Source organism: Dolichospermum sp. FACHB-1250, from assembly GCF_014696335.1.
GTDB classification, from domain to species: Bacteria; Cyanobacteriota; Cyanobacteriia; order Cyanobacteriales; family Nostocaceae; genus Dolichospermum; species Dolichospermum planctonicum.
The window spans coordinates 1-57,671 of record NZ_JACJPZ010000023.1 but is presented as its reverse complement, the minus strand read 5'-3'; the positions used below and the strand labels follow the sequence as shown (position 1 = coordinate 57,671).

The 57,671-nt window shown below is 37.4% G+C and carries 59 protein-coding genes, 1 pseudogene and 1 riboswitch (1 of these 61 running past the window's edge); of the genes and pseudogenes, 21 read left to right on the top strand and 39 right to left on the bottom strand.

Going from position 1 to position 57,671, the window contains the following annotated elements:
- From H6F39_RS10380 to H6F39_RS10370, 3 genes are all read right to left on the bottom strand, one after another.
- On the bottom strand, nt 1–371 hold the 5' portion of the coding sequence (locus tag H6F39_RS10380; RefSeq protein WP_137906897.1) for a ferrochelatase. 751 nt of this gene lie to the left of the window's left edge; 371 of the gene's 1,122 nt are visible here — the first part of the coding sequence; its start codon is at nt 369–371; the stop codon falls past the left edge of the window.
- Between the two features lie 257 nt (nt 372–628).
- Entirely contained in the window at nt 629–1,183 is a 555-nt protein-coding gene (locus tag H6F39_RS10375; RefSeq protein WP_137906896.1) for a DUF1634 domain-containing protein, read from the bottom strand.
- Nucleotides 1,184–1,185: 2 nt separating this feature from the next.
- Entirely contained in the window at nt 1,186–2,022 is an 837-nt protein-coding gene (locus tag H6F39_RS10370) for a sulfite exporter TauE/SafE family protein (protein WP_137906895.1), read from the bottom strand.
- Nucleotides 2,023–2,408: 386 nt separating this feature from the next.
- Between H6F39_RS10370 and H6F39_RS10365 the strand changes: the two genes are divergently transcribed.
- Nucleotides 2,409–3,206: a sulfite exporter TauE/SafE family protein gene (locus tag H6F39_RS10365; RefSeq protein WP_028091304.1), complete on the top strand. Its 798-nt coding sequence runs from the start codon at nt 2,409–2,411 to the stop codon at nt 3,204–3,206.
- Between the two features lie 424 nt (nt 3,207–3,630).
- On the opposite strand, the gene H6F39_RS10360 is transcribed toward H6F39_RS10365, so the two are convergent.
- The 4 genes from H6F39_RS10360 to H6F39_RS10345 form a co-directional block, all read right to left on the bottom strand.
- Nucleotides 3,631–4,125: an Rrf2 family transcriptional regulator gene (locus H6F39_RS10360; RefSeq protein ID WP_137906893.1), complete on the bottom strand. Its 495-nt coding sequence runs from the start codon at nt 4,123–4,125 to the stop codon at nt 3,631–3,633.
- 246 nt (nt 4,126–4,371) lie between these two features.
- The gene (locus tag H6F39_RS10355; protein WP_190396658.1) at nt 4,372–4,899 is read right to left on the bottom strand and encodes a hypothetical protein; all 528 of its coding nucleotides are present in this window, start codon (nt 4,897–4,899) and stop codon (nt 4,372–4,374) included.
- 217 nt (nt 4,900–5,116) lie between these two features.
- Nucleotides 5,117–7,888 (bottom strand): bifunctional acetate--CoA ligase family protein/GNAT family N-acetyltransferase, encoded by a 2,772-nt coding sequence (locus H6F39_RS10350; RefSeq protein WP_190396657.1) that lies wholly within the window; start codon nt 7,886–7,888, stop codon nt 5,117–5,119.
- Between the two features lie 149 nt (nt 7,889–8,037).
- A complete protein-coding gene (locus tag H6F39_RS10345; RefSeq protein ID WP_190396656.1) occupies nt 8,038–8,481 on the bottom strand; it encodes a hydrogenase maturation protease in 444 nt (147 codons plus the stop codon).
- Nucleotides 8,482–8,606: 125 nt separating this feature from the next.
- On the opposite strand from H6F39_RS10345, the gene H6F39_RS10340 reads away from it, so the two are divergent.
- Complete coding sequence (locus H6F39_RS10340; protein ID WP_137906889.1) at nt 8,607–9,005, top strand: pentapeptide repeat-containing protein; 399 nt, start codon at nt 8,607–8,609, stop codon at nt 9,003–9,005.
- Between the two features lie 144 nt (nt 9,006–9,149).
- Here H6F39_RS10340 and H6F39_RS10335 read toward each other — a convergent pair whose 3' ends face one another.
- From H6F39_RS10335 to H6F39_RS10285, 11 genes are all read right to left on the bottom strand, one after another.
- Nucleotides 9,150–9,728 (bottom strand): Uma2 family endonuclease, encoded by a 579-nt coding sequence (locus H6F39_RS10335; RefSeq protein WP_190396655.1) that lies wholly within the window; start codon nt 9,726–9,728, stop codon nt 9,150–9,152.
- 81 nt (nt 9,729–9,809) lie between these two features.
- On the bottom strand, nt 9,810–11,258 hold the full coding sequence (locus H6F39_RS10330) for a Ni/Fe hydrogenase subunit alpha (protein ID WP_190372133.1): 1,449 nt from the start codon (nt 11,256–11,258) through the stop codon (nt 9,810–9,812).
- Nucleotides 11,259–11,344: 86 nt separating this feature from the next.
- Nucleotides 11,345–11,950, bottom strand: coding sequence for a CBS domain-containing protein (locus tag H6F39_RS10325; RefSeq protein ID WP_137906886.1), 606 nt, complete (start codon nt 11,948–11,950; stop codon nt 11,345–11,347).
- A gap of 64 nt (nt 11,951–12,014) precedes the next feature.
- On the bottom strand, nt 12,015–12,560 hold the full coding sequence (locus H6F39_RS10320; protein ID WP_137906885.1) for an oxidoreductase: 546 nt from the start codon (nt 12,558–12,560) through the stop codon (nt 12,015–12,017).
- Between the two features lie 12 nt (nt 12,561–12,572).
- On the bottom strand, nt 12,573–13,109 hold the full coding sequence (locus H6F39_RS10315) for a DUF3122 domain-containing protein (protein ID WP_137906884.1): 537 nt from the start codon (nt 13,107–13,109) through the stop codon (nt 12,573–12,575).
- 40 nt (nt 13,110–13,149) lie between these two features.
- Nucleotides 13,150–13,866, bottom strand: a complete 717-nt coding sequence (gene hoxU, locus H6F39_RS10310) for a bidirectional hydrogenase complex protein HoxU (RefSeq protein WP_137906883.1) — start codon at nt 13,864–13,866, stop codon at nt 13,150–13,152.
- A 48-nt stretch (nt 13,867–13,914) separates the two neighbouring features.
- Nucleotides 13,915–15,522, bottom strand: a complete 1,608-nt coding sequence (locus H6F39_RS10305) for a NuoF family protein (protein WP_190396654.1) — start codon at nt 15,520–15,522, stop codon at nt 13,915–13,917.
- Nucleotides 15,509–16,009, bottom strand: a complete 501-nt coding sequence (gene hoxE, locus H6F39_RS10300) for a bidirectional hydrogenase complex protein HoxE (protein WP_190396653.1) — start codon at nt 16,007–16,009, stop codon at nt 15,509–15,511. The genes H6F39_RS10305 and hoxE overlap by 14 nt, the downstream gene beginning before the upstream one ends.
- A gap of 56 nt (nt 16,010–16,065) precedes the next feature.
- Nucleotides 16,066–17,076, bottom strand: coding sequence for an NAD(P)-dependent alcohol dehydrogenase (locus tag H6F39_RS10295; RefSeq protein WP_137906914.1), 1,011 nt, complete (start codon nt 17,074–17,076; stop codon nt 16,066–16,068).
- Between the two features lie 34 nt (nt 17,077–17,110).
- Entirely contained in the window at nt 17,111–17,632 is a 522-nt protein-coding gene (locus tag H6F39_RS10290) for a universal stress protein (protein WP_137906880.1), read from the bottom strand.
- Between the two features lie 332 nt (nt 17,633–17,964).
- On the bottom strand, nt 17,965–19,086 hold the full coding sequence (locus H6F39_RS10285) for a sensor protein KdpD (RefSeq protein WP_190396652.1): 1,122 nt from the start codon (nt 19,084–19,086) through the stop codon (nt 17,965–17,967).
- Between the two features lie 272 nt (nt 19,087–19,358).
- On the opposite strand from H6F39_RS10285, the gene H6F39_RS10280 reads away from it, so the two are divergent.
- The 5 genes from H6F39_RS10280 to H6F39_RS10260 all read left to right on the top strand — a co-directional run bounded on the left by H6F39_RS10280 (nt 19,359) and on the right by H6F39_RS10260 (nt 23,913).
- Entirely contained in the window at nt 19,359–19,568 is a 210-nt protein-coding gene (locus H6F39_RS10280; protein ID WP_190396651.1) for a DUF2997 domain-containing protein, read from the top strand.
- Nucleotides 19,569–19,607: 39 nt separating this feature from the next.
- Nucleotides 19,608–19,994, top strand: a complete 387-nt coding sequence (locus H6F39_RS10275; RefSeq protein WP_137906878.1) for a DUF1257 domain-containing protein — start codon at nt 19,608–19,610, stop codon at nt 19,992–19,994.
- Nucleotides 19,994–20,449, top strand: a complete 456-nt coding sequence (locus tag H6F39_RS10270; protein ID WP_137906877.1) for a ferredoxin — start codon at nt 19,994–19,996, stop codon at nt 20,447–20,449. Before H6F39_RS10275 ends, H6F39_RS10270 begins: the two co-directional genes overlap by 1 nt.
- An 898-nt stretch (nt 20,450–21,347) precedes the next feature.
- Nucleotides 21,348–23,141, top strand: a complete 1,794-nt coding sequence (locus H6F39_RS10265) for a WD40 repeat domain-containing protein (protein ID WP_190372142.1) — start codon at nt 21,348–21,350, stop codon at nt 23,139–23,141.
- A 208-nt stretch (nt 23,142–23,349) separates the two neighbouring features.
- The gene (locus H6F39_RS10260) at nt 23,350–23,913 is read left to right on the top strand and encodes a Uma2 family endonuclease (protein ID WP_137906876.1); all 564 of its coding nucleotides are present in this window, start codon (nt 23,350–23,352) and stop codon (nt 23,911–23,913) included.
- A gap of 31 nt (nt 23,914–23,944) precedes the next feature.
- Here H6F39_RS10260 and pheS read toward each other — a convergent pair whose 3' ends face one another.
- Nucleotides 23,945–24,937, bottom strand: coding sequence for a phenylalanine--tRNA ligase subunit alpha (gene pheS / locus H6F39_RS10255; RefSeq protein ID WP_137906875.1), 993 nt, complete (start codon nt 24,935–24,937; stop codon nt 23,945–23,947).
- Between the two features lie 216 nt (nt 24,938–25,153).
- On the opposite strand from pheS, the gene surE reads away from it, so the two are divergent.
- On the top strand, nt 25,154–25,948 hold the full coding sequence (surE, locus tag H6F39_RS10250) for a 5'/3'-nucleotidase SurE (RefSeq protein ID WP_137906874.1): 795 nt from the start codon (nt 25,154–25,156) through the stop codon (nt 25,946–25,948).
- 168 nt (nt 25,949–26,116) lie between these two features.
- Here the strand turns inward: surE and H6F39_RS10245 are convergent, their stop codons facing one another.
- On the bottom strand, nt 26,117–26,692 hold the full coding sequence (locus tag H6F39_RS10245; RefSeq protein WP_190396650.1) for a Uma2 family endonuclease: 576 nt from the start codon (nt 26,690–26,692) through the stop codon (nt 26,117–26,119).
- A gap of 100 nt (nt 26,693–26,792) precedes the next feature.
- A complete protein-coding gene (locus H6F39_RS10240; protein WP_190396649.1) occupies nt 26,793–28,214 on the bottom strand; it encodes an NADP-dependent isocitrate dehydrogenase in 1,422 nt (473 codons plus the stop codon).
- A gap of 277 nt (nt 28,215–28,491) precedes the next feature.
- Here H6F39_RS10240 and H6F39_RS10235 point away from each other — a divergent pair, with 277 nt between their 5' ends.
- Complete coding sequence (locus tag H6F39_RS10235) at nt 28,492–29,208, top strand: GUN4 domain-containing protein (protein ID WP_137906871.1); 717 nt, start codon at nt 28,492–28,494, stop codon at nt 29,206–29,208.
- Between the two features lie 352 nt (nt 29,209–29,560).
- Here the strand turns inward: H6F39_RS10235 and H6F39_RS10230 are convergent, their stop codons facing one another.
- On the bottom strand, nt 29,561–30,163 hold the full coding sequence (locus tag H6F39_RS10230) for a PIN domain-containing protein (RefSeq protein WP_190372130.1): 603 nt from the start codon (nt 30,161–30,163) through the stop codon (nt 29,561–29,563).
- Nucleotides 30,160–30,603, bottom strand: a complete 444-nt coding sequence (locus tag H6F39_RS10225) for a hypothetical protein (RefSeq protein ID WP_137906869.1) — start codon at nt 30,601–30,603, stop codon at nt 30,160–30,162. The genes H6F39_RS10230 and H6F39_RS10225 overlap by 4 nt, the downstream gene beginning before the upstream one ends.
- 492 nt (nt 30,604–31,095) lie before the next feature.
- Nucleotides 31,096–31,292: riboswitch (cyclic di-AMP (ydaO/yuaA leader) on the top strand.
- A gap of 117 nt (nt 31,293–31,409) precedes the next feature.
- On the opposite strand from H6F39_RS10225, the gene ntrB reads away from it, so the two are divergent.
- The 3 genes from ntrB to H6F39_RS10210 all read left to right on the top strand — a co-directional run bounded on the left by ntrB (nt 31,410) and on the right by H6F39_RS10210 (nt 34,631).
- Nucleotides 31,410–32,255, top strand: coding sequence for a nitrate ABC transporter permease (ntrB, locus tag H6F39_RS10220; RefSeq protein WP_137906868.1), 846 nt, complete (start codon nt 31,410–31,412; stop codon nt 32,253–32,255).
- Between the two features lie 68 nt (nt 32,256–32,323).
- Nucleotides 32,324–33,766, top strand: coding sequence for an ABC transporter substrate-binding protein (locus tag H6F39_RS10215; RefSeq protein ID WP_190396648.1), 1,443 nt, complete (start codon nt 32,324–32,326; stop codon nt 33,764–33,766).
- A 31-nt stretch (nt 33,767–33,797) separates the two neighbouring features.
- On the top strand, nt 33,798–34,631 hold the full coding sequence (locus tag H6F39_RS10210) for an ABC transporter ATP-binding protein (protein ID WP_137906866.1): 834 nt from the start codon (nt 33,798–33,800) through the stop codon (nt 34,629–34,631).
- Nucleotides 34,632–34,746: 115 nt separating this feature from the next.
- Here the strand turns inward: H6F39_RS10210 and H6F39_RS10205 are convergent, their stop codons facing one another.
- Entirely contained in the window at nt 34,747–35,580 is an 834-nt protein-coding gene (locus tag H6F39_RS10205; protein ID WP_137906865.1) for a hypothetical protein, read from the bottom strand.
- 163 nt (nt 35,581–35,743) lie between these two features.
- On the opposite strand from H6F39_RS10205, the gene H6F39_RS10200 reads away from it, so the two are divergent.
- The 3 genes from H6F39_RS10200 to H6F39_RS10190 all read left to right on the top strand — a co-directional run bounded on the left by H6F39_RS10200 (nt 35,744) and on the right by H6F39_RS10190 (nt 38,047).
- Nucleotides 35,744–36,391, top strand: a complete 648-nt coding sequence (locus tag H6F39_RS10200; RefSeq protein WP_137906864.1) for a class I SAM-dependent methyltransferase — start codon at nt 35,744–35,746, stop codon at nt 36,389–36,391.
- A 120-nt stretch (nt 36,392–36,511) separates the two neighbouring features.
- On the top strand, nt 36,512–37,021 hold the full coding sequence (locus tag H6F39_RS10195) for a hypothetical protein (protein WP_137906863.1): 510 nt from the start codon (nt 36,512–36,514) through the stop codon (nt 37,019–37,021).
- A gap of 138 nt (nt 37,022–37,159) precedes the next feature.
- The gene (locus H6F39_RS10190) at nt 37,160–38,047 is read left to right on the top strand and encodes a hypothetical protein (protein ID WP_137906862.1); all 888 of its coding nucleotides are present in this window, start codon (nt 37,160–37,162) and stop codon (nt 38,045–38,047) included.
- 85 nt (nt 38,048–38,132) lie between these two features.
- Here H6F39_RS10190 and rpsU read toward each other — a convergent pair whose 3' ends face one another.
- From rpsU to H6F39_RS10170, 4 genes are all read right to left on the bottom strand, one after another.
- Nucleotides 38,133–38,330 carry a 30S ribosomal protein S21 gene (gene rpsU / locus H6F39_RS10185; protein WP_015078697.1) on the bottom strand — a complete coding sequence of 66 codons (198 nt, stop codon included), beginning with the start codon at nt 38,328–38,330 and terminating at the stop codon, nt 38,133–38,135.
- Nucleotides 38,331–38,601: 271 nt separating this feature from the next.
- Nucleotides 38,602–38,943, bottom strand: a complete 342-nt coding sequence (locus H6F39_RS10180) for an RNA-binding protein (protein WP_137906861.1) — start codon at nt 38,941–38,943, stop codon at nt 38,602–38,604.
- 175 nt (nt 38,944–39,118) lie between these two features.
- Nucleotides 39,119–39,988, bottom strand: coding sequence for a 3'(2'),5'-bisphosphate nucleotidase CysQ (locus tag H6F39_RS10175; protein WP_137906860.1), 870 nt, complete (start codon nt 39,986–39,988; stop codon nt 39,119–39,121).
- A gap of 71 nt (nt 39,989–40,059) precedes the next feature.
- Nucleotides 40,060–40,932: a sugar kinase gene (locus H6F39_RS10170; protein WP_137906859.1), complete on the bottom strand. Its 873-nt coding sequence runs from the start codon at nt 40,930–40,932 to the stop codon at nt 40,060–40,062.
- Nucleotides 40,933–40,985: 53 nt separating this feature from the next.
- On the opposite strand from H6F39_RS10170, the gene H6F39_RS10165 reads away from it, so the two are divergent.
- Nucleotides 40,986–41,429, top strand: a complete 444-nt coding sequence (locus tag H6F39_RS10165; protein WP_137906858.1) for a DUF29 domain-containing protein — start codon at nt 40,986–40,988, stop codon at nt 41,427–41,429.
- Nucleotides 41,430–41,606: 177 nt separating this feature from the next.
- Nucleotides 41,607–42,461: a 16S rRNA (cytidine(1402)-2'-O)-methyltransferase gene (rsmI, locus tag H6F39_RS10160; RefSeq protein WP_137906857.1), complete on the top strand. Its 855-nt coding sequence runs from the start codon at nt 41,607–41,609 to the stop codon at nt 42,459–42,461.
- Nucleotides 42,462–42,529: 68 nt separating this feature from the next.
- On the opposite strand, the gene H6F39_RS10155 is transcribed toward rsmI, so the two are convergent.
- Nucleotides 42,530–43,135 carry a TIGR02466 family protein gene (locus tag H6F39_RS10155; RefSeq protein ID WP_137906856.1) on the bottom strand — a complete coding sequence of 202 codons (606 nt, stop codon included), beginning with the start codon at nt 43,133–43,135 and terminating at the stop codon, nt 42,530–42,532.
- 123 nt (nt 43,136–43,258) lie between these two features.
- Nucleotides 43,259–45,286, bottom strand: a complete 2,028-nt coding sequence (locus H6F39_RS10150; protein ID WP_137906855.1) for an NAD(P)/FAD-dependent oxidoreductase — start codon at nt 45,284–45,286, stop codon at nt 43,259–43,261.
- 161 nt (nt 45,287–45,447) lie between these two features.
- Between H6F39_RS10150 and H6F39_RS10145 the strand changes: the two genes are divergently transcribed.
- Nucleotides 45,448–45,681: a hypothetical protein gene (locus tag H6F39_RS10145; protein ID WP_137906854.1), complete on the top strand. Its 234-nt coding sequence runs from the start codon at nt 45,448–45,450 to the stop codon at nt 45,679–45,681.
- A gap of 87 nt (nt 45,682–45,768) precedes the next feature.
- Here the strand turns inward: H6F39_RS10145 and H6F39_RS10140 are convergent, their stop codons facing one another.
- The 8 genes from H6F39_RS10140 to H6F39_RS10105 all read right to left on the bottom strand — a co-directional run bounded on the left by H6F39_RS10140 (nt 45,769) and on the right by H6F39_RS10105 (nt 54,794).
- Nucleotides 45,769–47,118, bottom strand: a complete 1,350-nt coding sequence (locus H6F39_RS10140; RefSeq protein WP_190396647.1) for a TldD/PmbA family protein — start codon at nt 47,116–47,118, stop codon at nt 45,769–45,771.
- Between the two features lie 3 nt (nt 47,119–47,121).
- Nucleotides 47,122–47,865 (bottom strand): Uma2 family endonuclease, encoded by a 744-nt coding sequence (locus H6F39_RS10135; RefSeq protein WP_190396646.1) that lies wholly within the window; start codon nt 47,863–47,865, stop codon nt 47,122–47,124.
- Nucleotides 47,866–48,057: 192 nt separating this feature from the next.
- Nucleotides 48,058–49,494 (bottom strand): TldD/PmbA family protein, encoded by a 1,437-nt coding sequence (locus H6F39_RS10130; protein ID WP_137906851.1) that lies wholly within the window; start codon nt 49,492–49,494, stop codon nt 48,058–48,060.
- A 492-nt stretch (nt 49,495–49,986) separates the two neighbouring features.
- Nucleotides 49,987–50,253 (bottom strand): hypothetical protein, encoded by a 267-nt coding sequence (locus tag H6F39_RS10125; RefSeq protein WP_162501169.1) that lies wholly within the window; start codon nt 50,251–50,253, stop codon nt 49,987–49,989.
- A gap of 172 nt (nt 50,254–50,425) precedes the next feature.
- Nucleotides 50,426–51,706 carry a VWA domain-containing protein gene (locus tag H6F39_RS10120; protein ID WP_190372126.1) on the bottom strand — a complete coding sequence of 427 codons (1,281 nt, stop codon included), beginning with the start codon at nt 51,704–51,706 and terminating at the stop codon, nt 50,426–50,428.
- Entirely contained in the window at nt 51,703–52,962 is a 1,260-nt protein-coding gene (locus H6F39_RS10115) for a VWA domain-containing protein (RefSeq protein ID WP_137906848.1), read from the bottom strand. Before H6F39_RS10115 ends, H6F39_RS10120 begins: the two co-directional genes overlap by 4 nt.
- A 305-nt stretch (nt 52,963–53,267) precedes the next feature.
- Complete coding sequence (locus H6F39_RS10110) at nt 53,268–54,248, bottom strand: CHAD domain-containing protein (RefSeq protein ID WP_190372125.1); 981 nt, start codon at nt 54,246–54,248, stop codon at nt 53,268–53,270.
- 141 nt (nt 54,249–54,389) lie between these two features.
- Nucleotides 54,390–54,794, bottom strand: a complete 405-nt coding sequence (locus H6F39_RS10105; protein ID WP_137906846.1) for an NIL domain-containing protein — start codon at nt 54,792–54,794, stop codon at nt 54,390–54,392.
- Between the two features lie 60 nt (nt 54,795–54,854).
- Here H6F39_RS10105 and H6F39_RS10100 point away from each other — a divergent pair, with 60 nt between their 5' ends.
- The 3 genes from H6F39_RS10100 to lepB all read left to right on the top strand — a co-directional run bounded on the left by H6F39_RS10100 (nt 54,855) and on the right by lepB (nt 57,005).
- Complete coding sequence (locus H6F39_RS10100; RefSeq protein ID WP_137906845.1) at nt 54,855–55,421, top strand: thioredoxin family protein; 567 nt, start codon at nt 54,855–54,857, stop codon at nt 55,419–55,421.
- Nucleotides 55,422–55,859: 438 nt separating this feature from the next.
- Nucleotides 55,860–56,369 (top strand): nucleotide exchange factor GrpE, encoded by a 510-nt coding sequence (locus tag H6F39_RS10090; RefSeq protein WP_137906843.1) that lies wholly within the window; start codon nt 55,860–55,862, stop codon nt 56,367–56,369.
- A 63-nt stretch (nt 56,370–56,432) separates the two neighbouring features.
- The gene (gene lepB, locus H6F39_RS10085) at nt 56,433–57,005 is read left to right on the top strand and encodes a signal peptidase I (protein ID WP_137906842.1); all 573 of its coding nucleotides are present in this window, start codon (nt 56,433–56,435) and stop codon (nt 57,003–57,005) included.
- A 169-nt stretch (nt 57,006–57,174) separates the two neighbouring features.
- Here the strand turns inward: lepB and H6F39_RS10080 are convergent.
- Nucleotides 57,175–57,671 (bottom strand): annotated as a pseudogene (locus tag H6F39_RS10080) (hypothetical protein); the annotation flags it as partial.

Sequence of the window (57,671 nt, the reverse complement as noted above, 5' to 3'; positions counted from 1 at the left end):
AAAAAAGGAGCGCAAAAGTTAAAGGCTTTGAAAACTTGAACACCATTACCCCATTTATGTTGTAATTCGTGTTCAATACCTGCTCTTTGTCTTTCAAAGATGGCATTGTGTGGCGAGATAAAATCGTGGTGTGTGTGTCCCCATTCATGACGATCAAATAATGCCAAAAGCTTGGCTAAAGGGGGATAAATCCAAGTAGGAACAGGAGCGAATTTAGCAGTCAGTAAATTTAAAGCTTGTTCGTTATAATTAGCAAAATCTTCGTAGCTCTCAACTTCGCCATAGCCCATGAGTAACACGGCTACACGGTCTTTAGTGGGTAGATGCTCGTGGCTATGGGTAGCGTGCAGTTTTTCCGGGGTTGCAACCACAATGAGTTCCTCAAGATAACCAAAACAAGGAGAGAACCCTAGAAAGTCCCTAGATTATTTCTCTCACTTCGTAGCATGATATCCTATCCAGGGGGATAGGATAAATATCAACACAAAAATACACATCTGAACAATCAAACTGCTGATTTTGGTACAAACCAAGGCTAGATTTGTCCTCAATTCATATTCTACACCCTGGTACTTCAAACTCCTAAAATTAGTTGTATGATATTTTGATGTGTTCAAGGCCAGTTATATTAGTAATACGCCCCGACTATGCTGTAAGTTAGACTAGCAAGCACTAATGAGGTAATAATTACATAAATAAATTCTCCCTCTAACAGAAACGTTAATAAAGAGATAATTACACGCAAGATAGGGACAGCAATTAGTATTAACAGTCCTAGTTGAATGATTCCCTGAGAACTACCCGTAAAAGCGGCATTGACTACACCTGTTGGTGAGTGAAATTGAGATTCTGTACCTATAAATACTTGATATTCAGCAATATCCGAGCCATGATTAATTAAGTATAAAATACCCCCAGATAATACTACATAACTAGCAATTAAAACTCCGTACATGAGTAATTTGCTGAGTAAGTATTCTAACTTTTGTTCAGTTGTTGATTTTGTCAGTTTTTGATTGCTAACAATTTGATCATGATAATTTTGTACTGTGTGAGTGAGGTATTGTTCTTTTAAATGTTGAAGATCAGAATCTTCTTCCTCCGGTTTAAAAGCGAGGTTTCCAAATTCTGTTTCCATTTGTGCTGAGGAAGTCCACCGAAAACCAGAATTTAATTTATACATAATCACACACTCCCTATGAGACTGTTGTAGACCATTTTTAATGCCATTAATACCAACACAAAGCTGAAAATAATTCTCAAAATCTGGGTTTTAGCACCCATTAAGATTCTCGCACCCAAAAAAGCACCTGGTAATACTCCTAACATGACTGGCATGGATAAACCCGGATCTATATATCCATGGGTTAAATAAACACCAGAAGAAGCTGCAGCTGTGACACCAATCATAAAATTGCTTGTGGTGGTGGAAACTTTAAAAGGTAGACCCATGGCTTGGTCCATAGCCAATACTTTGAATGCTCCCGAACCAATTCCCAATAAACCGGAAAGCATTCCTGCTACTAACATAATACTGAACCCAGCAGGTAAAGCATAGACCTGATAGGGTATTACACGGTCATGACTGGGGTAAGTACCATTAAGTTGCAGATATTCTGCTAAAGGATCTGGTGCAATAATTTCTGTTTGTTCTGGTCTGGGTCGTTGAGACAGATATGCTGAATAAATTAGCACAATTGCTAAAATTAAGCATAGTATTTTTACTGGTACGTGGACTGTCAGTAAAGCACCAATAAGTGCGCCAATAGTGGTGGCTACTTCCAGGAACATTCCTAAGCGTAAATTGGCGTAGCCTTTTTTAATGTATGTAGAAGCTGAACCTAAGGATGTGGCAATTACTGACACTAATGATGCACCAACCGCATAGCGAATATCAACACCAAAGACGGAAGTTAATAATGGAACTATGACAACTCCACCACCTAAACCCGTTAATGCACCTACTAGGCCGGCGCTAAATGAACCCAGCCAAACTAGTAAAGAAAATGCTAGTATGCTCAATTTTAGGCCCTCTTTTTTCAATCTATTTTCTCAAGACTGGTATACCCATAAGACAGCTATAAATTTCGTCTTTTTATTAGGCTACAAAATTGAGAATATCATATTTTTTCAATTGACTATTTATTTAGTTTTATGAAGAATACAATCCCACATAACTGTAGTTTCTATGATCATCTCTACTATGCAATATCATCATAAAAATATGGATTAATTTATAGAGACTGACACTAGACTTTTGATAAGTTTAATGTTAAACTACGGTAAATCAATCTGGTTTTAGTATTTTATGCAAATTTGAAAAATCACACCATGGATGTTCACCAAATAGAAAAAGTGATCCTTGAATATTTTCACGTCACAACTAAAACACACTATTAAATAGGAATATGGACTACTTATTATTACCCATTTTTAGCTTTTTTATTGGCATGATTGTTGGTATAACAGGAATAGGTGGAGCGTCTTTGATCACTCCTATGTTGATTTTTTTCTTTCACGTACCGCCTTCTATTGCTATCAGTTCTGATGTTGTAGCTGCTACATTAATGAAAGTAGTAGGGAGTTGGAAACACTGGCAACAAAAAACCATTGATGTAGATTTAGTTAAATGGCTGGCAATGGGTAGCGTTTCTGGTTCATTGCTGGGTGTAGCAGTTTTATACCAACTGAGAAAGACTGGAGAACATCACATAGATAGCCTGTTGCTACGGTTATTAGGAGTAATGATTGTTATAGTCACATTGACAGCATTAATACAAATGTTTTTAGTGACTTTTTTTCCCAAAATCAATTTACCCGAACTGCCACAATTAAATGTAAACACCAATAAAGGACGTTTGATTACCGTAATTATTGGTGGAATTTTAGGTTTCTGTGTGGGTATGACCAGCGTTTCATCAGGTTCTATTTTTGCGCTGGTTTTGATGACATTTTTCCGGTTAGAAGCCCGTAAATTAGTGGGTACAGATATTACTCAAGCAGCAATTTTATTAATATTTACATCTTTGGGACATCTGACATTGGGAACTGTTGATTTAAATTTAGTAATCCCAATTTGGATAGGTTCTGTTCCCGGAGTGATTATCGGTGCGAAACTTTGTGAGATTATCCCTCTGAGTCCACTAAGATTTACTATTTATGGAATTTTAATGATGGTAAGTTGGAAATTAGTTGCACAAACATAATTACTCCTCGTCTCTCTACATTTTAATTTGTCTTTAAAGTACAAGTTGTAGGGTGCTTTGCTACTGCATAAATCCTGCAAATAAACAGATTCTTGATATCTGACGCACCTTACCAATGATAAAACTCTTGTGGTGCGGGCATCTTGCCCGCATAAAGTATACCTCACTCAATCTGAACTTGCTGTAACAGTAAGTTGGCATGAAAAAACCAACCTCTGTAAACAGATGTAAAATCGCTGAAAACCTCTTTACTCAAGCAACCGTGCTATAAAGACAATTTTTCACGCCAACTCACTTATTTGTTTGTTAGCTTTGCTAAAAAAATGATGGCAATCAAAATGCAGAAGATGACGGAGTAATTGTTAATATTAGTAATGATGAAAGTTTCAAAATTTAGTTAACCATTGATTTTTATCACCTCTTGCTAAATGTAATACATGGGACTATTTTGGCTGCGAGTCTCTGTTTCCTGGTACAAATCCTGGAGTGTATAGCCACGTAAAACCTCTATTGAGGCAGTATTAGCTTTTGCCCAGATTTCTAAAATCAAAGCTTTCTCTAGGGTGTATCTCTCAGTGCTTTCTTTTTCCTTTCGTTCCCCCTCCACCAAAGTGACAATTTCCAGTACAGTAATTTGCCACGGGTCATTCATTAACACAAAACCCCCTTTAGAGCCGCGTTGACTCTGTACGATACCCGCACGTCGCAATTGAGCGAGAATTTGTTCCAGATAGCGTTCTGGTATGGGTTGTTTGGCTGCTATCTCGTTTATGGTCAGAGGAACTTTTTTATCATGATGCTTGGCTAGTTCTAACAGTGCTAGGAGTGCGTATTCTACTTTTGCAGAAAGCTCCAGAAGAGCATAGTTTTGGCTATTCCAATCTGTATTCAGATGACTACTCAGATTACTACTGTACATTGATAGATTTATAGGGGTTTAACCGCAATTCATTGTTATTTAAGTGTCAGATGTGATGGTATCACACCTATAATAAGTAAAATATCACAACTCTATCGGAATTATGGTGATTATGGACAAAATTCTGAAAATTGGTTACAGCTATTCGATATTGCGGTTATTAACCAGTTAAATTCCTGATTTCTACACTCTGTAGGCGAATTACAGCCTCTAAATACCACTCTGAGTCGGAAACTGGGGACAAGATTAAGGTACTGAAAATAACCCTAATGAACAAATAATCCGCGCTTCCTGCTGTACATCTTCAGGATGAATAATACACAAAGAATTATTATCACGTAAAGAGACAATCATTGTCGCTAATTGTTCATCTGTAATTCCACTTTTCAACTGACGATTAATTTTAATCACTGTGGTTTCTTTTAAAGGATAAAGATAGATTTCCTCAACAGCTTTTTTCAAATTTTGCCAATCTTCTCCTGATGGAAATAACGGTGTTTCCGTTCTTTTAATATAAGCATCTAATTTATAATAGGTGCGATATCTTGCACTTTTAGGACTTCCCAATTGTCCTCCCGTTGAGTTTTGCTGTTCTAAGATTAAATCAGCCCCTTGAGAGACAATTTCATGGTTTTGGGGATGTCTTTTTAAGGGGGGTGTATCCCGGTTACATCTAGCAACTCTTAATATTCTCATTTGCGATTGAGTAACGCTTTTACCTTCCTTATTTATGCACGCTAAAGCATCTGTACCTTCAGCAGTTCGCAAATACATTAATACCCCAGGAAATAACAACCCACTTTCGCTATGAAATTTCGCTATGAAATAGGGAATTTATTCCCTGGTTTAATTCTTAGTCTTATTTTTTACAGTAGTTCCCGATATTCTGAAGTACAGTCATAAACATATTAAAATCTTGTGGTGCGGGCATCTTGCCCGCATAAATTGTACCTCACTCCAGTTAAATGTACTGTACCTTGTATCTGAGATTTTATGTGAGTTTAATTTCTGATTTCAAAACAGTTTGATCATCAGTATGTGAAATCTGAAAACTGAGTTTTTTACATACTTGCTGCATCACTGAATTATCAGCTAAGATGTCAGCATAGATACAGCAGATTTTCTCATTTTTACCAACTTCTAGTAATTTCCTGAGTAATTCCGTACCCAAACCTTGATATTGAAACTTATCACTCACCAGTATAGCAAATTCCGCGCTTTTATTTTCATGTGATTTACTTAATCTTCCTACTGCTAATATTTCCCTGTTTTTTGTTTCAGGATTTTGGTATTCTGCAACTAAGGCCATTTCTCGATCATAGTCAATAAAACACATCCTGGTTAGTCTTTCATGGGTAATGCGTTGACTCAATTTAATTAAGTGGAAATAGCGGAAATAGACACTTTCTGCTGATAGAGTTTTGTGAAATTCTACCATTAACGGTTCGTCTTCAGGACGAATAGGACGAATAATAACTGGTATACCATTTTTCAATTGCCAATTACTAATATATTGACTAGGATAGGGACGAATTGCTAATTTTGGTAATTGATTTTCTGTCAGATCAGGAGAATGTAAAACTATTCTCGCATCTAATGCAATTAATCCTCTAGGATTTTCTGGAGTTGGAGGAAAAGCTAATAATGGATTAATATCAATTTCTTTAATATCAGGTTGTTCTATAACTAATTGACTAAATTCTACCATTAATTGTTCAAGGGCAGAAATATTAATACTTTTGCGTCCTCTGACTCCTGACAATGCTTGATAAATTTTTGTTTGTTCCATCATCCGTCGTGCTAGGGTGGTATTAAGAGGAGGAAGTGCCAGGGAACTGTCCTGAAATATTTCTACTAATTGTCCTCCAGTACCAAATAATAATACTGGTCCAAATTGGGGATCTAAACTACTACCAATAATCAATTCATAACCGTCGGTTTTTACCATTGGTTGTACAGTAACACCAAGAAAATCTTCTGCTTTTCCTTTCTCTTTTACTGATGTTTCAATATGCTCATAAGCAAGTTTTACAGCTTCCCCATTTTGTAAATTTAACTGCACACCTCCCACATCAGTTTTATGGGTAATTGTTTGAGAATATAGCTTTAAAACCACCGGATAACCAATATTTTCTGCACATTTGATGGCTTGGTCTGCACTTTTAGCAATGCAACCAACAACTACAGGAATACCATAAGCGGCTAAAATTTCTTTAGATTCAAATTCCGTGAGAATTGTTCTTTTTGCTGTTCTTGCAGCTTGCATAATATTTGTAATATTAGCACAATTGCGAGTATTAACATCACAAATTAATGTTGGTAAAACCGGAGTTTCATAAATACCGCGCAGGTTATAACTCGACTTCCACATATAACTAAATACCCGCGCGGCTGCGTCAGGGTAAGCATAAGTGGGAATACCTTGACTATTCAGAATTTGTTCTCCCGCAGCCACATCATTACCACCCATCCAACTAGCTAAAATCGGCTTATTAGACAGTTGCGCGTAGGCTTTTAATTGTACTGCAATTTGGGTAGGATCTGTCATAGATTGGGGTGTTAAAATTACTAATAAACCGTCACTATTGGGATCTTTAGTGACAATTTCTAAAGCTTTTTGATAACGTTGAGGGTCTGCATCTCCTAAAATATCAATAGGATTATTATGACTCCATTGTGGTGGTAAAATTTCATTTAAAGAGGTCATTGTTTCGGGGGAAATAGTTGCTAATTCTCCACCGTTTTCGATTAAAGTATCTGTTGCTAATACTCCTGGACCACCAGCATTAGTTAAAATCGTCAACCGTGAACCCTGGGGACGGGGTTGTTTTGCTAATACTTCCGACATATCAAATAAATCGGAAATACTATTGACTCGTAATACCCCACAACGACGAAAAGCTGCATCTAAAACAGCATCACTTCCTGTTAATGCACCCGTGTGAGAAGCTGCGGCTTTAGCTGCGGCTGCGGTACGACCGGCTTTAATCACAATTATCGGTTTTGTTAAAGCCACTTCTCGCGCTGCTGACAGAAAAGAACGCGCATTTCCAATAGATTCCATATAAATTACAATACTTTTTGTCTGAGGATCATCACCCAGATAATAAATTAAATCACCCCAACCAATATCTAACATTGAACCGATAGAAATAAAGGCACTAAAACCCACATTTTCTTTTAAACTCCAGTCCAGAATTGATGTACATAAAGCCCCGCTTTGGCTAATGAAACCGACATTTCCCGGACGCGCCATTTTACTGGCAAAAGTAGCATTTAAGCCAGTGTTCGGATTCATTACTCCTAAACAATTAGGACCAATAATTCTAATTTTTCCCCCTTGTGCTTGTTGCAGTATTTCCTGTTCTAAGACTAGACCTTTTTCTCCTGATTCCTTAAAGCCAGCAGAAATAATAATTGCACCTTTAATTCCCGCGTCAACACAATCAGATATAATTTTGGGTACGGTTGGTGCGGGGGTAACAATAATAGCTAAATCAATTTTTTCAGGAACATCAAATATAGTAGCATAGGACTTAATTCCTAATACACTATGACGGTAAAGATTAATAGGGAAAACAGTCCCTCCAAAGGGATTAGTAATTAAGTTCCAAAGTAAGGTTCTTCCCACACTTCCAGGTTTTTCGGTAGCACCAATTACGGCTACAGTTTGCGGTTGGAATATAGCATCTAAGGGGTTAATTCTGCTCACTTGCAAGATATCATGAGCTTTATCGCTAGTTTTTTTAGTAAATGTTTCCATTCATAACTCCGAGTGATTTGTAGTTAATTTTGTAGTTAATTTTGTAGTTAATTTTGTAGTTAATTTTGTAGTTAATTTTGTAGTTAATTTTGTAGTTAATTTTGTAGTTAATTTTCATATTATATCGTTTCCCAGTCTCAAGTAAGATTTTATCCTCTACCGATAATATTAATTATTTTATTTAAAGCTATATTAATTCCTATTTCTGCTATGGAGGAAAGACAATCTCCTAATTCAAAATTAACCCCTGGTACTGTGACTAACCAAGCAGTTGGACAATAACCATAGAGGTATTTAGTCAAAGATAAAAGCGATCGCGGATCACCAATATGTCCTAACATCATATTAGATTCAGTGGGCAATATAGACTCCACTTCCACATTTTCCGATTCTGAACTCATCATAGCATCTACAAAAATTGCTAAATTGACATTTGCTAAATTTGCTGCTAATTCTGGGGTAAGTTGGTGAACTGCAAGAGATTCAACATCAGATAAATGCCAAGAATTGATAATATTGGCGACTTTTTGACCAATGGCATCATCACTGCGTAATTCATTGCCATAACCAATTATAATTGTAGTTACGCTCATTTCTCTTATTTCTTTTATAAATTTATGTAAATAGGGTATTTATTTTTCAGCTCATCAGTTATATAATACCCTCAGGTATGGTTATAAAACCTGTAAAAATTTTAAATAAATTGCGAGGCTGTTTTATGCCTGAAGTAAATTTTCAAAAGTCAATTAATAGCACTGCTGCTAAGATTGTAGAAGAATATACAGCGGGAAAAAGAGACTTTGAGAGAACAGAATTAAGCGACGCTAATTTCCAGGGTTTGGACTTAAAAGGCTCTAATTTCAGCTATGCTGATTTGAGCAAAGCTAACCTCAGCGACGCTAATTTGCGGGGATGTGATTTGAGTTTTAGCGATTTGAGTCAAGCTAATTTACAAAATACAGATTTGCGAGGAGCGATGTTGATTTCTGCCAACTTGCGTACAGCTAATTTACAGGGGACGCATTTAGAAAAAGCAGATTATAACCATAACACCCATTTTCCTCCAGATTTTGACCCTATTACAGCAGGTTTAACCATGAGTCAAACATCAGTATAAATATTGATGCGGCTATATTAGCCGCTGATTATTTATACTTGCATTAATATAACATTAATATAAATTGTCAAAAATAGGCCAGTATACTAATTCAAAACTAAAATAGCATATTTTCTCAATTTTTGCAAATTTTAATTTTATAACTCAATTTTTGACTGGAAATACTTTAGTTAAATCTAAAATTAATTCCGGGAAAGATGGCAATTTGACAGACTCATTAGGGAGGATAATTGATTTGTGACGATAGCCGAATTTACCTTGTAAATCTTGATATGGTTGACAATAGCATTCTAAATGATAGGCGATTAAGTTAAAGATCCAATAATCTGAAATACCGGCTTCTGCATATAAAGGTGACTTTACTTCTTGGTCATATTTTAAAGATGAATCAGCTACTTCAATAACTAGGAAAATATCAGATGGTGTAGGATGATTTAAAAAATAATCATCAGGTGTATTTTTAACAATTACTAAATCTGGTTCTGGTTCGCTATCATTAATAATAATAGGTTCTTGTCCGCGGATAGTAGCCTTTTCTTCCAGTAACTTGAATAACTCTCTATATAAACGAGTATTACAAACAGAATGTGCTTTACCTTTTGCAGCCATTTTGATAATTTCACCTTTAATTAGTTCAACTCTGTCATCTTCTGTGAAGAAGTCAAGGTCTGCTAGACGGTGATATTCAGTTATAGTAAAGCGTTTAGCAGTAGCAAGAGTCATAAAATTTGGGTAATATGAGTTTAGCTTAAATTATATCATATAAATACAAGTTTCAAGAAGTCGGTGATCTAAATAATTAACTTAATTACGGCAAATTTGATTAACTACAGTACCATTTTTATTTACTACTTCTATTAATAAAGGCATTTGTCCCATAGCGTGAGTAGAACAACTCAAACAAGGATCAAAAGCCCTAATTCCGGCTTCGACACGGTTTAACATTCCTTCTTTTATGTTATCACCTTGGATAAAATGGCGGGCAATTTGGGCAACTGTGCGATTCATTGCTAAGTTATTTTGACCAGTAGCAATAATCAAATTTACTTTTAACATTAAACCGTTTTCATCAACTTGATAATGATGGAATAATGTCCCCCTTGGTGCTTCACTTACACCCACAGATTCCAAGCAATTAATCCCAGCTTCTGCCCGGAGACGAGTTGATAAAATATCAGGATCATCTAAGATAATTTCTATGTGTTCGATGGCTGCTAAAATTTCAATTAACCGGGCATAATGATAGAAAAATGATGATTTAACAGTGCCATTTTCATAACTACGAAATTCTTTTAATTCCGCGTCGGCTAAAGATGTACCAATATGACTACAAATATTCAATCTGGCCAGGGGTCCAACACGGTACATTCCACTATCTAAACGACAATGATCACTGCTATCGGGATAACCCAAAGGAAGATAATAAGGTGATTTTAAATAAGAGTCTGCTTGCACCGCTTCAGCAATAAATTCATGATAGTTATTGGGGTCAAGTTTATCAGCAACAATATTTCCGGCACTATCAACAAATCGGATATATCCATCATAAGTTTCCCATAAACCGTCAGCACTGACTAAACCCATAAATAAACTCGGAAAATTACCAAAAGTTTTAACTTCTTTTTGATAAATTTTCAACAACTGTTTAAACAACTCAATAGCATTAATGACCGTAGATTTTGCTTCAGGAATCCGTTGTTGAATATGGGCGCGATTTTCTTGGGTTAAAGGGTGACTTACCCCACCAGGAACAGCCCAAGAAGGATGGATTTTTTTCCCTCCTAATAATTCAATGATTTCCTGTCCAAATTGCCGTAAACGAATACCACCTCTAGCTAATTCTGGTTCAGCAGCAATTAAACCAAAAATATTCCGTTTTTCTGGTGCGCTATCCATGCCTAATAATAAGTCGGGAGCGCTGAGGTGAAAGAAGCTGAGGGCATGGGATTGGACAATTTGACCTAAATTTATCAAACGACGTAATTGAGAGGCTGTTTTAGGGATTTTTACCGCTAAGATGCCATCTCCTGTTTTAGCTGAAGCTAACAAGTGACTTACCGGACAAATACCGCAAATTCTCGCAGTAATTCCTGGCATTTCTGGGAAAGGACGACCAACACAAAACTTTTCAAAACCGCGAAATTCAGTGACATGAAATCGAGCATCATTTACCTGACCTTCATCATCTAGATAGATACTAATTTTGGCATGGCCTTCAATGCGAGTTACGGGGTCAATAATGATTTTTTTCATATTTTTTCATAATCATAATTTAGTTATTGGTGATCACAGGGAATAGGGAATTGGGTCCGCGCAGACAGACTTTGTTTAGCCGCAATTTAGAATCGCCAGGACTCTAATTCTGGATATTCATCACAATAATCTTCAAAGGCAGTTTTTAGGGGTTTTTCGGCCCGTTGGTGAGCAATTTCGGCTTGTATTTCTTCTACCACATCCCAAGCGGCTGCACATTCTGTGGAATTAACACCTTTTTCTGCACAAACAATGCGAGCTTTTTTAATTTCATCTTGTAATTCTTGTTCTAACAAAAATGAGCGTGGTTGTTCTAAACAACTACTCCGGGCTAAAATGTCAGTTAAGGAAATAATTCCTAATAGTTTACCACTAATTACAGGCGCACGTCGCAGATGATGGTTAGCAAATAATCTGGCTACATATTCTAAACCTAATTCTGGATTGACAACAATACAAGGTTTAGTCATAATTTCATAAACGCGGACTTTATTCGGGTCTTTGCTATAGGAAATCACCTTATAAACAATGTCACTTTCTGTGATAATGCCATAGGCATCTTGTTCATGACGACGATCTACAATTAATGCTCTCCAATCTCTAGAACGCATTAAATCAACTGCTTCTTTTGCTGTTGCTGAACTGCGAATCATTGCTACATCTTTAGTCATAACATCGGCTGCTGTTAACATAATTTACCTCCAAAATAATTCAAAAAAAATAATTCAAAATTAAAAATCCAAATCCAAAATTAAATTAACCAAATTTAATCATTTCTCGGCCGATAATTTCCGGCTTTTCTCCTTTTAATAAAGGTGTAATTGCGGCGCGAATACGATCTGCTGAAGGTGGACAACCGGGTAAATAAATATCAACTGTTACTACTTTATGTACGGGGACAACTTTATTTAATAAGGGGGGAACAATTCCGGGAGAATTAGGGATTTGTTGATGAATATTAGCCGCTTGAATATAAGCTAATTGTAATGCGGGTTCTGCACCACCGGCAAGATTGCGTAAAGCGGTAACATTGCCAGTAACAGCACAATCACCAAAGGAAACTATGGTTTTAGTCCGTTGTCTAATTTTGTAAATTAATTCTAAATGTTCTTCATTAGCTATAGCTCCTTCAACTAATACTAAATCTACATTTTCTGGATACTCTTTAATATCAGCAATGGGACTATAAACTATATCTACTTGTGCGGCTAAGTCTATTAACCATTCATCTAAATCTAGGAAGGACATATGACAACCGGAACACCCACCTAACCACACTGTTGCTAATTTTATTTTACTCATTTTTTTACCTTTTTAACTTTCATTGGCAATTAATGATTGTAATGATTGCCATTCTTTGACAACATGAATAGGAACTAGAATATTAATGAATTTATTACCGGGTACAGGTATGCCCAAAGTTAGAGATTCTGGAGGTAATTGGGGTAAAATTTCTGTGAAATCATATTGACCAATTGTGGGGGCTGGGGCTGTATCTAAAAACACATCATTAGCATTCCAAACTTTACCTGTATTCGTAGTAATTCTTAACGGTTGGGGGTGAATTAATTCCGCAGAATTTGGAAAGCCAACTAAGCGAAGATTGATATTAGATGGTTGCTCTGAATAGACTTGTTTAAATAATACAACTTGCCAAACTTTTCCTGATTGATCATCTAATTTCACTTGGGAACGATAAATAACTTCTCCTGGTGGTTTTCCTAATTGAGTAATGGCTGCATTTGCTGTCTGGTATCTGAGATTTCCTAAATTCATAAATATAAATGTTGTCAATATCCCTACTAATATAATTCGCGTCAATGTTTTTTGAGATTTAATATGCTGTAACATGAGATTTTATTGCTAATGACTGATAACCAATGAGTAATTCCTAAAAATTCCATTGTTTTTTAGTTCGTGCAGTAACTAGAAATTCGATTTTACCCCGATCATGTTTCATTTCACTAACACTTGAACCTTTATCAAATAAAGCTCCTGTGGGACAGGCATTAACACATTTACCACAAGAAGTACAAGTTTGAGAAGTTCCCCAGGGTTGGTTTAAATCAGTAATAACATGAGATTTTGATCCTCTTCCCGCCATATCCCAAGTATGAGCGCCTTCAATTTCATCACATACTCGCACACAGCGAGTACAAAGCACACAACGATTATGATCAATGCCAAAAAGATCATGGGAGGTATCAACAGTTCGCTGAGGAAATTGATATTCTAACCGCAGATGATCCATACCCATTTCTATAGCTAGATCTTGTAATTCACAATTGCCATTAGCAACACAAACTGAGCAGGTATGATTACCTTCCGCAAATAACATTTCTACAATTATACGCCGATATTTCTGCAAGCGATCGCTATTTGTAGTTACCTCCATTCCCTCTATTACTTTCGTCATACAAGCAGGTTGTAATTTATTACTTCCGACAATTTCCACTAAACATAAACGACAAGCACCCACATCTCCCACACCTGCTAAATGACATAATGTAGGAATATGAATACCTGCTTCCTGTGCTGCTGTCAATAAGGTTTCATCTTCACGAGCGCTAACTAATTCGCCATCTATTGTTAAAGTTTTTACAGCCATAATGATTTATTTATCAGTAATGGGTAATGGGTAATGGGTAATAATTAATTAATGACCAATAACTAATTGCAAATACTCATGACGAAAATAACGCAAAGTGCTAAAAACTGGATTTGGTGCAGACTGTCCTAAACCACATAAACTAGTATTTTTTACCATATCGCTAAGTTCTTCGAGTAAATCTAAATCAGCCAGTGAACCTTCTCCCTTGGTAATCTTCGTTAATAAACCGTATAATTGCACAGTACCAACGCGACAAGGAATACACTTACCACAGGATTCATCCATGCAAAATTCCATAAAAAAGCGAGCGACATCTACCATATTGGTGGTTTGATCCATAACAATCATCCCCCCAGAACCCATGATTGAACCCAAGGCCGTTAAGGATTCATAATCTACAGGTGTAGCAAAAGCAGAAGCCGGAATACATCCCCCTGAAGGACCACCAGTTTGTACAGCTTTAGCAATACCATGATCAGGAACACCTCCTCCCATGTCTTCAACAATTTCCTGTAAAGATGTCCCCATTGGTACTTCTATTAAACCCGTGTTACGGATTTTGCCGGCTAAGGCAAATACCTTAGTACCCTTGCTTTTATTAATACCAATACTAGCAAACCACTCTGCACCTTTGCGGATAATGGGCGCGATATTGGCAAAGGTTTCCACATTATTAATTAAAGTGGGATAGCCCCATAAACCGGACTCAGCAGGGTAAGGAGGACGGGGATGAGGGACACCACGTTTACCCTCAATAGAAGCCATTAAAGCCGTTTCCTCACCGCAGACATAAGCCCCAGCCCCAATGCGGATTTCCACTTTAAAATCGAAGGGAGAGTCAAATATTTGCGAACCTAAAAATCCCAAGTGTTGGGCTTGACGAATGGCAATTTCTAGCCGTTTAATAGCCAGAGGATATTCGGCTCTAACATAAATATAGCCTTGATTTGCCCCAATGGCGTAGGCAGCGATCGCCATTCCTTCCAAAACTCGATGGGGATCACTTTCCAATACACTCCTATCCATAAATGCACCGGGATCACCCTCATCAGCATTACAAATAACAAACTTTTTCTCAGTATGGGATTTGGCCACGGTCCCCCATTTTAAACCAGTGGGATAACCAGCGCCCCCTCGCCCCCGTAAACCGCTTTTGGTGATAGTTTCTACCACCTCCGTGGGCTTCATTTCCCGCAGCACTTGGTAAAGGGCTTGATAACCCTTAGCCCCAATGTAAGCTTGAATCCGTTCAGGGTCAATTTTACCACTATTTTCTAGGACTATGGGCAATTGGCGACTAAAAAACGGCTGGTTTAAATCACCTGTTTGTAAATTTGTCACTTCTCCATTCAACCCGCGAATAATTTCTAGAGCATTTACCGGGGTGACTTTTTCATACAACTTTGATTCTACAGGATTTGCCCAATTTTCCACCTGTACCAAGGGTCCTTGACAACAAAGACGCATACAACCCACACCCGTAACTTGCACAGTATCCTGTAAATTCTCGGCTTTGATAACTGCTTCTAAATTGTCTTTAACAGCTTGGGAATCAGAAGACAGACAAGCCGCAGCAGTACAACAGCGAATTTCTAGATATTTTCGCTCAGAAAGTTCTTTTTCGGCAATTTCTAATAATTCATTTAGTTCCATTGTGCCACCATGCTCCCACTTTTTCGCACACTGACTCTGGGGTTTGATTACCTAAAACCACACCATCCAGGACTACCGCTGGTGCAACTCCACAAGCCCCTAAACACCTAGCTGTCATTAAGGAAATTTGACCATCTATGGTAGTTTCTCCCGGGTGAATTTGCGTCAGTTGTTCCACTTGTGTTAAAATCTTTTGAGAGTTTTTAACATAACAAGCTGTACCCGTGCAAACCACACAGTTATGAACTCCTTTTGGTGCCAGGGAAAACAAATGATAGAAAGTAGCTACTCCATAAACCTGACTGGGTGGTAATTTCAGGGTATGGGAAATATAAAGCAATAGATCCGTTTCCAAATAACCAAATAGTTCAGAAGCACGATGCAGAATTTCAATGAGTGCATCTTGTTGATATTGATGACGCTTAATAGTAGCATCTAATATCTTTAAACGCTTATCCCCGACAGGAGATGAAACAGCAGTTCTCATATCTAATTAACAGCTTGATCAGACAAAATTCATCCTTTCATTCACCAACGCCAAAATTATACCAAAACAATCCGATAGCGAGCTTTATTTGCTACCACCCTATCCATGGCTGCATTAATTTGGGAAATGGGTATAGTTTCAATCATTGGTTTTATTTGGTGAATGGCGGCAAATTCCAGCATTTCTTTCATAAAACGCCTTCCACCTACCACACTTCCAGCGATCGCTTTTTGACCAAATACTAAGGGTAAAAGCGGAATATTTAGGGTAGAAACCGGCAGCCCCACCAAACATAAAACACCGTTATTTGCTAGTAAACCAAAGGCTTTGTTCCAGTCAATTTCCGAGGAAACCGTACATAAAAGTAAGTCTAAAGTCCCACTCGCTGCTTTAATTTCAGTATTTTTCCAATTATAGAAATAATGCGCCCCAAATTCTTTGGCTTCAGCTTCTTTATCAGATGATGTAGAAAAAGCTGTCACTTCTGCCCCCATAGCCTCCGCAAATTTAATGGCTAGATGTCCTAACCCACCAATTCCCAGCACTCCCACCTTAGCCCCCGGATATTTGATGTAGGTGCGTAATGGTGTATAAACCGTAATTCCAGCACATAATAAAGGAGCAGCACTGGCGGAATCTAGATTATCTGGGATTTTATAGGCAAAATCGGCGCAAGCTCGTAATTTATTGGCAAAACCGCCATTATTTCCGACAATTAATCCTTTATAACCCTGACGACAAATGTTTTCTTCTCCCCGCAAACAAGCGTCACAGACTCGACAAGAATTACTAATCCAACCAAAACCCAGGCGATCGCCAATTTTTATACCACTTACCTCCGCACCAATTTGAGTAACATTTCCTACTACTTCATGACCTGCTACCAGGGGAAATTTACTCACATTCCAGTCATTATCTCTCATGTGAATATCAGTATGACACAGACCATTATGGGTAACTGCGATTTCCACATCATTGTTACCTAAAGGCGCTGGTTCGTATTCCCAGGGTTGTAGCTTTTCCCCTGGTTTTAAAGATGCGTAGGCTTGGAACTTTAATTCTACCATTTTCATCATCCTTTTGAAAAGCAAATAAGAGTAATTACTGATTACTTACTACTTCTTCCTCTTCTATTTTAGCACTTACAGGCAAATGTACAATCTGCACTGAACAGGGGGCATGATGTAAAACATAGTTACTTTGACTACCGAGAAAAAACTCCGCCAGTCCAGAACGTCCCCGTCTTCCCATAATAATTAGATCAGCATTCCAAGTTTTAGCCAATTCACAAATCATTCTTCCCGGATTACCACTATTTTGAGTAAATTCCGTATTAACACCTGCTGTATTGGCTTGGTTACTAAATGACTGTAACATCTGCAAACCTTCATTTTTAAATTTTTCCCAGTGTTCTTGGTATAATTTAAAAGTTTCCTCATTCCACCCAGGATAATAGTCAATATTTGGGAAAATCAGGGCTTCAGGACTACCATCTTCTTCATGTGATAACACGTGCAAAAGCATCAAATCAGCGGATGTTAACTTTGCTAAACATAGTGCTTGATTAAATACTTCTATACCTATTTCAGAACGATCTAACGCTGCCAAAATTCGTTTAAACATATTCACCTCAATATTAAATTGCTCATCAATGATAATGACTATAATCAGCTTTTTAGGTTAATTTTTAGTAAAAATCACCTTAATTTTTACCATTAATTTTATCCCCAAAGAATTTAAAAAACTTCTGAGGATAGATTTTTAGGTGTTGTAAATTGTTACTGAATTATTAAAGACGTTATGAAATTATGAACTGTAAAGACTTTCTATATAAACTTCTTAAAGAAATCATTTTAGTAAAGTCTCTACAGGATTTTTTTCAGGTCTAATATTCACTCTATACAGAAAATAGCAAAATTCCATCCTATTTTAGATAGATTCACAAAAATTAAAATTTATTTCTCAGTAGCAATAATGTGTAAATCTATATGTTTGTCCCCGATTAACTCCAATAATCGTTCTGTAAAAGAGCGTTTAAAAAATCTTTTCCATCGTGGCTGCCGACTTTCACCAATAACTATCTGGGTGATATGATTAATTGTAGCAACTTCAGCGATCGCTTTAGGAACATTGTAGCTCTTAACATGAAAAAATTCACCAGCAAATTCTCGGCACATTTTCTCACAGGTATCAATATGTAAACTTTCTTCTTTACTGAGGAAACGGTCAGGATCTGCAATAAATAAGGTATAAAATCTGGCGTTCATATAATTTGCCAATCGCGCTCCACGCCGTAATAATTGAATCGAATTTGGATAAGTAGATACACATACTAAAACTCGTTCATGGACATTGCGAACTTGTGGGGAAGAAATAGAGGTATTTGCTTCTTCTTCAACAGTATCAGCAACTTCTCTTAATGCTAATTCCCGTAAAGCAATGAGGTTACGACGCTGAAAAAAGTTTTCTAAAGATTGCTGAATTTTATCAGCAGCATAAATTTTACCTTCCCGCAGCCGCTCTTCTAGAGTTTCTGGAGTAACATCAATCACAACAACAGCATCAGCTTCATCTAAGAGAATATCGGGAATACGTTCTCGCACTACAACCCCCGTAATTCTAGCTACCAAATCATTCAAACTTTCCAAATGTTGAATATTGACAGTAGAATAAACATCTATACCCGCAGCTAAAATCAATTCTACATCTTGATAGCGTTTTTCTCTAGGTGAACCTGGTATATTTGTATGCGCTAATTCATCAACTAAAACCAATTGGGGAGAACGGGTTAAAATTGCTTCTGTGTCCATTTCCAGAAGGTTGATATTTTTGTGAACATTCGCTTTTTTAGGAATTACCTCCAGACCTTCTGCTTTTACAGCCGTTTCTTTGCGTCCGTGAGTTTCTAAAACGCCAATAACAACATCAATACCCTCTTGTTTAAGTTGATGTCCTTCCTCTAGCATTCTGTATGTTTTCCCCACACCAGGGGCCATACCAATAAATATTTTATGTTTTCCCCGTCGAGAAGGTGGAATATTGTAACTGTTAGGAGGTAAACTAAGAGGTGGATACATAAATTAAATTCAATAGTGATAATCAATAGTGATAATTTTCCCTTTTTGTACATTTTTACATATCCATAAAAATAATAATTTTCGTAAAGATTCTCAAGTGTGTATATTAAAATATGAGAGACTATAAAAAATTTTGATTTAAGACTTGGGTTATCAACCCCGTCTTGCTGAAGACGGCTTTTAGTATCATCATATTTTGTGGGGGATTAATCAACCACACCGGGATAAGTTCCCAAAAATTCAAGTGTAGTATCGAGGTTGGCTTTCAGAATATGGAAACATTAGAATTCATCATTTATCCAGACGGTCGAGTCCAAGAAAAAGTCACCGGTATTATCGGTGTCTCTTGTGCTGAAGTCACAGCAGCTATAGAAGCCCAGCTAGGAAGAGTGTTGAGTCATGAGCCAACTTCTGAGTTTTTTGCCACCAACAACACAGAAAATACTGTGACTAATACGCAAAAAATCCACAGCCAATGGTAAATTATCCAACCAATTAATTTTTTTTGATTACAAACCACTATGTCACACTTTAGCCAAATCAAGACACAAATCCGCAATCTCGAATCCTTGCAAGATGCCCTTTCCGCCTTGGGAATAGACTGGAAACCAGGACCTAGTGAAGTGCGCGGTTATCGTGGTCAAACTCAGTCCGCAGAAGTAACAATTGAGCAGGAAAATGGTTATGATATCGGTTTTAGATGGAATGGTCAAGAATACGAATTAGTTGCAGATTTACAATATTGGCAGCAAAATCTATCTGTAGATGGGTTTTTGCGTCAAGTTACCCAAGGTTATGCTTATCAAACGGTAGTTAAAGAAACTACTAAAGTAGGCTTCCAAGTAGCTGAACAACAACAAAATGAAGATGGTTCTATCCGTCTAGTAGTACAACGCTGGAGTACGTAATGCTTGAGTTCCTGCCGTCACGAGAAGAACAAGAAGATCACCGTTCTGGCTTAGAACCAGAACTGGGGAGTTTTTGGCAAGATATTCCTGAACGTTCCGGTTTAGAACCGGAATTAGGCGGTGTGGTTCGGCAGAAAGGCGTTTATGTAGATGAAATTACTTGTATTGGCTGTAAACATTGCGCTCATGTTGCCCGTAATACTTTCTTCATTGAAGAAGATTATGGGCGATCGCGTGTAATTCGTCAAGATGCGGACACAGAAGAGATAATTCAAGAAGCAATAGATACCTGCCCTGTTGATTGTATCCACTGGGTTGACTATACTGAACTGAAAAATCTAGAAGCCGACAGAAAATATCAAGTAATTCCTATCGCTGGTTATCCAGTACAACATGGTGTAGCCACGACAGAAAAACGCCGGAGGAAACAAAAGTTACAAAAATCCAGTCCTTAAATTACCCACAATTTCCGTAATTACGCCAAACAGCACAAAAGTAGGTGTAATTCATCAATTACTCCTACTCAAAAATAGGTTTTATCGCTAGTATACGTCGGTTATTAGTCAAATCTTCCCTAAGTAAGTTCTATTTTTCAAATATAATAAACATAAGAAAAAATATATTAAATAATAAATAAAACTTATGAATTGAAAAAATCTTTTTTTTCGGTTGAAGCCCATTGACTTTTTTCTCTGGAAGTGATATTTTTATAATGGGACTGTATCCCTAAATTAAAATTTTGCTCACACTCGATTATTATTAATATCAATATACTACCACAATTAACCCCGTCTTAACACCTCTCAATTTGTAAGCGACTTTTAAAAAAATTATTAAATTCTAAAAATAAATAATTTAAACTTATCAAGTATTGGAAAATATGCAGAAGAGAGATTTAACAAAGTAATGATACATTCTCGTTGCAGTTATAATGGTTATTATGGTTATAATCTCAGTTAGTTGCAGGGATAAGAAATTAAACACGAATAAACTCGGAAACTGCTGTATTTTGGCTGAGAATGACAACAAAGCGGTTGTATAAGTCTGAAAATAAAAGAGTATTCTCTAAAGTTGCACACTTCTACAAGCAAGAGAACTGTTTCCCTAGAAACAGTAAATTATTAGTTAGGTTAGTTAGAATTTATGGAAATCGTGGAAATTATCAAAATCTCCCTCACTACATCTTAACCAGTGCTTAATTACCTTATGGATTGATATTTACCATTGAATTTGGCTAGTTTTTGTATCCTATTAGACTGTTATAATTTCTTAGTTCTTACTTAACTAAAGGTTATCAATTGAGTAATTGTATTATTAGAAGTTATCTTGGGTATGCAATGGCGTGCCACTATCATGCAGATGAATTGGATTAGTTTACTAAAAGCGCAACAAACTGACTTCTTAAACCGTGTGAAAAAACCAAAAACGGCGGATCTTTCTCTTTTAGAAAGTCGAGTTAAAGGTTATCACAGTGAAGTAATGGCATTTGCGGGGGATTCATTAACAAAGATTCTCGAATGTTCCCGTCAGCAAGCCGAAATTCTCGCCAAAAATCCGCCACCGATACCACCTGAATACCCTGAATACCCTGATTGGATAATTCCCTTTCCTACCTATTTTCAACGTCAAGCTGAGGATTATCTGGTTCGTGAACAAATTGTAGATCGGATGATGACAGCACGGTTAGGAAAATTGGTGAAAAAAGTGCCACAAGACACTTTAGAAAATATGGTTTTAGATGATGAGGGAAATTTACATAATCAAAGTAAATTTACTTATTTATTGGCTCATAACCCAAAGGTGAGTATTCAAATTCATGTAGCAGATGGAGAAAGTTTTAACAGTATCAAAAAAGATAAAATCCGTTGGTCTGTTAGTCAAGAAGATATTAATAACCACCAGGTATTAATTTTTTTGTGCTTGTTTTATCCAGGAAATACACAATTAGGATACAAAAAACAAACTGTGATTACTGGGTTTTTACCGACAAATCAACTAGAATTTCCAGAATCAAAGACTTATTTAAATCCTAGTAGTTTGTTGTATGCAGGGGGATTAAATTGGTATTTACAATCTCTTGGTGAAAAACAAGATGATGTACCAATAACTGACGAGAAAACCGTAGTGGAGACAATTCAAACCTTACCATCAGATCATCCAAAAAAGAAAATTATTGGTGATTGGGAATACTGGCAAACATTGAAAGGACATACTAGAGGTATTAACTGTTTAGCTTATGCTATCAAAACTTTGGTAGTTAAAGAAGTCAGGTGTAAAAACGTCAAAACCATCCCGATTTTAGCTAGTGGTAGCAGGGGAGAAACAAAATTATGGGATTTAGCCAAAGGTGAATTAATTGAGACATTATCAGAATATCCTTGGGTGGTTTCTGACTTAGTAGATGAAGTTAATGCTTTGGCTTTTAGTACCGACGGACAAACATTAGCGACTGTAGGTGCAGATTCCACCGTGAAAATTTGGCATACTGGGGCGTTAGACCTCATTGATATCCTGCATAAACATCGTGGAGATGTGCGTTGCGTGGCGTTTACACCCGATGGTAAAATGTTAGCAACAAGTGGCCATGATCGCAAGATCTTATTTTGGAATTTGCGCGATCGCCAAGTCGAAAATACGCTATATTTAGATGATACAGCAGCCCATTCCATGGTGTTAAGTCAAGATGGCAGAATTTTAATTACGGGTAGCTATCGCAAAATCAAAGTGTGGGAAACATCCTCAGCACAAAATCAGAAAAATTCCCAAGATACACAACCAATATACACCCTGATGGGTCATTCTCACATTGTTAGTTCCTTAGCTATTAGTGCTGATGCTAAATTTTTAGTCAGTGGTAGTCAAGATCAAACTATTCGAGTTTGGAATTTAGCTACTGGAGAATTAGTTCACACTCTCAAAGGACATCGAGATAGTGTTAATGCAGTTGCTTTAAGTCCAGACGCACAAATTATTGCTAGTGGTAGTGCTGATAAAACCATCAAATTGTGGCATTTACAATCTGGAGAATTATTAGGGACATTTACAGGTCATACTCACACAGTGACAGCTTTATCCTTTACTGATTCCGGTGAAATGTTAGTCAGTGGAAGTTTGGATAAAACAATTAAAATTTGGCAGCGGAGTTAAGTTAAAACTATGATTGTGTCTACAAGTTTGTACCATTTTAACAATTGGTACAAATTTTGTACCAATAACTACTGTATTTGCTGCCTTTTTCGTAATTTTAATTGAGTACAGTTACCGAACTGGTAAGTTACTCTCACCCGATTTTTTATCAATACATATATTTGAACATTATCGTTGATAATATAACTATGCTTTCTAGTTACCAATTATGACTATAGCCACTGAACGCCAGATTACACTAGAAGATTTTGTCAAGTTACCAGAAACTAAACCAGCATCAGAATTTATTAACGGGGAAATCCTGCAAAAACCTATGCCACAAGGTGAACACAGCTTAATTCAGACTACTTTTATTGAAGTTGTCAATGGACTCACTAGAACTCAAAAAATTGCCATAGCCTTCCCAGAACTACGTTGTACTTTTGGTGGTAGTACCATTGTGCCTGATATTGCCGTGTTCCGGTGGGAGAGAATTCCCAAAACTGAATCTGGGAGAATTGCTAACCGTTTTGAAATTCATCCTGACTGGGTAATAGAGATTCTTTCTCCTGAACAACCACAGAAAAAAGTCTTAACTAAATTATTGCATTGTTCCCGCCATGGAACTGAATTAGGTTGGTTATTAAACCCAGAAGAAGAAAGTGTATTGGCTGTCTTTCCTGGACAAAAAATAGAAATATATGAAAGTGACGATAAATTACCAGTTCTAGAAAATATAAATTTAGAATTAACGGTTCAAGAGATTTTTGGTTGGTTGAGTTTTAATTCATAATTATCAAAGGCGGGAAAATCCCGCCTGAATATTAAAACTGTTGTAAAAAGCGTAAATCGCTATTATACAAACGACGAATATCATCAATTTGATGTAACACCATTGCAAAACGTTCTACACCAAAACCCGCTGCAAATCCACTATAAACTTCAGGATCATAACCTACAGATTTCAAAACATTGGGGTCAACCATACCGCAACCCATAACTTCTAACCAACGTCCTTTCCATTGTAAATCTACTTCGGCTGAAGGTTCAGTAAAAGGGAAATAACTGGCGCGAAAACGAATTGGTAAATCGCCAAATATTGATTGTAAAAATATCTTGACAGTTCCTTTCAGGTCTGTAAAAGTCAGTCCTTCATCTATGGCTAAAAGTTCAATTTGATGGAAAACTGCTGAGTGGGTCGCATCTACATCATCTCTACGATATACTCGACCTGGGGCAACAACTCGAATGGGTGGTTCTTCCTTTTCCATGTAGCGAATTTGCACCGATGAAGTATGAGTTCGCAGTAAATTACCATCTGGTAAATAAAAGGTATCCTGCATATCGCGGGCTGGATGATCTGGGGGGGTGTTCAGAGCTTCAAAATTGTAGTAATCTGTTTCCATTTCTGATCCTTGGGCAACGGTGTAACCCATGCCGACAAAGATATCTAGGGTTTGGTCAATAATGCCATTGAGGGGATGAATCCGACCTTGGGGACGGTAAATACCAGGCATGGTGACATCTATGGTTTCAGCCTCTAGCTGTGCCTGAATTTGCGCCGCTTCTAAAAATGTGCGTTGTTGGTCAAGGCTGTTTTGAATAGCTTCTTTAACAATATTAGCGATCGCCCCAATTTTAGGACGTTCCTCCGCGCTCATTTGCCCCATACTTCGTAATAACGCCCCCAATTGCCCCTTTTTACCCAAATAGTTAACTCTGAGTTCTTCTAGGCGTTCTAGGGTATCAGCAGAGGCGATCGCTGTTTCCCCTTCCTGCCGTAATGCTAAAAGTTGATCCTCTAAATTGTTAGTCATTAGTTATTAGTCATTGGTGATTAGTCATTAGTCTATAGTAGGGAACAGGTGACAGGGAAGAGGTGACAGGTAACAGGAAACAGGGAAGAGGTGACAGGTAACAGGAAACAGGGAACAGGTAATATTTTTTCCTATCCGCTATCCGCTATCACCTGCCACCTATCTGCTATCACCTATCACCTATCACCTGTCACCTGTCACCTATCAACTGACATAATGAAATTACTAATTAGCAACGATGATGGAATTTCTGCTTTGGGTATTCGTACCTTAGCCAACACCTTAGCAGCAGCGGGTCATGAAGTGACAGTAGTTTGTCCAGATCGAGAGAGGTCGGCAACAGGACATGGATTAACCTTACTGCAACCAATCCGCGCCGAAATAGTAGAATCTGTTTTTGATCCTGATATTAAAGCTTGGGCTTGTGATGGCACGCCTTCAGATTGTGTAAAATTGGCATTATGGGCTTTATTAGATTCTCCACCCGACTTAGTGCTATCTGGAATTAACCAAGGCGCAAATTTAGGGACAGAAATTCTCTACTCTGGGACTGTTTCGGCCGCAATGGAAGGAGTAATTGAAGGTATTCCTAGTGTTGCGTTTAGTTTAACCAGTCATACTCATAAAGACTTTCAACCAGCGGCTAAATTTGCGGAAGTCCTAGTCGCCAAAATTGCCGCCCAACCACTACCAGAATCAATGTTACTTAATGTTAATGTTCCTCCTATATCCTGGGAAGAAATTGCTGGTGTTACCCTGACCAGACAATGTGTCAGACGCTACGTGGATGTTTTTAATAAGCGAACTGATCCCAGAGGTAAAACTTACTACTGGTTAACCGGAGAGGTGATAGAAAATGTAGAACCACCCCTAGAGTTAAATTTACCAAACCACATCCCTCTTGATATTCATGCCATTGAAAAGAATTATATCAGCATTACGCCTTTACAGTATAATCTGACCTATGGCTATGGACTGACTCAGCTATCTACATGGGAATTTAACCCCTAACTTTACACATATTTGATATTTGTTAGAAACACATTTTCAAAAATTAAATGTGTATTTCCTAGAACCTTTGTAGAGACGTGACCCTAAAATGTCATTTTTACCGATTTCAGGTTTATTTTAGTGCAAAGATTGGCATGGCGATAAAATATTGGGTATTTTATGGGTATTTTAATAAAAATCTAAACTCAAACTAAATCCCGGTAAGATATCTTCTCCTAATAATTTTGTAGGTAGATTTCGTAGTTCTACATCTTTTCCTGAACGATAAATTTCTACTTCTTTTTGTTGAGGATTTATTAACCATGCCAGTTTTACTCCTGCATCCATATATTCTTGCATTTTCTGATGCAGAGTTTTTAAATCGTCTGTTGCTGACCTTAATTCAATCACAAAATCTGGTGCAATGGGGGGAAATTTGCGTTTTTCTTCGGGAGTGAGTGCTTCCCAACGTTCTTTTTTAATCCAAGCTACATCGGGAGAGCGATCGCCACCATTTGGTAATTTAAATATAGTAGAAGAACTAAAGGTGTAACCTAGTCCTGTTTGCCGATTCCAAACACCTAAATCAATAATCAAATCAGCCTCTCGATTACCGCTTTCTCCCCCCACTGGTGGCATAATAATTAATTCTCCCCTAGCTGTCCGTTCAAGTTTTAAATCGCCGTTTTTTTGACATAGTTGATAAAACTGTTCATCGGTAAAATTAACTGTGTTTAAATTTAGTTTTAAAGCACTCATAACCATACAAATAACCTGGTTAGTGACTGTAATCCTCATATTTGCCAGATCCCCAACTTTATGAGGAAGTCGGGGATCTCAACACTTGATTTCAGGATAACAGAAACTAACCGAAATGTTTGATAATTGCGTCAGCAAATTCAGAACATTTTAAAGGTTGTACAGGTGGTTCAATTAACCGCGCTAAATCATAAGTAACTTGACCATTTGCTATGGCTGCACCTAATCCTTTTTTAATCAAATCTGCGGCGGCTTGCCAACCCATATATTCTAACATCATCACACCGGAAAGAATCACAGAACCGGGGTTAATTTTATCTAACCCAGCGTGTTTTGGTGCTGTACCATGAGTGGCTTCAAAAATCGCGCAGGAATCGCCAATATTTGCCCCTGGACCCATGCCTAAACCGCCAACAATAGCAGCAGCAGCATCAGATAAATAATCACCGTTCAGGTTCATTGTAGCCAGAATAGAATACTCATCTGGACGAGTTTGAATTTGTTGAAAGATACTATCAGCAATGCGGTCATTGACCATGATTTTCTCTTTCCATTGGCCATTGCCGTGGCTTTCCCAAATTGTATTCAGAACTGTTTCTACTTCTTTGACAATTTGGGCTTTTTTCTCTGGTGTTAAAGCATCAAAACCAGGATCAATTTGACGGGCGTTTTCTTCTGCGGAAATATTGGGATTTTTCTCTTTATTTCCTAATATCCAAGATTCCCGTTCTGTAACAGTTTCTTGACGAAATTCCGTAGTAGCCAGTTCATAACCCCAGTCACGAAAAGCTCCTTCGGTATATTTCATAATATTGCCTTTATGCACCAAAGTGACTTGTTGCTTATTTTTAGGCAATAACAAAGCGTGTTTAATCGCCCGTCTAACTAAACGCTGAGAACCAGTTTTACTGATAGGTTTGATACCGATACCAGCATCAATGGGAATTTGCTTTTTACCGTGTTCTGTTGTAGCAGGTATTAACTCTTCGTTGAGTATTTTAATGAGGCGATTCCCTATTTCACTACCTTGTTTCCACTCAATTCCCAAATAAATATCTTCCGTATTTTCCCGATAAACAATAACATCCAATTTTTCAGGAGTTTTGTGAGGAGAAGGTGTACCAGCGTAATAACGACAAGGACGCACGCAAGTATACAGATCAAAGATTTGGCGTAATGCGACATTTAAAGAACGAATCCCTCCACCAACGGGAGTAGTCAAAGGTCCCTTAATCGCTACGCCATATTCTTTAATAGCCGTCAATGTATCCTGGGGTAAATATTGATATGTTCCATATAAATCACAGGCTTCATCACCAGCATAAACCTTAAACCAGCTAATTTTTCTTGTGCCATTATATGCTTTTGCTACTGCGGCATCAAGCACTTTTTCCGTTGCAGGCCAAATATCTATACCCGTACCATCACCGCGAATAAATGGGATAATGGGATTTTCAGGAACAACCGGTTCACCATTTTTGAAGGTAATTTTTGCGCCGGTGGTGGGAGGAGTAATCTTTTCGTACATAGTTAACACATTCCAAATAGAAGAAGTTCACCAACTTAGGAGTCAGGAGTATTTATTCTGTCACTCCTGGATTTTGTCACTCCTTAGCTGATAAAGTATTGTGGGCTAGGATTTCACTAAAGCCACCGGGAGTGATTTTTTCAGATACACACTCCGGGGTTTTCCAAATTTCCCCAAGATTTGAAGTAAACTACTTTTCGCTATTTGTGCTTCATTTTGTAGAATAACCGATAGCAATAGATAGTTTATTCACGCTCACGCTAACACGAGTAATGGCATGACAGACCCAATGATTGTATCAGGCACTACAAATGATCTTGACTCCCTCCGCCAAAAGTTAATCGCTGGGTCCGAAAAAGTCCAACAACAAATCATCCCGCAGTTAGCTGACTTGGGTAATGATGGGTTAGAGGTATTGAAGGAATTTTTGCTGAAACGTCGTGACCACCCAGCAACTTGGATTGATGGCCAAGTCTACCAAGTCATTTACAATACTGATGCACCGACAAGTCAGGAATTTCTACAAACTAACTTTCCTGAAGGAATTGTACCTCTAAAATCGGACTGTGGGATCAGTTACAATTCTTTGCAAAAGCTACTTGTAAATCAAGATTTTCAAGCAGCAGACCTCTTGACAATTCAGAAGATGTGTGAAGCAGCAGGTTCTCAAGCAGTAAAAAGAAAATGGCTATACTTCACAGAAGTCGAAAGTCTATCAATTCAAGACCTACGCACTATTAATCAACTTTGGGTAGTTCACTCACAAGGTAAATTCGGCTTTTCCGTACAACGAGAAATTTGGTTAGGTTTAAATAAAAATTGGGTTAACCTCTGGCCGAAAATCGGCTGGAAGAATGGTAATAACTGGACAAGATACCCCCACGGGTTCACCTGGGATTTAACTGCCCCTAGAGGTCATCTACCCCTCTCTAATCAATTGCGTGGGGTACGGGTAATGTCTTCTCTGTTGTGTCATCCTGCTTGGAATAAGTAGGTGTTTTACTATACTGAATATTTTTTTCACGCACAAGACGCAGAGGCGCGAAGATAAGAAGGGTGTATTATTGGTATAATTAATGATGATTAATTCTGAAATATTCTCTCAATATGGGAGATATATTCAATAATTTTTCATCATTTTCTAATTTGGTTAATAAAAATCTTCTTGTTAATGATTGTAACCCGTTTATTATATCCATTGATGACAATGATAAAAGCTGTTAAAGTTCACTATCTAAAGAAATCATTTCTTTTATTTGGTACAGACAAAGATATTATTTCTATTGCTGATAATTTTGATGCTCCATTAGAAGAATTTGAAAATTAACCATGCAAGTTAGCATTTTTTATTGTTTATTTAACCATCCTTCTAAATTAGAGATTCTACTAAAATAATTAATTCCCAAATTAGCTAATACCTGTTGAATATTAGTATTACCAAATTCCTTAGTATTCTCACTAAAAAAAACTTTATCCGTTGATAAATTATTTTCAGCATGAGCTAAAATAACCTGTAAAATAAAATCATCTCTTCTTTGATTTTTCCCAGGTAGCAAAGGATTATTTAAAGTAGCTTCTAACATTTTAATGCTTGGTTCAATTAATTCACCATGATTTTTTAAATATTCGATAATATTCAAAAAACGCTTTCTAAAATCCCGTAATACTTTTCCATAATCAATCAAACAAAGTTCTAAATAATTGGCAAAAGATTGAGAATTAGTTAATTCTTTATTTCGTTTAGCTTCATTCATTTCTATTTGAATAGTTTGAGAAAAAGATTGACTACGTTTTTCTTCTCTTTCTATCGCTACCAGAGTTTCCATTAAACAAATACTAGGAATAACAAACTTTAAATTTTCTGAGGAGTCATAGACAAAATTTTCTAATTCTTTATTTCTCCCTTTCGCAATTGCCATAATTGAATTAGTTTCTAAATAAATAATCATAATAATTCTAACTCCTCTGTTGTACCATCAAACAAAAGAGTAAATAAGCCAATTTCCTTCATTTCCTTAATGTAAGGGGGGGTCTCACTTTTCCAATGATAAGCTAAATCTCTTAACCATGATTGAGTTAGAGTTATTAAAGTAGATTGATAGATGATGCCTTCAATACTGCCTGGATCATAATGTTCTAAAACCTTTTTCGTGTCCAATCTTGCTACTTCTCTAAAAGTCGGACTCTTAAAGATTCTCATGACATTAGAATTAACAAACATTAAAAAAGGAATATGCTGGTATTGTTCCATTTTTAAGATATTAAGATCCGGGGAAGAATACATAGCGGAAAATCTCACATCTATCATTAAAATAGATTTATCATCCTTATCTTTAGCAGTAATTGCTGGTTGAAAATCAATTACAGTTGGAGGTTGTATTTTTAGCATGGTATTTTACCTCTTAATTAGAGTTTATATTTTTTTATTATAAATCAAATTCTTATGATCTTATTTGAATTTTGATTACATCGAATTATAACGAAAAACATCTAATTATATTTCGTTTACCGGTCTAATGAAGTACACACCTACAGCACTTCTCAATGTTATGAGGTACAAGAACCCCACCCCCAAACCCTCCCCGCAAGCGATAAGGGGGCTTAAGATGTACCTCATAAGAGCGGAAACGGCTGTATTTATTCACTGTTCCCTAAAACTAAAAAACTTTATACCTCACGAGCATAGGAACTGCTATATCAAGCTTAACTATAAAGTTCCAGATTTCATATCACTATTCCGGTTGATAATTGTTGATTATCAGCAATTTCTGTAGATTTTTCTCCCTAAAAGTGCATAAAATTCAGTAGTTAAGTAACTAATATTTATGATCAATACTGATGTTATCACTAGATATCAATGTTAGAATGCTACTATTAATTTCAAGTAAGTCAGCCTAGTCCAGTTTACAACAGTAGCACTGGAACGGAGGAACCAAATTATTTATGGGGCGTATTTTTGTCTTGATTAGTTGATTAATTTGAGTTTTAAAGTTCAAACACCCTCTAAAATAAAGTAAAAAGGGGTATCTCTCAACCCTAGCCCGTCAGCTAACTTCCTAGGCATTGAGAGGAGACTGAAGAGACAGAATCATAATAATTAATTATAATGACGTTCTGATCTCATCAGTGTCCAAGGTTGGTACTATCTAATTTAATTTCTTTGTACCCGCGCTTAACTCTGCTGAGGTAAAATAAATGATATTGCAACTAAATTTAGCTGCCATTGTTGCAGTTGCTAGTCAAACTGTGTGGAGAAAGGCCAAATCAGTAATTTTTCAAGATACTTTCTTATTCCCGGCCTTAGGCTGTTTAGGAATTATTTTATTATGGTGGGTGGTAGCATTAGCTAATCATGAATTAATGCCTACACCACCAGAAGCTTTAATTGCTAATTGGGACTATATTTTACATCCATTTTATGAAAGAGGTCCAGGTGATTTAGGAGTTGGTTGGTTATTATTAGCCAGTTTACGCCGGGTAATATTGGGATTCAGTTTGGGTGCTTTAGTGGCCATTCCTTTGGGTTTTTTAATCGGAATGTCTAGACCGGCAATGCTGGCTTTTAATCCCATTATTCAGATTTTTAAACCAGTATCTCCATTGGCTTGGTTGCCCATTTCTTTATCTCTTTTTAATTTAGCAGATCCTTCCGCTATTTTTGTCATTTTCATTACGTCGCTATGGCCAACAATTATTAATACTGCTTTGGGAGTTTCTAGCGTCCCCAAAGATTATTTAGATGTAGCGCAGGTTTTAGAAATGCCGCGCTGGCGACAAATTACTAAAATCATTTTACCTGCTAGTTTACCTTATATTTTTACTGGTTTGCGAATTAGTTTAGGCATTGCTTGGCTAGTAATTGTAGCTGTAGAAATGCTCACCGGGGGAATAGGAATTGGCTTTTTTGTTTGGGACGAATGGAGTCGTTTAAATCTGAGTTCTGTCTTTTTAGCAGTGTTTATAATTGGTTTAACAGGGTTGATTTTAGATTATGCTGTGGGCAAAATTCAAGAGTTAGTTACTCACCGTCCAGGAGGTTGATGATTTTTTGCTGACCCAAAGGAGCAGACAAGTTTAAGAGAATTTTCCAATTATTAATGATTAATATTATGAGTGAAAATCATTTAACTCGCAGGGATTTTATTGCGGGAATGGGTGCAACAACTGCGGGAATTATATTATCGTCCTGTGCTGTTTCTGGAGATAGGTCTGCTAAAGGACTAACAGAGGAAGCTTTAGCGGTGACACCAGTAGTTAGACCCCAAGATTTAGAGAAACCTAATATTACTGTTGGTTATGTCCCTGTTAATGATTGTGCGCCATTTGCGATCGCTTGGAAAAAAGGATTTTTCCGTAAATATGGCTTAAATGTCACACTCAACCGGGAAGCTAGTTGGGCTACTTCCCGCGACGGCTTGATTTTTGGTCGTCTCGACGCTTCTCCTGTCGTTTCCGGTGCTGTCACTAATGCTAGAATTGGCGCAGAGGGTGCCCGTCATGCTCCCCTATGTGCTGCAATGACTATCCACCGACATGGTAACGCTATGACCATGAATAAGGAAATGTGGGACTATGGTATCCGTCCTTGGTACGAATATCAACAGAAATACGCTGAGGGGGCTTTAGAAGCCTTTGGAAGGGACTTTCGCGGCTATTTTGATCAACAACCTCCAGAAAAGAAAATCTGGGCTGTAGTCCTCAGTTCTGCCATTTATGAATATTTCGCTCGTTATCTTTCTGCTGCTGCGGGTGTTGATCCTCTTAAAGAATTTCGGGTGATCATTGTTCCTCCACCACAAATGGTGACAAATATGAGAATTGGCGCCATGCAAGCTTACATGGTGGCTGAACCTTGGAATACTAGAGCAATTACGGGCAATGAAGGTATTGGTTTTACCTTTGCTCAAGGTAAGGAAATATGGCATGGACACCCAGACAGACTATTGGGGGTAATGGAATCTTTTATTATTAATTACCCTAAAACTTACCGTTCTTTAGTAAAAGCGATGATAGAAGCTTGTCAATATTGTAGCCGATCTGAAAATCGTCAACAAATAGCCGAATTACTCACAGAACGTGCTTTTACTGGTGCAAAACCCAAAAAATCAGGTGTTCCCATTACTAAGTTTACCGGACCGGGAATTATTGGCAATTATAACTATGGTGGTTTTGATGGTCAAGACCGCACGATAAAAGCAGATGATACCACAATCTTTTATGATCTTCCTAACACTATTCCCCACGAAATAGGAGAACATTCAACATTTTTATGGCGTTCTCGCAGTCTTTGGTTAATGACTCAAGCAGCCCGTTGGGGACAAATTAAAGAAATTCCTAAAAACGCCGAACAAGTAGCCGCAAAAGGTTGGAGAACAGATTTATATCGGGAAATAGCCACAGAAATGGGTATTCAATGTCCCACAAATGATTATAAGGTTGAACCTCCAGAAGCATTTATAGATAAAAAAGGATTTGATCCTAGTGATCCTGTAGGATATCTTCATAGTTTTGATATTCGCGCTAATGCTCCTGCTCGATTTTTTATGTCTTAAAAAAAGTTAATTATATCAAGGGTGATTAATCATGGCCTATCCAACTTTAACAGATAATAATACTACAAAAAGCCAACGAAACGGATTTTTAGAAATCGAGAACTTAGTTAAATCTTATCCCACCCCAGATAAAGGCAAATTTGTCGTTTTAAATAATATTAATTTAACTATTGGTGAAGATGAATATATTTCTGTAATTGGTCATTCTGGCTGCGGTAAATCGACATTATTAAAAATAATTGGCGGTTTTGAAAAAGCTACTTCTGGTTCTGTACGTTTAGAGGGAAAAGAGATTCGTAAACCAGGAGCAGAGAGAATGATGGTATTTCAAAATTACTCATTATTACCCTGGTTAACCGTCCGCGAAAATATCCGTTTAGCTGTAGATGAAGTATTAAAAAATGCTAATCGTGCCGAAAAAATTAGCATTGTCAATGAACACTTAGCTATGGTAAACTTGACAGCAGCGGCTGACAAATATCCTGATGAAATTTCTGGAGGGATGAAACAAAGGGTAGGTATTGCTAGAGCTTTAGCAATTCGTCCCAAAATGTTATTAATGGATGAACCTTTTGGTGCTTTAGATGCTTTAACTCGTGGTAAATTACAACGTCAAGTATTAGATATTTGGGAACATCATCGTCAAGCAGTTATGATGATTACCCATGATGTGGACGAAGCAATTTATATGTCAGATCGGATCATTTTAATGACTAATGGACCATCTGCAAACATTGGAGAAATTTTAACAGTTCCTTTTGCACATCCTAGAGATAGAATGGCCATGCGCAACTCAACGGAATATTTTGAACTCCGCAACCACGCTCTTAATTTTCTGGACCAAAATTTTACCCCAGAAGAGTAATAATTGGCGTTGCTGATTTCAGGAGAAAAACACAATTCATACCGCTATTATGCAACAACTAATAATCAATTAACATTGAATAATTCAGTAAAAATAAACTGGGGTGTTTTTTTGATTATCTATCAGGTATAGCTTTCAACCCTGTAACTTTCAAAACCTCAGTTCTACCTTTTCTGACTGTCAAAGTAGAATCAGCATTACCATTTTCAGTAATGGCTTGTTCTAAAATGTAAGTGTAATTTCCACCTTTCCAAACTGTACGACATACACCATGACGACAAACAACTTTACCTCCTGTTAAACTCACACATTTACCATTAGCATCACATCCTTGATAACTCACATTTCCTTTACCATTCACCCCATTCCAAGAGTTGCTATTACTAATAGCAATCTTCCATTTACCATCACTCAAGGTGTATGAATCTTTTTGGGAAACTTTATTCACAACTTCCATTTTAGTAATGATTGATTCTTTGCGACTTTTCCCACAGGGTTCTACACTCTGACAATCATTAACTGATGTTACTTCATAAATAGCGCGGACTTTTTTATTTATAAATTTCTTCTCGTCAGCGCAAATTTCAAAACTCGCGCCCACATTGTGTTCTATTCCTTTATTATCTACTAAGGTGACATAACACATTAAATCACCATTGACTATTTTTTTAACTGTTCCCTCCTTTGGTTGTTGATTTGCACCTTTTTTAGTCTTCTTACTGTTGTCTAGGTTTTTACCAACAGGTTCTTTCTTCTCTTGTGTTTCTGATTGTAGAGAAGATGCTTGTTTATTCTGTTTTTCACTTGCTACTACCAGATCAGTTTTCATTTTATTTTGTGTTACAGTAGCAGCAGCTTCTTCTTTAAATGTATCCTTTAGTCCACTAGCGCAAGCTATCAAAGATACACAGCTAAGAATTACAGCAATTGGGGAAATTGATTTTTTCATTGTGAAATTGCACTATTTGATTATTTGAGAATATTTCTGTATTTTAACATACTCCTAATTATGCTTTTCTTTGATATTGATCTAAAATTTTTATGTATCTATCAATTAAGATACTAGCCAAAATTATCCAATCTACCAATCCAATCTACCAAATAAGACATTTATGCTACTGCAACCAAATCAACGAATTAAATTAGATGACTCAGATGATCAGTTATTCTATAGTTACCCCCGCTTTGTCACTCATGTAGATGAGGGTTTTATTCAGCAATTAACGGATTTGTATCGTCAGCGAATCCCAGCTAATGCGCGGATTCTTGATATGATGAGTAGTTGGGTATCCCATTTACCCACAGATAGAGATTTTGCTCATGTAGAAGGCCATGGACTTAATGCTGAGGAATTAGCCCGAAATCCTCAATTAAATCATTATTTTGTCCAGAATCTCAACATAAATCCTCAGTTACCTTGCTTAGATCAAGAGTTTGATGCTGTTATTAACTGTGTTTCTGTGCAGTATCTTCAATACCCAGAGGCTGTATGTTCTGAAATACACCGGATTCTTAAACCTGGTGGGATAGCAATTATTAGTTTTTCTAACCGGATGTTTTTTCAAAAAGCTATTCAAGTTTGGCGAGACGGTTCAGAAGCTTTTAGGGTAGAATTGGTCAAGGGCTACTTTAGGTCAATACCAGGATTCTCAACCCCAGAAGTAATTTGCTCAAAGTCAACAACGCCAAATTTTTTACAGTGGTTGGGAGTACCCGGAGGAGATCCTTTTTATGCGGTTATAGCTCATCGCCTAGTCTAGTGTATAATCCAAAAATATCAAAAAATATGTGATTCCCAATACATTCGATAATTATTTAAAAGTAAATTTTCTGGTTTAATGGGTGACAACACAAGCCTAACTATCAAGGAGAAGCCAAAAATGGTAACAAATCGTGGACGGAGAATTTTAGCTGCTGTATTACTATCATTTGTCTTGCTGACTACGGCTTGTTCACCAAAACCACCTAGTCGCTTTGATCAGGTACAACAGGAAAGTACCCGACAAAAAAGCGGACAGGCTGTAGTTAAAGATGCGACTCAGGGTAGCAAATTAAATCAATTCTTCCCTGGTAGTGATGATGGTTATGATCGAGTTTATACCCAAGAGAAAAAAGGCTTTTCGGAGGCCAACCTGAAAAAAGATGGTAAAGTAGTTGCTCAATTGGCAATTTCTGATACCAGCAGTATACCGGGAGCAGCGGCGAAATTTGCTAACAGCACTGAGAAAATAGGCGGTTATCCCTCTATACAACTTGGAAAAACTCAAACTTCGGTTTTGGTGAATAAGTACCAAGTCAAGGTTATTTCTAAAGATCCATTATTCACAGCTAATGATCGCGCAATATGGATAGAGAAGTTTAATCTTGATGGTTTAGCTAATTTGAAATAGTTAGCTAACTAATTAATGTTCCCGGTTATCTAGTTTAGGCCAGTGATTGGTAATTGGTAATTAAGAAAATTCTTGCCTATTTCCCAACTAGCAATTGACATGAATACAAAACCATGAATACAAAATAAGGAGATTTTTGTGAGTAAACCAATTTACCAATTAGTTGATGAACTTCCTACCAATAATTTGACAGTTTCCCTATTAAATGCTTTGGATTTCGTTGCTCCCGGTGAATGGCACAATACGGTTGGTTTTGTGAATACCATTAAAACTGTTACTGGTGAAACAGACGAAGATCTAATTCAACAAATTGGCGAAAGAGCAATTTATCTATTTAACGACAAATCCCAAGGATATCAAACCGCGCTCTGGCTGTATCAAACTGTTGACGGTACAGATAAGGTTTTAGGTGCAGCCGCTTTAGCTAATAAAGTTGGGGAAAAAATTCCTTTTCTCGGTTTTTTAAACGCCGTGACTCCCAAAGCAGACAAAGCTCAAACTATTGATCTCACTTTGAAAATAGTTGCTGAAGTCGTCGCCTTTTGTCAAATTAATGGCATTCCTGGAGACAGTATTGGCGATTTTGTTGCTTCTTTAGGAGAGTATGCTGGAGAGTCCCTAATTCGCATGGTAGCATTAGTTTGTGTTGATGGTTTAATACCCCTTGGACCTGATTTTATTAACAAAGCCCTCTCTTGGATTAGTCAAACCAGTCCCCAAGATCTAAACCAAAACCAGACTTTCCAAAGCATCAAAAATACTATTCCTGGTGGTAGCGATGCTGGTAAACTCGACTTTATCGGTAACAGTTTTGAATCAGTTAGCGGTTGGATGAGTGGGCTGGTAACAAGCCATAATTTAACCCCACAAAAAGTAATTGGTAATTTGCAATCTTTCATGGAAATGTCTGATGACAAACTAGACTATCTAGCAGCATTTCTAGATGTGGCTACAAATTACTATGAACACACAGGAACACAAACCTTAGCACGGCGTTTAATTGAGCGAGCATTAGCGGAAATCTAGCAGTTAATTGCATAAAAAAATAACCCATGGGATCATCCTCAATCCTAGCAAGGCGGTTCAGGATGATCCCAATGGGACTAAAAATTTATCGTTTGAAGCGAGAACGCTGTTGACGGCGTTGTTTGTGTCTAGCGATAGCTTTACGCTTTTCTTTTTCTAAAGGTGTTTCAAAGTGACGCTTTTTCCGCATATCTTGGAAAATTCCCGCCTTGGAAACTTCCCGCTTAAATCTTCGCAATGCTGACTCAATACCTTCATTTTCACCTAAAACCACTTGTGTCATTCCTATTCCTCCTAATTCTGAATTAAATGCTTGACAGCCAGAAGTGACATACTCCACATCCTCCTTTTTTGATGAATGTGGGTTTCTCAGCGACTCTTTTTTGAAGACGTTAACTGAGCTTTAAGACCGTGTGTTCCACGGTTCTTTAATTAATCAAACTAAAATAAAATATTCCAGCAGCATTGAGCCTGGGGCTGTATCTGCTGGATACTCTAGATGTTAATTTTTTTTTAAACAGACTTACTAGCGACGATTACCGCCACCACTGCGATCACGATCTCCTGCGATCACGATCTCCACCGCCACCGCCACCGCTGCGATCACGATTACCCCAACCGCCGCCGCCACCGCTGCGAGGAGAGCTTCTCTCTTCTTTGGGTTTAGCTTTGTTCACTTTTAAATCACGGCCCATCCATTCAGCGCCATCAAGTGCTTCAATGGCTGCGGCTTCTTCTGTTTCTTTTTCCATTTCCACAAAGGCAAAACCCCGTGGACGACCAGTTTCCCGGTCTGTAGGTAGCTGTACACGACCAACTGTTCCGTACTCCGCAAAAGCCCGTTTCAGGTCTTCCTCTGTTACCTGATAGGACAAATTACCAACGTAAATCGTCATAAAATGGGGTCTCCCAAATCAGAGAGTGTAGAGAGTTAGATTCGGAGAGACGTATTTAAAAAAATCTTAAAACGACTTACTCAACCGAAAATAATCCTTATTTCCCCAAGTATAGCACTACATGAGAATATTAACCCAAAATGGGCAAAATTTCCCAACAAAATCCCCAGCATTGTTAATTAACACTGCCTGAGGTTGAAGTAAACCGCGCGAGAATGATTTGTGCTTCTTGACACAGTACCTCATGATTTTGATAATTACTGGCCAGTAACTCTCCCCATTGATGAATGTCGCCGGTATTATATTTTAATGGCGTGCAGTCAAAATGGGTGAACTTGCCACCTGCTTCCGTGAGAATTAGTTCGGGGGCAGCCATATCCCAGTCTTTGGGTGCGGACTTACCGGAAAGGGAAATGTAAACATCTGCTTGCTGTTCAACTATCGCCGCAATTTTGCAACCGACGCTACCAATTGCCTTTTGATGTTGACAGGGTAGATGCTGTAACAGATATTCTAACCTATTGTGGCGATGCGAACGACTAACAACTAAAATTAAATCTTGAATATTTTTGGTTGTGTCAACTCGCACGGGTACAGAACCGCCGGCAGTTTCGATAAAAGTCCCACCACCTCTAGTGGCATAATACAACTTTTGTGTTTCTGGAACTGCTACCACAGCTAACATTGTCTGTGTTCCTTGGACTAAGGCAATATGAATTGCATATTCTCCAGTTTTGTTAATAAAGTCCTTTGTCCCATCTAAAGGGTCAATAATCCATACCCACTCAGAGGGATTTTTTCCCTGTTGTGATTTATAAGTTTCTTCGCTGATATAACCAAAGTCTTCATGACCTAAAGCGGTTTGTAACTGTGACAAGATATATTCACTTACAGCCAAGTCTGCAACTGTGACGGGTTCATTATCCTTATATTTGACATCTAAATTGGCTTTTTCACCAGTACCATGATAATAAGAACTAAGTAGACTAGCGGCACCCCAGCCTACTTCTCGGGTAATTGTTAATATTTCTGATAGGTCTTTCATTTGGGGATAAATTTGAGTGTGATTACACAATTAAACAACAAAAATACACAAATAGGGTTTTTAATTCAGCATTAAATATTTGCATTTAGCCAATTCCTTGTACCAAAATATTGACAAGCTTTAGCAGCAGTATTAGCAGCTAGTTCTAATGCTTGGACAAAACTATTTTCTAGGATATAGTGACAGAAAGCACCATGAAAAATATCTCCTGCCCCTAGTGTATCTACTGGCTGAATTTTTGGTACATTTACTGAATCCCGGACACCATTAGTTAAGTATTGTATGGGGTTTTCTCCTTGAGTAATGGCAATATGGGGAATGTTAAATTTTTGTAAATAGTTAAAAACATCTTGTTGATTTTGGCAGTGAGGAGGATAAAAATTAGCAGAACAAATAGCATAATCCACAAATGGTAATATTTCTGCAAATCTTGGTTTCCAACTACCACCATCAATGACAATGGGAATATTCTGGATTTTAGCATTTTGGGCGATAATTTTACCAATGTCCATTTGATGCCCGTCAATTAGAACAATATCAATATTTTCTAAATTGTCTAAAATACTGGCTGGGATAGAGTTAATATTTGCTTGAGTTTTCATGGCATTAATGGAAATTACCGCTCTTTCACCTGTACCTTGGGTGACAATAATAGAAGATACGGGTGGTGGTGTATCCTTGTGAGATTCTAAGTCAATAATGGCAACTTGGCAATTTTCTAAATCCCTAGAAATTAGCTGTGTGATCTCGTGAGAACCCAATACACCTAATACTGTGGCTTGGTTGCCTAAATGACTGAAAGTGACAGCGGCGTTTGTTGCAGGTCCTCCGGCTGCTACAGTATAATCAGTAGCGACTAACTTTTGATTATTTTGGGGAGGAGAGTCCGCGAAATAAATTAGATCTAAGGTAATTAAACCGACAAATAAACCTGAATTGGTCATTGGTCAACTTCTGAAGTTATTAAGTAAATTATAAGTAAATTATAGGAGAATTTATGAATTTAACTAGCCATGATCATGATTTTTATGCTTGGACTCAAGAACAAGCACAACTATTAAGAAACGGACAATTTAATCAAATTGATTTTCGTAATATTGCTGAAGAAATTGAAGATATGGGACGTTCGGAAAAACGAGAATTAGAAAGTAGATTAGAACTACTACTTATGCACTTACTTAAATGGCAGTTTCAATCTAACTTGCGTTCTCGCAGTTGGCAATTAACTATTAAGGAACAACGGTTACGTTTAGAAAAACTTTTGGCAGAAAATCCTAGTCTTAAATCTTTTTTAGCTGATTCTTTAGAAAAAATCTACCAACTGGCTATGATTAGTGCAGAACGAGAAACCGGACTGTCTTCATTTCCTGAAAGTTGTCCTTATAGCTTAACGGAAATTTTTACATCTGAATTTTTACCCGACGATATCATGTATAGTTAAAAATGTATAGTTAAAGATGTACTATACCATTTACTACTCCACCAAATTACAGCCTTAGCTGCGTTCATCTGCTTTCATCTGCGGTTAATTCTCTATTGAGGTTTTATTATTTGGTAAGGTAAATAAAATTAATCAACCTAGAAATTCCTTAATCTCTTGAATTAGTGTAAAATTAATATGCAAACTGAACCAAAACCAGGAACACTTTATATTGTGGCTACACCCATTGGCAACTTAGAAGATATGACTTTTAGGGCGGTGCGAATTTTGCAAGCAGTAGATATGATTGCAGCAGAAGATACAAGACATACAGGAAAATTATTGCAACATTTTCAAGTCAGAACTCCCCAAATCAGTTATTATGAACATAATAGTAATAGTCGCATTCCTGAATTACTAGAGTATTTGCAATATGGAAAAGCGATCGCATTAGTAAGTGATGCAGGAATGCCAGGAATTTCTGACCCCGGATATGAGTTAATTAAGGCCTGTATTGATAAGAATATAAATGTTGTCCCTATTCCCGGTGCAAGTGCTGTAATTACGGCTTTAAGTGCGGCTGGATTACCAACTGATAGATTTATTTTTGATGGGTTTTTGCCGGCTAAAAGTCAAAGACGAAAGGAATATTTAACATCTTTAAAAGGAGAATCTCGAACTTTGGTTTTTTATGAATCACCCCACAGACTACGAGATACTTTAGCAGATTTGGGAGAGATTTTAGGCAGCGATCGCTATGCAGTTATAGCACGAGAACTGACTAAATTATATGAAGAATTTTGGCGAGGAACTATTGGAGAAGGAATTGCTAATTATCAAGAAAAAGAACCCCAAGGGGAATATACTCTTTTAGTAGCAGGAACTCCATCTAATAAACCTCAACTCACAGAAGCCGAATTAAAAAATGAGTTATTATCAATGCTCAAACAAGGTATTTCTCGTTCTCAAGCTAGTCGAGAGATAGCCAAGGATACAGGTTTACCTCGTCGCTATCTCTATCAACTAGCTTTGACAATTGAAATGAATTTGTAAAAATGAATTTGTAAATCTGTAATCAGCCCATAATTGGGCTAAATTTTAGAAGACCTGAATTGAGCGTTTTATTTTCTGATAGGTACAATGCCAATATTAAAACTAATACAAACTCGATCTTCGTTGCTCATATTCATTTCTACACCATGTAAAAGCCAACTGGGAAATATTAACATTGTCCCTACACAGGCTTTGTAGGTTATTCTCGGTAGAGTCCATAAGTTAAACTCTACAGATGGTGGTATGATCATCTGTGATCCTGGTCGAGGATCGCAAAAAAATATGCCGCCACAATTTTCAGGAGCTTGCAAATAGTAAACCCCACTTAAAATGGAATTAGGGTGATTATGTACAGAATTAGCAGCAAATTTACGATTAATAATTCCCCAACAAGTTGTTATTTTGAGGCTGAATTTTTCTAAATCCCATTGTAGAAATGTGGCAACTTCTAAAACATTTTTATTGATAATTTGTGTGAAGTTGTGAAATGATTCTCGTTGGTGTAAATTATCTACACTATGCCATCCTAACATATTTGACCATTGCTCACCTTTACTATCTTGCTGTTCTTCCGTATAGATAGTTTGTAATAAGATGGGATTTAATTGTTGATGATTTTCTACTGGAAAGTGCCAAATAGATGTGGGAAACCAATCATTTCTACAACCAGACATAATTTTGATTTTTAACTTATTTTTTTACTTATATAGAAGATAAGTATCATGGAACTAAGGATTTTAGGAGTGCGAAGACTCCAAAATCCCCAATTATTTGATAATAGCTGATAATAGCTAAAACTAGCGCAATGCTGGTGGTAATCGTGGTCTACCTGTGGAAATTGCATAGTTAATGACTAACAGTTGCAACCATAATCCAGGAAAACGAGTTTCTAACCAAGACTGACTCCATTTTAAAAACTGTGGTAACCATGCTCCCAAAATAACACTAATTAAAGCATGACGGGCAAAGTTGAAATAATTGCCAACCCAACGTAATAAATCTTGCCAACCTGCTAGTTGCCAAATCCACAATAGCAATGGTGGATTTTTGCTCGCTGCTTTCAATGCTAGACGGTTAAAGGTAAACCAATCACAGCGGTCTTTAATGAAATTATCTGTCACTTCTGGGGTTTCATCTACTAATAATCCAAAGAAAGTATTCAACATGGAATTTATCAGTTGGGGAGGGATAAATTTACCAGTGGGAACCATCATTCCCTTAGAAAATAACCACATTACAGCCACATTACTTTGATAAGCACGAATTTTATTTAAGTAATGAGAACTCAATAAATCATGCTTGAGAGCGGTATTTAATAGGGTGGTTAACCGTTCTAAATTACGGACTAAAGAACCAAAACCAGTAAACACTAAAGGAGATTGAAGAGAAGCAGCATCACCAATAGCAATTAATCTATCTACAGCAATTTTGCGATCGCTACCACTTATACTAAAATGTCCTGGTATATAGCCAAAGGTCGGTTTTTTCCAAACTAATTTATCTAAATCACAACGCCGATATTCTGGCAAAATTGTAAAAAAGTCCTCATACATTTCCAACAAAGAACCGGGATTTTTGGCATTTACTTCATGATAGTGAAATAGATAAATTGTTAATTCTTCCCCAACTCCAGGAAACAACTCCCAAATTAATTGTCTTCCCCGAGAAATGTCCCCATGACTATAAAGAACATCCCCATATTCAGAATCCCACACTCCAGGTTCAAAGCCTTTTTCAATTACTGCTCCCACGGTGGGACACACACTATCAAAGGCTCTACCACCATTTAATTGCCAAGCAATGGGTGAAGCAGTTCCCATGGCATCTATCAATAAACGTCCAGTGACTTGCTTTTGATTGCCGGTGGGCAAATGCTTGACATTAATACTCACTTGTGTAACACTAATATCAACTCGCAAAAACTCAGTTTCGTCGGAAATATCGCCACCAGCAGCTTTAAGTTTCTCTCCACATAATGCCAATAACTTCTCTGAATCTAAAGCTATATTTAGAACGGTGGGCGTGTGGAGGACAGGTGCTTTTAACTTAGAGGGGTTATTAGCATCAAAAAACTTATTAAACCCGTCTTGATACTCTCTAGAAATAATTGTTTCTAGTTCAGCATTTGTTAATAAACCCAAATTGATTAAACTTTGGATTTCATCACGGGAAATATTCCATTCTCGGTTCATTCTGCCAAAGGGTAATCGTTCCACTAACAGCACCTTATAGCCCAATTTAGCCATGACTGCTGCATGAATTGACCCCAAAGCCCCACCAATGTAAATGATGTCATATTCAGGACTGATTTTCTCTTTTTTCTGGCTATTCCCCTGATAAAATACGACTTGACGGGGCTTTTGAGGATTTTTCACCCCTTCTCTCCACTGTTGCTCCCACCAGTAAACCCGCTGGAGGTGATATTCCCCATTAGTCATTTTTTGGAAATATTTGACAGTTAGGGGATAATATGGTTCTAGCTGTGGAAAAATTGACTTTTGGGCATCAATCACAGGTGGTTCTGGATAGCAGTTGGGAAAGCGGCTTCTAATTTCCTCGGTTAGATGTTTGAGAATGGGTCTCTCACTGGGAAAAGGTTGTTCTCCCCAACGGAATACTTTCAAATAAGTTGTCCGCTGCACCGACCAAACAAATACAGACAGTTCTACGTCTCTAGCAGCGGTATTTTGAGTCGGTATTTTTCCACGAAAGCCGTTTGGGGTGATGAATTTTTCCCCATGTTCTAGAATAAAATCCTTTTGTAGCCACTGAAGTACGGATATTGTATCAGGGGTAGGAATTTCTAAATAAAGAAGTTCTTGCATATTGTCCTCGTATTCCTCGTAAATCTACTCACCTAGACAGAGTTAAAAAAGGCAGAAACTAGGTTAAACTCTGCCCTAATTAGTTTCATAAAGATTCCATGAAGAATTTTAATGATTAATCAAGTTTATTGTTCATATTGTAAATTTTGTAAACATCAGCCATGAATTATCCTATCCCAGACAGTCCCCAAGAAATTTCTGCACTGAGAAAACAGCCAGTTGATGAAGAATTAGTAGCTGCGGTAATCGCTGGTGTAGTTAAAGTTGTTCGTTCTCAGGGTCAGTCTTTAGACCAATTAACCGCTCAGGTGTTGGAAGATGACCAGATGTTAGATCAACAACAAAGACGTTGGTTAAGTAAGTTGGTTGCCCAAGCATGGGATAATTTTCCCTAAGAGGATGAATGCAATTAAATCAGCGGTTAGAAACCGTATCTACACATACAAAACCCACCAAAGTGGGTTTAGAACCCTTATCATAAACTATAAGGTATAAGTGAAACTTTCCACTAACATACCCGGAACTAAACTACCTCCTAATTGCCGATTTTCGTAAGTTCCGACTTCAGGAATAAATTCTTGGAAGTTGGTGAAATCAACTAAATTTTCTAGTCCCCAAAAACAATAGAGACTTTCATCAAAGCGGAGATTAGCAATGGGGGCAATAATTTCCCCATTTTCTACCCAAAAGCAAGCATAACGAGTCATACCTGTAATTCTACCAGATGGGCGATCGCTCCAATTCAAATAATGTAAATTAGAAACATATAATCCTGTATCTAAACTGGGTAAAATCTGCTCAAAACTCAAATTACCGGGGCTGATTTCTGGAGAACGTAAAGTTTCTGAAATATTCGCACCATTAGCTCGTTTATTGTATTCCTTCGCAGTGCGAGAATTAACTAAACTATTAATTAAAATACCTTTTTCAATTAAAGTTAATTCTGGTGCAGCCATTTCTCCCAAATTATTAAACCGAGGAACTAAACCACTTTTAAAATTTTCTTTTAAAGTAAACTTTTGAGAAAGTTGTTTTTCTTGACGGGATAAAGCAGCTAAAGCACTATTACCTTGTTGAATATCAGCTTCACTAATAGCGCCCCAGGAAAGCATACCCAATAAATCGGCCACCGCAGCGGGAGCAAAATAGGTTTTGTATTGTCCTTTTGATAATTCTTTAACTGGACGAGATAGGATTTCTAATTGCTTTTTCCCATCATTTATTTTAGCTAAATAAGCAGCTTCATTCCATTCAATTCCAGCAAAAGTTCCCTTTACAGCTTGTCCTGATGCCATAAATAGAGAATAATCTAAATTAAATAAATCAGTCGCAAACCAGTGTTTTTGTCCATTAGAATCACCATAACCTCTGATGACAATTCCCCCAGCATACATACCAGTAAAATCTAAATTACTCACAGTTTCCAAAATACTGGGAACTAATATTTCTGGAGTTAATAATTTACCAATATTAACCTCTTGACTGGTATTATTTCCTGATGGTAGAACCAAATAAGGGTCAATTGGTAATAATGGTAATTCATCGCGTAATTCTTGTAAAGCTGTATCAGCTAATTCCCAATCTATTTCCCAATTATTTGTCCAGGGAAACTGACGAAAACTACTACGTTGATTGGCCATTAATGTTAGTTGAATCGAACCATCATGAACATAGCCTGTCTGTCTAACTTTCGCAGAATTAAACCGAGTAAATTGACTGCCTTCGCTGCTAAGTCTGATGGTAAAATGTTCATGCTCTGCTTTTTTAATCAATAGAATTTCCAGAAGTTGATTAAAGGTTTTTTCTAAAGTTGATAATTCTTGGATGTTCATTTTTTAAATTGTCTCTGGGTCAATATTTAATTCTCGCAATTTTGCTGCTAAACCTTCGGCTCTTCTAGCTTCCCATTCTGCTCTTTGGGCTTCTATTTCTGCTCTTTGCAATTGTATTGCTGTTTTTTTAGTTTCCTCTTGGGCGGTTTCTTCTGGTGTAGGTACTAACTCTCCTGCTGGAGTAAAATACCTTAACAATCCTTGGTTAATTCCTAAATATAAACCTAACTGCTCACTCCATAAATGTCCTTTCTCATTTGCTTCTAAAGGCTGATATTTTCCATTTGTTAAATAAAAACCTGCAAATTCTAATGTATAAGGGTCAAACCAAAAATAATCTGGGGTGCGGAAAGTATTTTGATAAATTTCTTTTTTATATTCCTTATCAGTATTGGCTGTACTGGGTGCAAGAATTTCTAAAATGAAATTAGGATATTTACCATCTTCTTCCCAAACTACCCAACTTTTACGAGTTTTGCGTTCAGTTTCTAGGACAACAAAAAAATCAGGATCTCGGAAAAATTGTGATTTTTTTTGGTTAGGACTATAGTAAATAGTCAAATTTCCCGCAGCATAAAAATCTGTTCTATCTTTCCATAACCATTCTAAACATTTGAAAAGTAAAATTATTTGTCGTAAATGTAGTTCTGTTTCCACTGTCGGTTCATCACTGTCTAAATCACTAGGCGGAAATGTTACATCTGCGGAGATGTCTTGTTGAACTTCTAATTCTTGAGCAATGATCATATTGATATGGCATCAAGTAGCTACTTGTTTATTGTAGCATTAATTAAAGATCAATACATTTCCTTGAATTATCTTGAATTATGTAGTTAGGTTGACGCAAGGAAACCAAACATGATCAATCATGTAGTTGGGTTGCGCTATCACTTAGCCCAACCTACTTAAACTTTGCACCATTGCGCGAAACATAATTCATTAACCACCACCAAAAACTTCCACATTGGCAAATGCACAAACTGGTGAACCATGACCTACAAAAATCATTTGATTTGGTTCTCCTTTACCGCAATGAGGCGCTCCATAAATTTGCCAATTGCTACTATCTCCAACTTGAATTAAACTATGCCAAAATTCTGGAGTAGTGGCGCGATAGTTAGGATTACGTAGGGTTTTTGTCAATTTACCATTTTCAATTAATTTCGCATATTCGCAACCAAATTGAAATTTATAACGTTGATCATCTATTGACCAAGAACGGTTAGATTCCATGTAAATACCATGTTCTATACCGGCGATAATTTCCTCAAATGTGGCGTTTCCTGGTTCTAAATTCAAGTTAGCCATTCTGTCTATAGGGGGACGATTCCAGGAACAAGCTCGCGCACAAGCAACACCTGGTAAATCTGCTCTGGTTTGACTTTCTAAACTGCCTAAACCTCTTTGTAAAATCCCTTTTTTAATGATATATTCTTTGGTGGCTATTGCACCAGTATCATCAAAACCATAACTGGCAAATTCACCTGTTACTGTAGGATCAAAGGTAATATTCATCAAAGGTGAACCATATTCTAATTTACCAAAATCATCTTTGGTAACAAAGCTACCTCCAGCATAGTTGCGTTCATCTCCTAAAATCCGGTCAAGTTCTAAAGGATGTCCGATACTTTCATGAATTTGTAGCATCATTTGATCTGGTGCTAAAACTAAATTAGTCCGGGTATTTGGACATTCTGCGGCTGTTAATAATTCTAATGCCTGTTCACCAACCTTTTGGACTTGATGCCATAAGTTATCTTCTTGAAAGAGTTCCCAACCTCCTTGATAATAGTTTGCTTCTTGTCCATTGTTAGTGCGTTGTTGGACGATTTTTCCATCTTTGGCTATGGTGCTAAAATGATTCCCCAATGTGAGAATTTTTTGATATACTTCTGACCCGTTACTACTGATAAACCAAGTTTCTTTTTGATGTGTACTAACTCTGGCTGTTGTTTGCACGATTTTATCGTTAATTTTTAGTCCCTGACAAATCCTAATTAGTAAGTCATTGATCTCTCCAGGACTAATAGCATTAAATGGTTCTAAATATGGTGATTGATATTCACCAACTACTTGAGGACGGATATTTTCACTAATAGGATATATCCACCATTTCCTAGCTGCTAATGCTTGTTTATAGGCAATTTGGGCAGCATTTTGTAAACTAGAAATATTTAAGGAATTAGTAGCAGCATAACCTAAACAGCCATCAACCATCACTTCTATCATTGCTCCCATATTCAATGATTTACCGTTGCTTTGGGGTAAACCATCACGCACATAATTGTGTGTAGAAGTTGTTTTAACGGCTCTAATTCCTACCCAATCGGCTGGTATATTCAAATTAGCGATCGCTTTTGTTAATTCGGTCCACATAATTGCAATTAAAAGTTAAGTAGGTTAACGTTAAAAATTGTTGTTATAGCACTAGGTAATAGGCAAGGGTGAAGAAGTTTTCAGTGATTTTACTTTCCTTGACACAGTTTCGTTTTATTGTGTTGACCTACTTAAATTACACTAGTAAAATGACACAAAACAAAAAATTATTATCTTGACTTTTTGTCATTATACAGCACGGACGTAAATTGTACAATTTCCTATACCGTGGTCATGACTCTCTTCGAGAGGCTACACAAACAAAATTAGGGCTAAAGCCCTGTTACCACTTTATACTTTATTACTTCTTAATTTTCTCTAATAATCTATTTATTCTTTCTGCACACTTCAAAGCCTTTTTTGCCTGATTTGAGGTACTTATTGCTTCATGATATAAAGTTTTTGCAACCTCTAAATAACTTGACCAGTCGAATTTCATTCAAACTCCAAATCTATAGAGAGGTTTACAGCAACTCCTAATGAAGCATTGAGTCACCAATTTCCATCAAATTCATTTTGTTTATTTAAAGCTTCATCTACAGATTCTGGACTCACGCAGATAGAAACAATAAGATATTCCCATTCTGAAGATTCAGGATCAATATACAACTTTAATCTTAATTTCTCAGTTGGGAAATACTTTCTTATCTGTGGATATGCTTCTAGAATAACATCTATCAAATTTGAATGATTTTGCAAAAATCTGTTGACACCAAGAATGTTTTCTATTGTGTAAAATTTAGAAATATAAAGGTTCATCAATTTTTATAATTAATGTAATACCGAATTGATATTGTTGTGGAATTTTGAAACTCTTCATTTTCATTAAAGTTGATATTTTTGATCTTTGAAATTAATCTATATTTAGACTAGCATCAAAACCCTTGATTTTTTACATTCTTAAGGGCAGGCTTTTGAGCCTACCCCTAGACTATTCTTTCAAAACTGTCTTTGATGCGATTCTCGTCTTTTTCCGATCGCTTTTTGAAAGTTCTCCACCAACTTGTAAGCGAGTAGCAGAGGACTGTAACACCGTTACCGCAGTGCTATCACCGATTTGTAAAGCGGTATTAGCAGCAGTTTGTAACATTGTAGCTGCACCTTTTGCGTCGCCTAGTGCCAATTTTGCCTCGGCCAATTGAGTTTGACGATATTTAGCTAAGAGCAAAATTGACTGTAATACCTGAGAATTGAGAGCGGGTTCGTAAGACCTGGTGAAATTAGCATATATTGGCGCTAATGGCGAAAGTAAACCCTGTTTATTCAAAGATGGGTCATCATAGCGAATTTGGATATGGCCAATGACCTGTTTCCCTTCTGGGAATTGTCCCAGATAAATATTCGCTAAAACCACTCGTTCCACATCTTTCATTAAATCCCCCAACCGTAACACTAAAGTTCCATTAGCATCGGTTTCTAGTGGTAACTCAATAGTATCCGGGGCAACTTGGGCTATGGGTTTAAGTTCTGCTAACCGCACACCGGGAACGAAAGATAGCAGTAAATGGGCATTTGTTAACCCTACCAACTGCACCCGACGAAACAACCTGGCAAATTGAGTCACAGCTTGTTCAGGATTCTCGATATAAGCTAGAGTACCACCGCCCGCATCAGCGATTTTCTCCAGTAAATTTTGATTCCAGTCATCACCAAAACCCAGAGTGTTAATTGTGAGATTTAGTTTAGCGGCCTTTTTGGCTAGTTGTAAACAACGTTTATTGTCATTGGGTCCAATTTGCCATTTCCAGATTTGTAGCCCCTTATCCCCATGGCCATCTGTCAGTAAGAAAGCTTGGGAAACAGCGCCTTTTGTGCCTTTAAGTAGTTCTGTGATCCCCAAAGACAAACCTTCAGCAATGACCGTACCGCCAGCCGCCTTTAATTTGGCTTTTAGCTGGGTTTTGATACTATTCCTATCGCTAACGATTTGATTGGGGATAATGACCCTCGCAGTGCCAGCAAAAGCGATAACTGAAATGCGATCGCCTGGCTTTAATTGATCCAATAATTGTTCCACGGCTTGCATCACCGTATTCATGGGTTCACCAGACATAGAACCACTTTGATCGAGAATCAAGCACAGATTTAAGGGCAAAGTTTGTTCAAATCCAGCCGGAATCGCGGAAATAGAAATTGAGAGTTGACGTTGATTACTTACTTGGGCAGCATCAACGTTAGTATCATTTAAAGCCGATATTAGTTTAACTTTCATTGAGGGGAAGCATCTTGCAAAACAGTTTTTGAGACAATTCTGGTTTTTTTGCGATCGCTTTCTGATAACTCTTCCCCGGCTTGCAAGCGTGTAGCTGAAACTTGCAAAACCGTTGCACCATTATTATCACCCATTTGCAAAGCAGTTTTTGCCGCCGTTTGTAACATCGTCGCAGCACCAGCCCGATCACCTTGCTGTAATTTCGTTTCGGCTAACTGGGTTTGACGATATTTGGCTAAAGCTAAAATCCACTGTTTTACCTGGGGATTTAGTGCTGGTTGGTAGTCCCTGGTGACATGAGCGTAAATTGGTACATTAGGGGAGTATAGCCCGATGGGGTTATTGTGGGCGGGGTTATCGTAGCGAACTTGAATATTAGCGATCGCTTGCTTACCTTCTGGCAACTGTCCCACATAAATATTAACCAAAACCACCCTTTCCACGTCTGTCATTAAATCACCTAATCTCACCCCCAATCGGCCATCACTTTCTCTTTGTATTGGTAAATCAATGGTATCTGGAGACACTTGGGCAATAGGTTTTAGTTCTGCTAACCGCACATTTGGCATCAGTGATATTAACAGATAAGCGTTAGTCAATCCTACTGTTTGCATCCGATTGAACAATCTCCCAAACTCAGTTAATGCCTGATCTGGTTGTTGAATATAAGACAACGTACCCATGCCCGCATCAGCAATTTTCTCTAAAACCTTATCATTCCAATTGTCACCAAATCCTAATGTATTCAGGGTTAAATTATAACTGGCGGCTAATTGGGCAAATTTCAAACAGCGTTCATTATCACCATGTTCATTTTCCCCATCAGTGAGTAAAAATGCTTGAGAAACTGTATCTTGTTTACCTTTAGCCAATTCCTCAATTCCCAAACGCAAACCCTCATCAATAGAAGTTCCCCCTTCGGCGCTGAGTTGCTTAATTTGCCTTTTGATCGATTCTGGATCTTTAATTAACTGATTGGGAACTAAAACCTTAGCCCGATGGTCAAAAACAACAACACTGAGCCGATCTTCAGGACTCAAACGATCTACCAACAAACAGGCCGCAGTTTTCACAGTTTCCAGAGATTTTCCCCCCATTGAACCGCTATGATCGAGAATTAGGCATAAATTCAATGGTACAGCCCGATCTATAGTTTCACCACTGGCAGAAATAGAAATTGCTAATTGACGTTGAGTGCTGATTTGATTTGCGTCTACAGCACCATCATTCAGAGCCAGTTGCAAATTAACTTTCATAATTTCAATTTCCTATCTAGTCTACACATACACAATTTTATAGATAACTTCATCAGGTATCTTCCCGACTACGGAAAACAAGTTAATTAGATATTTTAGATATTTAGGTGGTCAGTTGTCAGTTGTCAGTTGTCAAATGGGTAATGGGTAATTGGTGAGTCATTTTCTGTTTTAATCCTGTAAATCCTTCAATCTTGGACATCCTGTACCCCTTACGAGAGGGATTTCCGAGATTTTTCCCAAGGAACTGACATTATTTAGACATATTATAAATTAATATTTTTAATATTTTAATATTTTTCTGGTTATTTAATATCTGTCAAAATAGGTTGTAATACCACCAAATGTAAATTATATCTAGTATCTGCTTGCAAATAGCGCTGTTGTAGTGGTTGCCATTCTTGCCATAATTGATGACGATTGGCGGCTAATAGCGTCTTTAACCCTGGTAATTCCTTATCAAGTTCTGATTTGAAGATATTCTCTAACCACTCATGTAAAACCATATTATCTTGAATCATGCCCAAGATTTCTTGGATATTTTTAACATCATCAACATCAGCAGCAAAAGACTCACCATATAATTCAGTAAATAACTCCATTTGGTAGCGGAGACCTTTAGCTTGTTTCCGCAAACTATGAAGAGTTTCACCTTCTGTTTTTAAATGTTCTTCTAATTGAATTGGTGTCCATTTTGTTTGTATTACTTCTGATTCAATAATTTTAGTCCCAATTAACCATCCAGGGTGTAAGCAGAATTGACTAACTTCTGGTGAGAGTAAATCTGGTAATATATAATAAATTGGTACAGATGAAAAACCTTGATAACTGGGATTTTTTAACCAAGATTCACATTCATTTTTAAAGGATTTATAATGTTCATCTTTAAATGTTTTCTGAACATGAGAGAATGCAATTTCTCGCTGTTTATCCAATTCCGTAAAAGCTGTTTTAAGAAATTCCCGTTCTTTAGCAACTAAATGGGGTTGGTACTTTTTTTCCAAAATTTCTTCAAGGACATCTAAATCTCTAAGACCACCTAAAATCCGGGCAAATTTACCAATATTTTTATCACTAACTGATTTTGGTAAAATTAAATATTTTTCAAATCTACTCACAGCAGTTCTTAACCGTCGCATTCCCACCCGCATTTGATGTACTGCTTCTGGATCTTCGTCTTTTTTAACTGCTTTTTCCCATTTTATAGTTTTTTCAAAATGCTTTTCAATGGCTTGGTGTGCAGTTTCCGCGAGACTTTTGATTAATGTTTCTGTGGAGTTTTTCATAAATAAAAACAATTAGCAATAGAGTAATTTCATTCAAATAAAAATCAGTTTGTTTATACCTCTGTGATCTCTGTCTCTGGAGCGGTTCGTGAAATCAAATACAATTGCTATATCATAATATTTAAAAATATTTAAATATTTTTAAATATTAGTTGAAATAGCCTGTACCGGACAAGTAGGAATACATTGTTCACAAACAATACAACGCGATCGCACAAAAGCGAGTTTATACGTTTCTGGATTAATAGCAAGAGCTTCCGTCGGACAAACACCGGTACATAAACCACAGTGAACGCATATATCCTCATCAATGACAATTTCACCTAAACCCAGGGAAACATGAATATTTTGGGATCTCATCCATTCAATTGCTGCATCTAACTGATCAATATCCCCCAATAATTCTACCACCAATTTACCGATTTGATTAGGCGCAACTTGGGCGCGGATAATATTCGCAGCCACATTAAAATCCTTTGCTAGTCGGTAAGTAACTGGCATTTGAATTGCGCGTTTAGGAAAAGTCAGAGTAACTCTTTTTTTCATTAGCTGGGAAAACAGTAAACTAGATGATGAATTGAATTAATAAGTCTTAATAAATTGATTATGAGTACCGAAGCCCCTCTAAATTCTAGTAACCGCCTCAGAAACTTCCTAATTGTCATTGTAGCTACCCTGCTGGGAATTGCGCTGTTTTTGGGACTTAAGACGGATTCTACCTCAGTTTCCCTGGCAGAATTAGATCAAACTTCTATTCCCTTAGAAGTAGCCGTCAACAATGGAAAACCCTCTCTTGTGGAATTTTACGCTGATTGGTGTACAGTTTGTCAAAAAATGACACCGGACATAGCCAAACTCAGACAACAGTATGACAAAAACCTGAATTTTGTGATGTTGAATGTTGATAATACCAAATGGTTGCCAGAAATGCTCAAATATCGCGTAGATGGAATTCCCCACTTTGTATTTTTGGATAAACAAGGGGAAACCATAGCCGAAACCATTGGTGATATTCCCCGCACTATAATGGCCAGTAATTTAGAAGCCTTAATTATCGGCGCTACCCTTCCCCACATTCAAGGTCATGGCACAACTTCCCAATTTTCCGCCCCAGTCGCAACAGACACTAATCAAGATGATCCTCGTAGTCACGGTAGCCAAGTTGTAAATTAAGGTTTGTAGCGGGTAAGAGCAGAAAAGATGATCAAATCTTGTGGGGTGGGCATCTTGCCTGCCCTACCTGTGGGCATCTTGCCTGCCCTACCTGTGGGCATCTTGCTTGCCCTACCTGTGGGCATCTTGCTTGCCCTACCTGTGGGCATCTTGCTTGCCCTACCTGTGGGCATCTTGCTTGCCCTACCTGTGGGCATCTTGCTTGCCCTACCTGTGGGCATCTTGCTTGCCCTACCTGTGGGCATCTTGCTTGCCCTACCTGTGGGCATCTTGCTTGCCCTACCTGTGGGCATCTTGCTTGCCCTACCTATGCAAAAATTAAACACTATTAACCTAATCTTGTCAATATCATAGCTATCTTTTTTTGATCATGAGTTGCTACAGTGTTTAGTCTTGAAGCCGATAAAGTATTAAGTATGGTATCTAAAGAGATTTCCCGTGTCTGACTCATCCCCAAAGTATCTAATTAGCCTAGAGTTACGAGATTTACTCGTACAAAAACTCAGCACTCTTGAAAAAGACAATGTTTCCTTACAAAAGTCTTTAAAAGAACAGCAAACCCAAACCACAGCCCAAACAGAAGATCTATTCTTAGAACTTTTAGAAGTTGCCGATGCCTTAGAAGCCCTATTATACTATCTGGAGAACAATCCCCACCAAAGTTCAGAATTTATAGCCCGTCTACCCAACTCTATAAGTGCAGTCAATCGCAAATTTCTCAGTATATTAAGAAAACGCCAACTTTTACCTATAGAATTACAGGCAGAAACAGAGCCAGATTTTAACTTATGTCGCGTTATTGACCGGGAGGAAAGAACAGATATCCCAGACCAAACAATTACTAAAATCGTCCGTCGCGGATTTTATTGGGGTGAAAAAGTCCTCCGTCCCGCAGAAGTCATTACCGCTAAATCAGATCATGGTCATGAGGCACAAGGTAATGGGTAAATAAAATCGCTTCTGTTCCCTGAAATTCCCTTATACTCCCACTTACACTGTTAACTATTAACTATGACTCCTGACGAAAGTAATATAAAAGACACTTCTTCACCATCAAAAATGTGGAGTGGTTGGCCAGAAAATTTAGTTTTAATAACTATTGCCCTGAGTTTAGCACTCTTGATTCGGACTTTTATCGCTGAACCACGCTTGATTCCTTCCGCATCAATGTATCCAACTTTACATACAGGCGATCGCTTGGTAGTAGAAAAAGTATCATACCATTTTCATCCTCCCAAAATCGGTGATATCGTCGTTTTTAACTCACCACCAGAATTACAAAAACGGGGGTATCCTCAAAGCCAAGCCTTTATTAAACGGGTAATTGGTGAACCAGGAACAGTAATTAGCATCTCCCAAGGACTAGTTTACCTCAACGGTCAACCTTTAATAGAAGACTACATCGCTGAACCACCAAATCTTCCATTTCCAGAAATTCAAGTCCCAGAAGGTGCATTTTTCGTTATGGGAGATAACCGTAATGATAGTAATGATTCTCGCTACTGGGGTTTTGTCCCTAGTGAAAATCTCATTGGCCGGGCTACATTTCGCTTCTGGCCTCTTGACCGCATTGGCGTACTCTAGTTTGGCTTCCACACCCCTCTGGAAGTTAAGTCCCGTTTAGACAATATAATTTGAATTTGCTACTGCGTGGATTTCATGAAACAACCCACGCAGACGCGTTTTGTCTGGTCATTTAATCTCAAACTTACTATAGGTTCATTTTTTAGCTTCATTTTTTATTCACCAATTCTCATACAGGTTTTGGCTTAAATTGTTCCATAACGTACTCCATAACTACAGGTGACAAAGTATATTTACCTGCTTTTTCCTGAATTAAAGAGCGTGAATGTAGCCTTTCTATTGCTTGCCAAAAATGGGATCTAGAAATATGAGGTAATATATTTGCTAAATCAGTAATTGTTGTTAATTGCGAATTAGTTGCCAAATAATAGATGATTTGCTTTTCTATATCCCAGAGACAATTTAACTGTTGTTCTAGCAACCTGTGAAGATGATAACTGACTAATAGGGTATTCTGTGCTAGATATTTGTTAATATCACCATTAAATAATTTGATGATAGCATTAACAGCTATTTGAATTTTTAAAGGATTATTACCATATAAATTGCATAATTCATATTTTTGTTGTTCTGTCCCCAATAGTTGTTTTGATTGTATCAAAGAAAACGCTACTACTAAAGAACCAAACAACTTCAAAGAACGTACTGAGGATGACCAGTTTTCCA

Excerpts from the sequence above, each read along its gene's own strand:
- H6F39_RS10375 (WP_137906896.1), bottom strand. The coding sequence starts at position 1,183 with ATGTATAAATTAAATTCTGGTTTTCGGTGGACTTCCTCAGCACAAATG.
- H6F39_RS10365 (WP_028091304.1), top strand. The coding sequence starts at position 2,409 with ATGGACTACTTATTATTACCCATTTTTAGCTTTTTTATTGGCATGATT.
- H6F39_RS10360 (WP_137906893.1), bottom strand. The coding sequence starts at position 4,125 with ATGTACAGTAGTAATCTGAGTAGTCATCTGAATACAGATTGGAATAGC.
- H6F39_RS10355 (WP_190396658.1), bottom strand. The coding sequence starts at position 4,899 with ATGTATTTGCGAACTGCTGAAGGTACAGATGCTTTAGCGTGCATAAAT.
- H6F39_RS10350 (WP_190396657.1), bottom strand. The coding sequence starts at position 7,888 with ATGGAAACATTTACTAAAAAAACTAGCGATAAAGCTCATGATATCTTG.
- H6F39_RS10345 (WP_190396656.1), bottom strand. The coding sequence starts at position 8,481 with ATGAGCGTAACTACAATTATAATTGGTTATGGCAATGAATTACGCAGT.
- H6F39_RS10340 (WP_137906889.1), top strand. The coding sequence starts at position 8,607 with ATGCCTGAAGTAAATTTTCAAAAGTCAATTAATAGCACTGCTGCTAAG.
- H6F39_RS10335 (WP_190396655.1), bottom strand. The coding sequence starts at position 9,728 with ATGACTCTTGCTACTGCTAAACGCTTTACTATAACTGAATATCACCGT.
- H6F39_RS10330 (WP_190372133.1), bottom strand. The coding sequence starts at position 11,258 with ATGAAAAAAATCATTATTGACCCCGTAACTCGCATTGAAGGCCATGCC.
- H6F39_RS10325 (WP_137906886.1), bottom strand. The coding sequence starts at position 11,950 with ATGTTAACAGCAGCCGATGTTATGACTAAAGATGTAGCAATGATTCGC.
- H6F39_RS10320 (WP_137906885.1), bottom strand. The coding sequence starts at position 12,560 with ATGAGTAAAATAAAATTAGCAACAGTGTGGTTAGGTGGGTGTTCCGGT.
- H6F39_RS10315 (WP_137906884.1), bottom strand. The coding sequence starts at position 13,109 with ATGTTACAGCATATTAAATCTCAAAAAACATTGACGCGAATTATATTA.
- hoxU (WP_137906883.1), bottom strand. The coding sequence starts at position 13,866 with ATGGCTGTAAAAACTTTAACAATAGATGGCGAATTAGTTAGCGCTCGT.
- H6F39_RS10305 (WP_190396654.1), bottom strand. The coding sequence starts at position 15,522 with ATGGAACTAAATGAATTATTAGAAATTGCCGAAAAAGAACTTTCTGAG.
- hoxE (WP_190396653.1), bottom strand. The coding sequence starts at position 16,009 with ATGAGAACTGCTGTTTCATCTCCTGTCGGGGATAAGCGTTTAAAGATA.
- H6F39_RS10295 (WP_137906914.1), bottom strand. The coding sequence starts at position 17,076 with ATGGTAGAATTAAAGTTCCAAGCCTACGCATCTTTAAAACCAGGGGAA.
- H6F39_RS10290 (WP_137906880.1), bottom strand. The coding sequence starts at position 17,632 with ATGTTTAAACGAATTTTGGCAGCGTTAGATCGTTCTGAAATAGGTATA.
- H6F39_RS10285 (WP_190396652.1), bottom strand. The coding sequence starts at position 19,086 with ATGTATCCACCTCTTAGTTTACCTCCTAACAGTTACAATATTCCACCT.
- H6F39_RS10280 (WP_190396651.1), top strand. The coding sequence starts at position 19,359 with ATGGAAACATTAGAATTCATCATTTATCCAGACGGTCGAGTCCAAGAA.
- H6F39_RS10275 (WP_137906878.1), top strand. The coding sequence starts at position 19,608 with ATGTCACACTTTAGCCAAATCAAGACACAAATCCGCAATCTCGAATCC.
- H6F39_RS10270 (WP_137906877.1), top strand. The coding sequence starts at position 19,994 with ATGCTTGAGTTCCTGCCGTCACGAGAAGAACAAGAAGATCACCGTTCT.
- H6F39_RS10265 (WP_190372142.1), top strand. The coding sequence starts at position 21,348 with ATGCAGATGAATTGGATTAGTTTACTAAAAGCGCAACAAACTGACTTC.
- H6F39_RS10260 (WP_137906876.1), top strand. The coding sequence starts at position 23,350 with ATGACTATAGCCACTGAACGCCAGATTACACTAGAAGATTTTGTCAAG.
- pheS (WP_137906875.1), bottom strand. The coding sequence starts at position 24,937 with ATGACTAACAATTTAGAGGATCAACTTTTAGCATTACGGCAGGAAGGG.
- surE (WP_137906874.1), top strand. The coding sequence starts at position 25,154 with ATGAAATTACTAATTAGCAACGATGATGGAATTTCTGCTTTGGGTATT.
- H6F39_RS10245 (WP_190396650.1), bottom strand. The coding sequence starts at position 26,692 with ATGGTTATGAGTGCTTTAAAACTAAATTTAAACACAGTTAATTTTACC.
- H6F39_RS10240 (WP_190396649.1), bottom strand. The coding sequence starts at position 28,214 with ATGTACGAAAAGATTACTCCTCCCACCACCGGCGCAAAAATTACCTTC.
- H6F39_RS10235 (WP_137906871.1), top strand. The coding sequence starts at position 28,492 with ATGACAGACCCAATGATTGTATCAGGCACTACAAATGATCTTGACTCC.
- H6F39_RS10230 (WP_190372130.1), bottom strand. The coding sequence starts at position 30,163 with ATGATTATTTATTTAGAAACTAATTCAATTATGGCAATTGCGAAAGGG.
- H6F39_RS10225 (WP_137906869.1), bottom strand. The coding sequence starts at position 30,603 with ATGCTAAAAATACAACCTCCAACTGTAATTGATTTTCAACCAGCAATT.
- ntrB (WP_137906868.1), top strand. The coding sequence starts at position 31,410 with ATGATATTGCAACTAAATTTAGCTGCCATTGTTGCAGTTGCTAGTCAA.
- H6F39_RS10215 (WP_190396648.1), top strand. The coding sequence starts at position 32,324 with ATGAGTGAAAATCATTTAACTCGCAGGGATTTTATTGCGGGAATGGGT.
- H6F39_RS10210 (WP_137906866.1), top strand. The coding sequence starts at position 33,798 with ATGGCCTATCCAACTTTAACAGATAATAATACTACAAAAAGCCAACGA.
- H6F39_RS10205 (WP_137906865.1), bottom strand. The coding sequence starts at position 35,580 with ATGAAAAAATCAATTTCCCCAATTGCTGTAATTCTTAGCTGTGTATCT.
- H6F39_RS10200 (WP_137906864.1), top strand. The coding sequence starts at position 35,744 with ATGCTACTGCAACCAAATCAACGAATTAAATTAGATGACTCAGATGAT.
- H6F39_RS10195 (WP_137906863.1), top strand. The coding sequence starts at position 36,512 with ATGGTAACAAATCGTGGACGGAGAATTTTAGCTGCTGTATTACTATCA.
- rpsU (WP_015078697.1), bottom strand. The coding sequence starts at position 38,330 with ATGACACAAGTGGTTTTAGGTGAAAATGAAGGTATTGAGTCAGCATTG.
- H6F39_RS10180 (WP_137906861.1), bottom strand. The coding sequence starts at position 38,943 with ATGACGATTTACGTTGGTAATTTGTCCTATCAGGTAACAGAGGAAGAC.
- H6F39_RS10175 (WP_137906860.1), bottom strand. The coding sequence starts at position 39,988 with ATGAAAGACCTATCAGAAATATTAACAATTACCCGAGAAGTAGGCTGG.
- H6F39_RS10170 (WP_137906859.1), bottom strand. The coding sequence starts at position 40,932 with ATGACCAATTCAGGTTTATTTGTCGGTTTAATTACCTTAGATCTAATT.
- H6F39_RS10165 (WP_137906858.1), top strand. The coding sequence starts at position 40,986 with ATGAATTTAACTAGCCATGATCATGATTTTTATGCTTGGACTCAAGAA.
- rsmI (WP_137906857.1), top strand. The coding sequence starts at position 41,607 with ATGCAAACTGAACCAAAACCAGGAACACTTTATATTGTGGCTACACCC.
- H6F39_RS10155 (WP_137906856.1), bottom strand. The coding sequence starts at position 43,135 with ATGTCTGGTTGTAGAAATGATTGGTTTCCCACATCTATTTGGCACTTT.
- H6F39_RS10150 (WP_137906855.1), bottom strand. The coding sequence starts at position 45,286 with ATGCAAGAACTTCTTTATTTAGAAATTCCTACCCCTGATACAATATCC.
- H6F39_RS10145 (WP_137906854.1), top strand. The coding sequence starts at position 45,448 with ATGAATTATCCTATCCCAGACAGTCCCCAAGAAATTTCTGCACTGAGA.
- H6F39_RS10140 (WP_190396647.1), bottom strand. The coding sequence starts at position 47,118 with ATGAACATCCAAGAATTATCAACTTTAGAAAAAACCTTTAATCAACTT.
- H6F39_RS10135 (WP_190396646.1), bottom strand. The coding sequence starts at position 47,865 with ATGATCATTGCTCAAGAATTAGAAGTTCAACAAGACATCTCCGCAGAT.
- H6F39_RS10130 (WP_137906851.1), bottom strand. The coding sequence starts at position 49,494 with ATGTGGACCGAATTAACAAAAGCGATCGCTAATTTGAATATACCAGCC.
- H6F39_RS10125 (WP_162501169.1), bottom strand. The coding sequence starts at position 50,253 with ATGAACCTTTATATTTCTAAATTTTACACAATAGAAAACATTCTTGGT.
- H6F39_RS10120 (WP_190372126.1), bottom strand. The coding sequence starts at position 51,706 with ATGAAAGTTAAACTAATATCGGCTTTAAATGATACTAACGTTGATGCT.
- H6F39_RS10115 (WP_137906848.1), bottom strand. The coding sequence starts at position 52,962 with ATGAAAGTTAATTTGCAACTGGCTCTGAATGATGGTGCTGTAGACGCA.
- H6F39_RS10110 (WP_190372125.1), bottom strand. The coding sequence starts at position 54,248 with ATGAAAAACTCCACAGAAACATTAATCAAAAGTCTCGCGGAAACTGCA.
- H6F39_RS10105 (WP_137906846.1), bottom strand. The coding sequence starts at position 54,794 with ATGAAAAAAAGAGTTACTCTGACTTTTCCTAAACGCGCAATTCAAATG.
- H6F39_RS10100 (WP_137906845.1), top strand. The coding sequence starts at position 54,855 with ATGAGTACCGAAGCCCCTCTAAATTCTAGTAACCGCCTCAGAAACTTC.
- lepB (WP_137906842.1), top strand. The coding sequence starts at position 56,433 with ATGACTCCTGACGAAAGTAATATAAAAGACACTTCTTCACCATCAAAA.